A 56,501-nucleotide genomic window follows, 5' to 3' on the forward strand; every position below is an offset into this window, starting at 1 on the left:
GACGGCGCATCGACGCGATCGAGGAAGCAGAACTCGGTGCGGAAGAGTCCGACGCCCTCTGCTCCGGCGGCAGCAGCGGTCGCTGCCTCGGGCGCTCCCCCCACATTCGCGAGCAGACGGATGCGGTGCCCGTCGGCGAGCACACACTCTCCCTCGAAGGGCACGACGACCGCTTCGACCCTCGCCGCCTCCGCGCGCGCCGGGTCGGGTTCGACCTCGACGGTGCCCCGGTCGCCGTCGACGAGCACGACGGCATCGGGCGCGATCCCGGTCGCCCCGGCAGCCCCGACCACGGCCGGGATGCCCAGAGATCGGGCGATGATCGCGGTGTGCGACGTGGGCCCGCCCTGCTCGGTCACCAGGCCGACGCAGCTCCCGCCTTCGAGGGCGGCGGTGTCAGCCGGGGCGAGGTCGACGGCCACCAGCACGAACGGCTCCTCACGCTGAGGGACGCCGGGGACGTCGACCTCGAGGATCTCCGCGACGATGCGATCGCGGACGTCGCGGATGTCCGCCGCCCGCTCGGCCATCCGTCCGCCGAGTGCCGCGAGGCCCTGCTCGTGCGAGACCGCGGTCTCCCATACCGCTCGCGCCGCTGTGACCCCGTTGATACGGACGAGCGCCGAGGCCTCGGACACGAGCTCCGGGTCGGAGGCGAGCAGACGCGACGCATCGAGGATCGCCCGTGCTTCCCCGGTCACTGTCGATGTGCGCGCACGGAGCTGATCAGCCACTGTAACGGCGGCCCACTCGATCGCGGACACCTCGCTCTCGCGGTCAGCCGGCGCGACGACCGCGCTCGCATCCGGCTCGTCGAGTGGAGCGGCGAGGATCACCGCCGGCGCCGCGACCCGTCCGCCGCTCACTCCCCTCCCGCGGAGCACCTCTCCCGCCGCGATCTGCGAAGGAGCCGGCGGCTCCGTCGCGACTGACGGGGTCGCTGCAGCCGCGGGAGAGTCCGTGACCTCGGTCGTCCCCTCGCCGAACCCGTCGTCGAAGAGAGCCACGAGACGCTCGACGACACTCTCGGCGTCGGCCCCGGTCGCAGACACCTCGACGTCGTCGCCCTGTCGAGCGCCGAGGATCAGCAGTCGGGAGAGGCTCGCAGCGGCCGCATCGGGTCCGTCCGGCAGCTTGCGAAGTCGCACATCAGCTCCCGCCGACGTCTCGGCGATGAGCGCGGCCGGACGCGCGTGGATACCGAGCGGATTGCGCACGGTCACCACGCGCACGACGGCATCCGGCCGGGCAGGCGGATCCTCATCGGCAGAGGATGCATCGGCGCTGGGCTCGCCGGTGCTGGAATCCTCGGCACCGGCGGCATTCGCTTCGCCGAGCTGCCCGGTCTTCGCGCCGAGGGCAGCTGCGGCCTCCTGCGCGACGACGTCGAGCGATCCTCCCGCCGCAGCCGACACGACCGCCGCGAGCAGTCCTTCCACGAAGGGCGCAGGCGCCAGGCGCACCGGCACGTCGCTCATCCGCAGCTCGAGCGCGAGCTCGGCGCTGAGCACCGCAGACCCCAGGTCCATCAGCACGAGCACCCCGTCGCAGTCCGCCGCGAGTTCGTCGATCGCCGCGGCCACTGCGACCGCGTCGGTGCCGAGGATGGGCGTGCCGTCGGCATCCGATCCCGCACCGGCGGCGACCCTCACGCGCACTCCCCCGCCCTGCACCATCTGCAGGGCGAGTTCCAGCGCCGCCTCCCCGAGTCGAGCACTGTGGGAGACGGCGACGATGCCGATCATCAGGACGATTCCGCAGTGGCCTGGGCGAGTGTCTCGAACAGCAGCGTGGTCGACGCGGCGCCGGGGTCGAGATGACCGGCGCTGCGCTCACCCAGATAGCTCGCACGTCCCTTGCGGGCGACGAGGGGCTCCGTGGCATCGCGACCGGATGCCGCCGCCTCCGCTGCCGCCGCCGTCGCGGCCCCGAGATCCGCTCCGCCGGCGATCGCCTCATCGAGCGCGTCGACCGCCGGAGCCATCGCGTCGAACATCGTCTTGTCCCCCGCTTCGGCCTTGCCTCGAGCGACGATGCCGTCGAGGCCTGCTCGCAGTGACGCGGCGAGCGCCGAGGCGTCGAGCTCGGTGACCGGGCCCGCGGCCATCCCCATCCGCAGGAACAGAGTTCCGTACAGGGGGCCGCTCGCGCCGCCGACGGAGCTCACCAGGGTCATGCCCACCGTCTTGAGCAGTTCGTCGACGGCGGCCGGCGCCCCTGCGTCGAGCTTGGCGACGACCGCATCCATGCCTCTCGCCATGTTCGCGCCGTGGTCGGCATCGCCGATCGCCGAGTCGAGTTCGGTGAGCCACTCGCGCTTCTCCGTGATCACATCGCGGAACCGGTGGATCCAGTCGATGAGCGCTGCCGTGTCGACGCTCGTCATCATGCTCCCCACCGCAGGCCCGGAGTGTTGACGGGAGCGTCCCACAGCCGAAGCAGCTCGTCGTCGGCCTTCAGCACCGTGAGCGAGCAGCCGGCCATGTCGAGCGAGGTGATGTAGTCGCCGACCAGGTTGCGGGCGATCTGCACGCCGGCCTTCTCGAGCAGCGGCACGACCTCGCCGTACATGAGGTACAGCTCGATCAGGGGCGATCCGCCCATGCCGTTGAGCATCACGATCGCGGGTCCTGCGGCGTCGAGGTCAGCGAGGATCGGCTCGACGAGCTGGCGGGCGATCTCGGATGCCGGAGCCAGCGGCTCCCGGTGACGACCGGGTTCGCCGTGGATGCCGATGCCGATCTCCATCTGGTCTTCGGGCAGGTCGAACGTCGGCTTGCCGGCGGCTGGCACGGTGCAGCTCGTGAGCGCCATGCCCATCGAGCGGCCCTGGCCGTTGATGCGCTTCGCGAGCTCGACGATCGAGGCGAGATCCTGCCCCTCCTCCGCGGCTGCGCCGACGAGCTTCTCGAGAAGCACGGTGAGTCCGACGCCTCGGCGACCAGCCGTGTAGAGCGAGTCCTGCACGGCGACGTCGTCATCGACGATCACGGTGCCGACCTCGATGCCCTCCATCTCGGCGAGCTCGGCGGCCATCTCGAAGTTCAGCACGTCTCCGGTGTAGTTCTTCACGATGTGCAGCACTCCGGCACCCCGGTCGACAGCCTTGGTCGCGGCCTGCACACGATCGGGAGTCGGCGAGGTGAAGACCTCGCCCGCGACGGCGGCGTCCAGCATCCCGACGCCCACGTAGCCACCGTGCAGCGGCTCGTGTCCGGATCCTCCGCCCGAGACCACCGCCACCTTGCCCGCAGCCTTCGGCGTGGCCCGGGTGATCACGCTGTTCTCGAAGTCCACCGACAGCTCCGGATGCGCGAGGGCGACGCCCCGCAACGATTCGGCCAGCACATCGGCGGGGTTGTTGATGAGCTTCTTCATCGTTCGATCTCCCTTGATCTCTGCGGTGGCGATCTTTCGCAATATTGGAAAGTTATTCGTCAATGTCGAATATGCTCGGGCGCAGTCGAGTTGTCAAGATCTACCTGGCGGCCGACGTGACCGCCCGGCTCGACGACGACCGGAGGGAGGAGCCGCTGTGATCCAGGCCATCGATCGCGCAGCCAAAGTGCTCGAGCTGCTGCAGGGCGCGCGCCACCTCGGCATCACCGATCTGGCTCTCGCACTGAACCTCCCGCCGTCGACCGTGCACGGCATCGTCAAGTCCCTGCGCGAGCATGGACTGGTCGCGAAAGAGCGCGGAGGGCAGCGCTACATGCTCGGCCCCACGCTGCTGCGCCTGAGCAACGTGTACCTCGACACCCTCGATGTCAGGGCCCGCGCCATGCGGTGGACGCAGGAGCTCGCGCGCCGGACGAACCTGCCTGTGCGACTCGGGGCGCCGCACTTCCATGAGGTCCTCGTCATCCACCACGATCTGCGCCCCGATGACAGTCAGCAGATGCTCGAGACCGGCGTCGCGATCCCCGCTCACGCCTCCGCGATGGGCAAGGTGCTGCTCGCGCACGATCTCGGTTTTCAGCGCACGGTCTTCGAGCGTCCGCTGCACAGCCTCACCGGCGACACGATCACCGACATCGCCAGGCTGATGCTCGAGCTTCCGGCCATCGCCGAACGCGGCAGCGCCACCGAGGTCGACGAGGCCGTGCTCGGCGAGTCGTCGATCGCGGCGCCGGTGGCCGACTCGTCGAACGACATCGTCGCAGCGGTCGCCGTCGTGATGCCCAGCTCGCAGGCTCCCGCCTCGGATGCCGTGCTCCACGCTCTGCGAGAGACCGCGCGGAACATCTCGCGGGAGCTCGGCGCGACGTCGTGGCCGCCGAGCGTCGCCCCCGCAGACGACTGACCTACTCGGCCAGCAGCAGATCCGCTGCGCGTTCCCCGATCATGATCGAGGGCGCATTGGTGTTGGCGCTCGGCACGAACGGCATCACCGAGGCGTCCGCGATCCGGAGCCCTGCGATGCCCGTGACCCGAAGTTGCGGGTCGACGACCGCGAGCTCGTCGACGCCCATCCGGCACGTCCCGACCTGGTGGTGATAGGTTCCGACGGTCCGGCGGGCGAAATCGCGCAGCTCGTCGCGGGTCGTGACGCTCTCGCCCGGGGCGAACTCGGACGCGCGGAAGGGGGCGAACTCGTCGCGACCGCCGATCTCCCTGACCAGTTCGATCGCGTCGACCATCGCCTCGAGATCACGCTCATCGGCGAACACGTTCGGATCGACGAGAGGCGCGACCGACGCATCGGCAGCCGCCAACCGCACACTGCCCCGCGAATGGGGACGCACGATTCCCGCGGCGATCGTGTACCCCTGGGCGGGTGCGGCTCCACCGTCCGTCGGATACGGCATGTGGATGAAGAGCGGCTGCAGGTCGGGTGCATCGCCGTCGGAGATCACACTCGAGCGAGCGTAGAGCTGGCTCTCGAGCAGGTTCCACTGCGGCGGCGCCACCGGATCGAGGGCGTCGTACAGCACGCTGACGAGCAGGTGGTCGTGGAGGTTCTTCCCCACGCCCGGGATGTCGGCGACGACCTCGATGCCCAGTTGCTCGAGATCGCCCCGGGGCCCGATGCCCGAGCGCAGCAGCACCGCAGGTGATCCGATCGCGCCGCCGGACAGCACGATCTCGCGCCGCGCCGTCGCGAGGTGACGGCCCCCATCGACCTCGTACTCGACACCGACCGCCCTGCCCTCCTCGACGACGATCCGGTCGACCAGCGCGTTCGTGGTCACCGCCAGCGCCTCGTGTCCCAAGATCGGAACCACGAAGGACTGCCAGGCCGATGCCCGGCTGCCGTCCTTGGTGGTCGTGTGGTTGAAGCCCGCCCCGTCGAGGCGCTCGCGATTGAAGTCCTCGGTGTGTGGGATGCCGCTCGCCACCGACGCATCGACGAAGGCCGCCGCGAGCGGATGCCGTTTGTCGGTGGGGATCCGCTCCACATGCAGCGGGCCACCCGCACCGTGGAACTCGTCGGCGCCGTCGGCGTGGTCCTCCGACTTGCGGAAGTACGGGAGCACGTCGTCCCACGACCAGCCGCTCGCGCCCTGCGCCGCCCATCCGTCATAGTCTCGGCGGTCGCCGCGCATGTAGATCATGCCGTTCAGCGAGCTCGACCCGCCGAGCGTCTTGCCGCGGGGCCAGTAGAGAACACGTCCGCCCAGATGCTCCTGGGGCGTGGTCATCACCGCCCAGTCGTTCGGCGACATGAGCAGCCACGGCCAGCCCTGCGGAGAGTGGATGTTCGGATCGCTGTCGACGGATCCCGCCTCGATCACGTGCACACTGTGCCCCGCATCCACGAGACGGCGCGCGATCGCGCTTCCTGCAGAACCCGCACCGATCACGACGTAATCGGCAGCCTCTGTGAGCTCGGTCATCACTCGTTCCTCTCTGAACGACAGACGTCTTCGTCTGCTCTCAGAACAGGATCGCTCGCACCGAGCGTTCAGGACCGGCCACCGACGAACAGCGATGTGCACGATGCGCACGAATGCTGCGGATAGCGCGGATACCGCGTCAGTGCCGGACCACGAGATTCTGCGCGCGGTACTCGCTGGGTGTGACGCCGAACCGCGTGCGGAACGCCCGCGCAAACGCCGTCGCATCGGTGAATCCCCAGCGCGCTCCGATCGAGGAGATCTGCTGACCGCTCTGACTCGGATTGCTCAGGTCGCGTCTGGTCGCGTCGAGCCGTCGGTGGCGGATCCACCCGCTGACGGTGTCGTGCTTGCCTTCGAAGAGCTTCTGCAGATAGCGCACCGAGATGTGATGGGCCACGGCGATCTGCGCGACACTGAGTTCGGCGTCACCGAGGTGCTCCGCGATGTAGAGCTCGATCCGCGTCAGGAGCGCGCGGCGTCCGACCTCGTCGCCGCCGTCGATGTCGAGCTCGAGCCGCTCGCCGAGCGCGGCTGTGAGCATGTCGAGCACCGCGTCGGACAGCGGCATCCGATTCTGCAGGGTGCCGTCGTCGAGCGTGGTGTCATAAGCGCGCAGCATCGACGAGGCGATGGCACCGACGCCCTCGCGACCCGAGAATCTCGATGCGGTGAGCGCCCGCAGACGTGCCCTGTCGATACGCAGCGTCTCCAGAGGGAACATCACCACCAGCATCCGGAAAGGACCATCGAAGTCGAGCGCGTACGGCCTCGTCGTGTCGTAGACGGCGAAATCTCCGGGCAGGAGGATCGCCTCGCGGCCGTCCTGCCCGATCACGCTGCGTCCCTGCAGCTGCAGGCCGAGTTTTATGTGCCCGGGGTCGTCGCGGGCGATCTCGACCTTCGTCCGGCTCACGCGCACCGCCGACCCCGCGACGCTGCTCACCGACAGGGGTCCCAACGGCTGGGCGACGAGCCTGCCCTGGAATCCGGAGCGCACCGTGGGATCGGTCGACCAGGCGCGCAGCGGAACGAAGCTGCGGTTCACGGCATCCGTCCACATGTCGAACCGCTCGGCGGAGGGCACCGCACCGCAGTCGACGACGACTCTGCCGGAGACCGCATCGGGTGCGCGATCGTCCATTGGTCACTCCTCGCCTCATCGCGTGTCGGACAGCATACGCGCATCATCTCGGCGTGGAGGGGGTCAGCGCGACTGCAGACCGTCCAGGCTCACCCGCAGGATGTCCTCTCCCAACTCGTCAGGATCGACGGGGCCACCGGGGCGATACCACTCGACGACCGAATTGATCATGCCGAAGATGAGCCTGGTCGCGACCGCGGCATCGACGTCGTCGCGGATCAGCCCCTCGGCCTGCGCTTCGGTGACGATCGCGGTGACTCGCTGGTCGAACGCGCGGCGGCGCACGAGGGCTGCGGTCTCGACGTCGCCGTTGCCACGCACCCGCAGCAGCAGCGTCACCGACGGGAGCTTCTCGGTGAGCACGCGCACCGCACCCCGGATGATCGATCGCAGCCGGTCGGAGGCGAGAGGATGCCGTGCCGTCGCGTCGTCCACGACGGCCTCGAGAGCGTCGAGGGCGTCGGTCAGCGCGAGCTCGAGGATCGCCGACTTGGATTCGAAGTGATGGTAGAGCGCGGACTTGGTGAGCCCGAGTGTCGCGCTGAGGTCCGCGACACTCGTCGCGTCGTAGCCCTGCTCGTTGAACACCTTCACGGCGACCGCGAGCACCTGCTCGCGGTCGTAACCTGGCCGGCCGCGCTTCGGGGCCGGCGCGTCGAATCCGGGCTGCGCCATGGGCTCAGTCTGTCATTCCCGATGAGTTGCCATTCGTCCGCCGATCTGAGATCGTATTCCTGACCGATCGGTCTGAAATTATCGCCAGCGTTGGTGATCGAGAGGATGACGATGTCCGAGGCCTATCTCGTCGATGGCGTCCGCACCCCCGTCGGCCGCTACGGAGGAGCACTCGCGTCCGTCCGTCCCGACGATCTCGCAGCCCTCGTGGTGCGCGAGACCGCCCGCAGATCAGCGGTGCCCGTGGAGGAGATCGACGAGGTGATCCTCGGAGCCGCGAACCAGGCGGGTGAGGACAACCGCAACGTCGCACGCATGGCCGTGCTGCTCGCGGGCCTCCCCGATTCGATTCCCGGACTGACCGTCAACCGCCTCTGCGCTTCGGGGATGTCGGCCATCGCCCTCGCCGCGAACGCCGTGCGCGCAGGAGACGCCGACCTCATCGTCGCCGGTGGCGTCGAATCGATGACCAGAGCACCCTGGGTGCAGGCGAAGCCCGAGAGGGCCTGGGCCAAGCCCGGTGCGGCCTTCGACACGTCGATCGGCTGGCGCTTCACGAACCCCCGGCTGAGCGAGCGCGACAAGGCGACATTCTCGATGCCGGAGACGGCGGAGGAGGTCGCCCGCATCGATGCGGTCAGCCGTGCGGATGCCGACGCCTTCGCGTTGCGGAGCCATCAGCGCGCCATCGCCGCGATCGATGCCGGGCGCTTCGCCCCCGAGATCGTCGGCGTCGAGACGAGCCGTGGAGTCGTCGACACCGACGAGGGACCGAGGCGGGACACCACCCTCGACGCGCTCGCACAGCTGAGAGCTGTCGTCTCAGGCGGCGAGGTCGTCACCGCCGGCAACTCGAGCTCCCTGAACGACGGAGCCTCCGCGATCGTCGTGGCGAGCGCCGAGGCCGTCGAACGTCACGGGCTGCGTCCGCGCGCGAGGATCGTCGCGTCGGCGACAGCTGCGCTCGCCCCCGAGATCATGGGGCTGGGCCCCGTGCCGGCCACGCAGAAGGCGCTCGCGAAGGCGGGCCTGCAGGTCTCAGACCTCGGAGCCGTCGAACTGAACGAGGCCTTCGCATCGCAGTCCCTCGCCTGCATCCGCCGCCTCGGGCTCGACCCGGCGATCGTCAACGCCGACGGCGGCGCCATCGCCCTGGGCCACCCGCTCGGGTCCAGCGGGTCTCGCCTGATCGTGACGCTGCTCGGTCGACTCGAGCGCGAGAACGCACGCTACGGACTGGCCACGATGTGCGTCGGCGTCGGGCAGGGCACCGCCATGATCGTGGAGCGTCTGACGTGACCCTGCACATCGAGGAGCAGGACGACCGCGTCGTCGCCACGCTCGACCGCCCCGAGAAGCGCAACGCCATCGACCAGGCGACGGTCGATGCGCTGCACGAGCTGTGCGCGATGCTTGAAGAGGCTCCGCGCACGCTGATCCTCACGGGGTCGGGCGGGGTCTTCGCCGCCGGTGCGGACATCGCCCAGCTGCGTGATCGCACCGCGGACGACGCCAGGCGCGGCATCAACGCGACCGTGTTCATCCGCATCCACGACCTTCCGATGCCGGTGATCGCGGCGATCGACGGGTACGCGCTCGGGGGCGGAGCCGAGCTCGCCTACGCCGCAGACATCCGCATCGCGACGCCGTCGCTCCGCATCGGCAACCCCGAGACCGGGCTCGGCATCATCGCGGCGGCCGGTGCGACCTGGCGGCTTCCCGAGATCGTCGGCGACGCCCGCGCGAGCGAGCTGCTGCTCACCGGGCGAGCGCTCGATGCCGAGGAGGCGCTGCGCTGGGGGCTGGTCTCGTCTCTGCATCCGGCCGAGGAGCTGCTCGCCGCCGCGCACGGGATCGTCGAGCGCATCGCGGCGAACGACCCGCTGGCGACGCAGCACACGAAGCGCGCGCTGCGCACCCCGCGCGCGCAGCATCCGGCGATCGAGCTCGAGCTGCAGGCCGAGCTCTTCGAGTCGCCCGAGAAGCACCGCCGCATGACCGCGTTCCTCGAGAGGAAGAGCCGATGAGCGACACCGACCCCCGATCGTCGAGCGACACCGACCCCCGATCGTCGAGCGAGCCCCACCCGCGGTCGTCGAGCGAGCGAAGCGAGACGAAACGCACAGACAGCGCGCCTGCGATCGTCGGAGTGCTGGGCGGCGGGCGCATGGGAGCCGGCATCGCGCATGCGTTCCTGCTCGCGGGCTCGCACGTCTGCGTGATCGAGCGCGATGCGGCGAGCGCTGACGCGGCACACGCCCGCATCGGCGACAGCATCCGCAGATCTGTCGAACGTGATCCCTCGCTGGACGAGACGGAGCTCGCCGGCCGCCTCACGACCGGCGCCGATCTCGCAGCCTTCGCCGCGGTCGACCTCGCGATCGAGGCGGTGCCCGAGGACCGCACCCTGAAAGACGACGCACTCGCCCGTGTCGAGGCGGCGTTGCCCGAGCACGCGACGCTGGCGAGCAATACCTCGTCGATCTCGATCGATGACCTGGCTGCGGGCCGCCTGCGCCCCGAGCGGTTCCTCGGTCTGCATTTCTTCAACCCCGTGCCCGCATCGGCGCTCGTCGAGATCGTGCGCGGCGCAGCGACCGACGCGGCGATCGTGGAGAGCGCGACGGGTTGGGTGGCCGCGCTCGACAAGACGCCGATCGTCGTCAGCGACTCCCCCGGTTTCGCATCGTCTCGACTCGGCGTGATGCTCGGCGTCGAGGCGATCCGGATGCTCGAGGAGGGGGTCGCGTCGGCTGCTGACATCGATGCGGCCATGACACTCGGATACCGGCATCCGGTGGGCCCTCTGCGTACGACCGACATCGTCGGGCTGGATGTGCGCCTGGGCATCGCCGAGGAGTTGGAGCGCACGCTCGGCGCGCGGTTCGCCCCGCCGGATCTGCTGCGACGGATGGTCGCCGAAGGAAAGCTCGGCCGCAAGAGCGGCGAAGGGTTCTACGCATGGAACGAGGAGAGATGACCGATTATCTGCCGAGTTACGTCCGGGGCAAGTGGTGGACGCCGTCGTCCCCCGAACGTTCCACCGAGGTCCGTGACGCGTCGACCGGAGACGTCGTCACGCTCGTCTCCACCGAGGGCCTGGATCTCGCGGGGGCGCTGGAGCATGCTCGCTCCGTGGGGCAGAAGAACCTCGGGGCGCTCACGTTCCACCAGCGCGCCGTGCTTCTCAAGCAGTTCGCCCTCGCCCTCACCGAGCGCAAGGACGAGCTGTACGCGCTGTCCTCCCGCACCGGTGCCACGAAGAACGACTCGTGGGTCGACATCGACGGCGGCATCGGGGTGCTGTTCTCCTACTCCGGCAAAGGGCGACGTGAGCTGCCGAACAGTCGCGTGCATGTCGACGGCCCGGTCGAGCCGCTCTCGAAGGACGGATCGTTCCTCGGACGCCACGTCTACACGACGCTGCCCGGCGTCGCCGTGCAGATCAACGCCTTCAACTTTCCGGTGTGGGGATCGCTCGAGAAGTTCGCTCCGGCGTTCCTCGCCGGCATGCCGACCGTCGTGAAGCCCGCCACCCCCACGGGATACCTGGCCGAGGCGATGGTGCGCATCCTCGTCGAGTCCGGTCTGCTGCCCGACGGATCGCTCCAGCTCGTCAGCGGCAGCGTTCCCGACCTCTTCGAGAACCTGCGGCTGGGTGACATCGTCGGCTTCACCGGCAGCGCATCGACGGCGGAGAGCCTCAAGGCCCACCCCGCGGTGCAGACGGGCGGCGTGCGGTTCACCGCCGAGACCGACTCGATCAACGCCTCGGTGCTCGGCACCGACGCGGTCGAGGGCACGCCCGAGTTCGACGCCTACGTGCGCCAGCTCGTCACCGAGATGACAAGCAAAGCCGGTCAGAAGTGTACGGCGATCCGCCGCGCGATCGTGCCTACAGGGGCGGCGGATGCCGTGATCGCCGCCGTGCAGGCGCGCATCGCCGACAAGACCGTCCTGGGCGACCCGCGCGCGGAGGGCGTCACCATGGGACCGCTCGCATCGACCGCGCAGCGCGACGAGGTGCTGCGACAGGTGGGCAGGCTGCAGGCGGCGGGAGGACGGATCGTCGTCGGAACGACGGATGCTCTCGAAGTGCGGCTCATCGACGGCAGCACCGGCCTCTCTTCCGAGGGTGCATTCGTCTCGCCGCTGCTGCTGCGCTTCGACGACTCGCAGACCGACGCCGCACACTCGATCGAGGCCTTCGGCCCGGTCTCGTCGCTGCTCACCTACGACACCACCGCCGATGCCGCGGCACTCGTGGCACGAGGCGGCGGCTCACTCGTCACCAGCATCGCGACGCATGACCCGATGCAGGCTGTGGATCTCGCGGCGCGCATCGCTCCGTTCAACGGTCGGATGCTGCTGCTCGACCGCGATGACGCACGATCGTCGACCGGGCACGGCTCGCCGCTGCCGAACCTCGTGCACGGCGGCCCCGGCCGGGCCGGCGGCGGCGAGGAGCTCGGCGGCATCCGCGCGGTGCTCCACCACATGCAGCGCACCGCGGTGCAGGGCTCTCCCGAGATGCTCACAGCGCTGACAGGCGTGTGGCATGCGGGGGCCGCCGCGCACAGCGACGGACGGCATCCGTTCCGCAAGTCGCTCGCAGAGCTCCGCATCGGCGACCAGATCGTCTCGGCGTCGCGAGAGGTGACGCTCGCCGACATCGAGACGTTCGCCCACTTCACGGGCGACACGTTCTATGCGCACATGGACGAGACGGCCGCTGCGGCGAACCCGTTCTTCCCCGGACGCGTGGCGCACGGCTACCTGCTCGTCTCGTGGGCCGCCGGTCTCTTCGTCGACCCGGAGCCCGGGCCTGTGCTCGCGAACTACGGGCTGGAGAACCTGCGTTTCATCACGCCCGTCTCCCCCGGCGACACGATCCGAGTCGAGCTCACCGCCAAACAGATCACTCCGCGTGAGACCGACGAGTACGGCGAGGTGCGCTGGGATGCCGTGATCCGCAACCAGAGCGACGAGCTCGTCGCGACCTACGACGTGCTCACGCTGGTGAACAAGGAACCGACGCCCGAGGTCGCGGCCGCATGAGGCCCATGATGCAGCGCGATGCGGCGTCGGCGATGCTCGGCATGGTCGTCGAACTCGACGCACCGGGAGAGGCCGTGGTGTCGATGACGGTGCGCGATGACATGCTGAACGGCTTCGCGATCACGCACGGCGGGCTGGTCTTCACGCTCGCAGACACCGCTTTCGCGATCGCCTGCAATGAAGACGAGCGGGTCACCGTCGCCGGTGGCGCCGACATCACGTTTCTGAAGTCGACCGGCTCGGGCGAGCGACTGACGGCACGTGCCGTTCGCCGGGTCGTCAGCGGCCGGAACGGGCTCTACGACGTGACGGTCACTGACGAGACGGGCGATGTCGTCGCCGAGGTCCGTGGCCGCTCGCTCACGACGAACCGTTCGCAGGCGGGGTGAGATCGTGCGGGATGCCCTGCATGGTGAGGGCCGGAATCGGTGTCGTCACGATTCCGGCCCTGGCCTGACCACGCGCTGCGGCCTGCCCTCAGCGCTGGATGACCTTGGGAGCAGCGACCGCCTTGAGCCCTGCCACCCCGAACTCCTGCCCGTAGCCGCTGGCCTTGATGCCGCCGAACGGCACGTGGGGATTGATCGCCCCGTGCTGGTTGATCCACACGGTGCCGGCCTGCACGCGGCGGGCCACCTCACTCGCGGCATCCGGGTCGTCCGACCAGACCGACGCGCCGAGCCCCTGAGTCGAGTCGTTCGCCCGACGGACGGCGTCATCGACGTCGGAGTAGCGGACGACCGGAATGACCGGACCGAACTGCTCTTCGTCGACGAGTGCGGCTCCATCGTCGATGTCGGCGACGACCGTCGTGCGGTAGAACAGCGGTCCGTGTTCGGGAGCGGGCTCGCCTCCGGTGACGATCCGCGCACCCTGCGCCCTCGCCTCGTCGACGAGTCGGGACACGATGTCGAACTGCTTCTCGTTCTGCAGCGGTCCGAGCACGTTCGCCTCGTCGAGCCCGTTGCCGAGCGGCATCGCGTCGGCGAGATTCGCGAGCGTCTCGACCACCTGCTCGTACTGCGACTCGTGCACGTACAGCCGCTTGAGAGCGGCGCAGGTCTGACCCGTGTTGATGAAGATGCCCCAGAACAGGTTCTCGGCGATCGCGTCGATGTCGGTGCCGGGCAGGATGATGCCGGCGTCGTTGCCGCCGAGCTCGAGGGTCAGTCGGGCGAGGCTGTGGGCGGACGCTTCGACGATCCTGCGGCCCGTGGCCGTCGACCCCGTGAACATGATCTTGTCGAGGTCGGGGTGCGCGGCGATCGCGGCTCCCACCTCGCGGTCCCCGGAGATCACCGTCAGCACGCCTTCCCGAAGGTGCCGGTTGAAGATCTCCGCGAGCGCGAGCACCGACAGCGGCGTGAACTCGCTCGGCTTGACGACCACCGTGTTGCCCATGCGCAGCGACGGCGCGATCTGCCAGACCGTGATCATCATCGGCCAGTTCCACGGGCCGATCGCCCCGACCACACCGAGCGGGTCGTAGTGGACCTCCGCGCGGGATTCGCCGGCTTCGAAGACGACCTCCGGGTCGAGCGGGGTGTCTGCCGCGGTGCGCGTCCAGGCCGAGCACGCCCCGACTTCGAAGCGCGCGTTCGGACCGTTCAGCGGCTTGCCCTGCTCTCGGGAGAGCAGCACGGCCAGCTCCTCGGCGTTCGCGTCGAGGTCGTCGGCGATCGCGTTGAGGATGCGGCTGCGTTCGGCGTGACCGAGAGCGGCCCACGCGGGCTGCGCGGCGCGGGCGTTCACGATGGCGCGGTTCAGGTCGTCGACCGAGTGCACGGGCGCATGGCCGATCACCTCGCGCGTCGCAGCGTCCGGGATGGGGCGCCCGACGCCCTCCGGCGCGGTGATGGACTCCAGGATCGTCATCGTCGTGGTCACAGCATCCTCCTTGATCGCGGACTGCTCCGTCCGGTATCCGGAGCCTACGAGCGCGGACGCCGGCCGGTACAGGCCCGACGACCCTTCGTGCACACCCTGCACAGGGTCGTACGCCTCGGGCAGATCGAGCCCTCGAGATCCGCGATCTGATGGACTACGCCCCCCTGCGACGAAGGAGTCGACGATGACCGAAACACGCACCGAGACCGAAAGCCGTGCTGAGATCGGAACCGAGCCCGAGCTGCACGCACCCGAGGCGCTCGCACCCCTGCAGCTGGAGCGTCTGCAGTGGACGGTGCACCACGCGTACGAGAATGTGCCGGTCTACCGCCGCAAGTTCGACGAGCACGGGGTGCACCCCGACGACATCCGCACGCTCGACGACGTGCAGAAGCTGCCCTTCACCACCAAGGCCGATCTGCGCGAGAGCTACCCGTTCGGGATGTTCGCCGTTCCCATGCCCGATGTGCGGCGCATCCATGCGTCCTCCGGGACGACGGGGCGTCCGACCGTCGTCGGCTACACCGAGGGCGACCTCGACCGATGGAGCGATCTGATCGCGAGGTCGCTGCACGCGGCCGGCATCCGCGCGGGGATGAAGGTACACAACGCGTACGGCTACGGACTCTTCACCGGCGGCCTCGGCGCGCATGCGGGCATCGAGCGGCTCGGCGCCACGGTGATTCCCGTGTCGGGAGGACAGACCGCGCGGCAGGTGCAGCTGATCACCGATTTCGAGCCGGACGCGATCCTCTGCACCCCCAGCTACCTGCTCACGATCGCTGACGCGATGGAGGAGGCAGGGATCGACCCGACGACCACGTCGCTGCGGGTGGCGGTGCTCGGCGCAGAGCCCTGGACGAACGAGATGCGGCGGGAGATCGAGCGACGGCTGAACATCGACGCGGTCGACATCTACGGGCTCAGCGAGGTCATGGGGCCGGGCGTCGCGAGCGAGAGCGTGCTCACAAAAGACGGCCCGCACATCTGGGAGGACCACTTCCTGCCCGAGATCATCGACGGCGACACAGGCGATCGCCTGCCGGACGGAGCGCTGGGCGAACTGGTGTTCACGTCTCTCACCAAGGAGGCGTTCCCTGTCATCCGATACCGCACACGGGATCTGACGCGACTTCTTCCCGGCACGACCTACCCCGCTCTGCGGCGCATCGAGAAGATCACCGGGCGCAACGACGACATGATCATCCTGCGCGGCGTGAACCTTTTCCCCACGCAGATCGAGGAGCTCGTGATGGGGATCGAGACGCTGACGCCGCACTTCGTGCTCGAGCTGCACCATGTCGCGCAGCTCGACACCATGACCGTGCGCATCGAGCGGCACCCGTCGTTGAGCGCCGAGGAGTGCGACGCCGCGGCAGCGGTGCTCCACCACCGCATCAAGATGCACATCGGCACCAGTGTCGACGTCAAGGTCGAGGAGCCCGGCACGCTGCCCCGCAGCGAGGGCAAGTACAAGCGCGTGTACGACCTGCGCTGAGGTGCTCCAGTCGAAGGTGGAGCGACGGCGTCAGCCGCGGAGCGCGAGCACGAACGGAAGCACCTCCGTGGCGCCGGACTGACGGAGCGTGCGTGCGGCGACGGTGAGGGTCCACCTGCTGTCGGCCGTGTCGTCGACGAGGAGCACCGGGCCCTCGGGGATGTCGAGGCCCTGCGCGCTGAACCTGTCCCACAGGCCGGCGAGACGGAAGACGCTGTTGCCACCGGGCTGCCCCGTGGGTCCGCCGTTCACCAGGTCGAGTGCACCGAGGTACGGCAGCCGCCCGATCTCGGAGATCCCGCGGGCGAGCGAGTCGACGAGCAGCGGATGCGAACGCGACGGCATGGCCACCACCGCGACCGGGCGTTCTGCCCATCCCCAGCCGGCGAGGACCCGCACACAACCGCCGAGCACCTGCGGAGTCACTGCGGCGTCGGGTGCTCCTGCCGCGAAGAGCTCGCGCAGAGTGCCGCCCCAGCCGAGGTCGGTCAATCGGGCGAGAGCGCGCCCCTCGCCCGCCTGCTCCCCCGCGGGGATGCGCCCCTTGACCGGGACGTCGAGCTTGTCGGCCCCTGTCGGCCAGGCGCGCCGCGGCTCGACGGGGACGCCCACACGATCGAGCGACTCCGCAGCCTGCGAGGTCGCGGCCTCGCCGATCTCGCTCGGGAACCAGATGCCCGCGCAGTTGTCGCACCTGCCACACGGTGCCGCGGTGTCATCGTCGAGAGAGCGCTGCAGGAACTCCATCCGGCAGCCATCGGTCTGCTCGTAGTCGATCATGTGCTGCTGCTCGGCACGACGCTCACCCGCGATGCGCTCGTAGCGCTCGGCGTCGTACGTCCACGGCTGACCGGTCGCGACCCACCCGCCCTGCACCCGCCGCACCGCACCGTCGACGTCGAGCACTTTGAGCAGCAGCTCGAGAGGCGTGCGCCGGATGTCGACCATCGCCTCGAGCGCGGGCGTCGAGATCGGCTGGTCGCCGAGCGCCCCGATCACGCGCTCCGCCCGCTCGCGGTCGGGCATCGACGCCGTCGCGAAGTAGTGCCAGATGTCACGGTCTTCGATACCCGGGAGCAGCAGGACGTCGGCGCTCTCACTCGCGCGACCGGCACGACCGACCTGCTGGTAGTACGCGACAGGCGACGAGGGTGCGCCGAGGTGCAGCACGAATCCGAGGTCGGGCTTGTCGAACCCCATGCCGAGTGCACTCGTGGCGACGAGCGCCTTGACCTCGTTGCGCTTCAGCATCCCCTCGGACTCGGTGCGCTCGTCGGTGTCGGTCTGACCCGTGTAGGCGCGCACCTCGTGGCCGTGATCGCGCAGCAGCCGCGCGGTGTCGACCGCCGCGGCGACGGTGAGCGTGTAGATGATGCCGGAGCCGGGGAGGTCGTCGATGTGGCTCAGCAGCCATGCCAGCCGGCTCGCCGAATCGCGCAGGCGCAGCACCCCCAACCGCAGCGAGGTGCGGGCGAGCGGGCCTCGGATCGTCAGCACTTCCGGCTGGTCACCGGAGGCATCCGCGCCACCTGTCCCGAGCTGTTCCGCGACATCTGCCACCACTCGGCTGTTCGCGGTCGCCGTGGTGGCGAGCACCGGGACCTGAGGCGGCATCTGCTCGATCAGATCGCGCAGCCGCCGATAGTCGGGGCGGAAGTCGTGCCCCCAGTCGCTGATGCAGTGCGCCTCGTCGACCACCAGCATGCCGATCCGCCGCACGAGTGCCGGCAACTGCTGCTCGCGGAACGCAGGGTTGTTCAGTCGCTCGGGAGAGACGAGCAGCACGTCGACCTCGTCTCGGTCGAGCTGCTCCATCACCTCCGACCACTCGTGCGCGTTGGTCGAGTTGATCGCGACGGCCCGCACGCCCGCTCGTTCGGCGGCGGCGATCTGGTCGCGCATCAGCGCCAGCAGCGGCGAGACGAGCACGGTCGGCCCGGCCCCCTGCCTTCTCAGCAGGAGGGTCGCGACGAAGTACACAGCCGACTTGCCCCACCCCGTGCGCTGCACGACGAGCGCGCGGCGGCGCCCCTCGACGAGGGCCTCGATCGCCTCGTACTGACCGTCGTGGAAGTCGGCATCAGGACGACCGACCAGCTCACGGAGCGCCGAGAGCGCAGCGGTGCGGGTGTCGACAGCGGCGGGAGAAGTCATGCCTCCACTGTGCCTCATACCACCGACGTCAGGCCCCCAGGCCATCGACGTCGGGGGCCGTTCCCCACACGCGGAACGGCCCCTCACCCGATCGCGTCGTCTAGCGTGGAACGATGATCACCCGAGAACTGGCCGTATCCCTGCGCGACGCCGGTCTCGTGTGGCACCCGACCGAGGGCGATCGCTTCCAGCTCGATCTGCCGGACGAGGTCGAGCTCGAGGCCGAAGCCGATGTCTTCACGGTCAGCGATATGACGATCGAGGCTCGTCAGACGCCCAGCGGCACGGATCTGGCGTTCAACGGCACGACCGAGTGGGCGCTCGATGCCGTCACCCTCGCCGATGCGGTCTGGCTTCCGCGCGAGGATCAGTTGCGCGAGCTGCTTCGGGGCACCTTCCGCGCCCTGACCCGCGTCTCCGATGCGTTCGTCGTCGAGGTGGAGATCGCCGGCGAGACGCTGAGATTCGAGCATCCTGATCCTTCCGAGGCCTACGGCCGAGCCCTTCTCGACCTCGTCTCGCGCTCCCGCTGAACCGCTCTGCTTGCGCGCAGCCGACCTCCGTGTCAGAATTACCTAACGACCGGTCAGTAAAGCCGGTGGGACACCGAGGAGTCGATGATGACCAGCCCCGCAGATCTCTCCCTCGTCGAAGGCGAGCTCTCCGATGACGAGCGCCTGTTCGACGAGCTCATCGCGAACGAGCAGCGCATCGAGCCCCGCGACTGGATGCCCGATGCCTACCGCAAGACGCTGATCCGTCAGATCTCGCAGCACGCGCACTCCGAGATCATCGGCATGCAGCCGGAAGGCAACTGGATCACCCGAGCTCCGAGCCTCAAGCGCAAGGCGATCCTGATGGCGAAGGTTCAGGACGAGGCCGGGCATGGGCTCTACCTGTACTCCGCAGCACAGACCCTCGGGATCACGCGCGACGCGATGATGGACCAGCTCATCAGCGGCAAGGCCAAGTACTCGTCGATCTTCAACTACCCGACCCCCACCTGGGCGGATATGGGCGCGATCGGATGGCTCGTCGACGGCGCCGCGATCGTCAACCAGGTTCCGCTGTGCCGCGCGTCGTACGGGCCCTACGGCCGCGCGATGGTGCGCGTCTGCAAAGAGGAGTCGTTCCACCAGCGCCAGGGCTTCGAGATCCTGCTCTCGCTGATGCAGGGCACCGACGAACAGCGGCAGATGGCTCAGGATGCCGTGAACCGCTGGTACTGGCCGAGCCTGGCGATGTTCGGGCCGCCGGATGACCAGTCCCCCAATTCCGCCCAGTCTATGAAGTGGAAGATCAAGCGTTTCACCAACGACGAGCTGCGCCAGCGGTTCGTCGGGATGCTCGTGCCCCAGGCCGAGATCCTCGGCGTCACCCTTCCCGACCCCGATCTGCGCTTCGATGACGAGACAGGGCAGTACGTGATCGGCGAGATCGACTGGGACGAGTTCTTCGAGGTGCTGCGCGGCAACGGCCCGTGCAACGCCGAGCGTCTCGAGCGCCGCCGCACGGCGCACGAGGAGGGCGCGTGGGTGCGTGAGGCGGCGGCCGAGTACGCCCGCAAGCAGGCACTGAAGGCGGTCGCGTGATGGCGACGCCGGGAGCCGATCCTTCGACAGGCTCAGGAACCCAGAAGGAGATCTGGCCCCTCTGGGAGGTCTTCGTCCGCGCGAACCGCGGGCTGAGCCATGTGCACGTCGGATCCCTGCACGCTCCGGATGCCGACATGGCGATCCGCAACGCCCGCGACCTCTACACGCGCCGCGGCGAGGGCGTATCGATCTGGGCCGTCCCGGCCGACGCGATCACCACCAGCGACCCCGATGCCAAGGGCGCCTACTTCGAGAGCCCCGCCGGCAAGAACTACCGGCATGCCGTGTACTACACGGCGTCCGAAGGGGTGCCGCACCTGTGAACGACATCCACGCAGACCTGCACGGCGACATCCACGGCGATATTCACGGTGACGTCTCGGTCGACGAGCTGCGGCTGAGCGAGGAACTCACCGGAACCGGCTCCACCGCAGCATCCGCCGACATCGCCGAGTACGCGCTGTGGCTCGGCGACGACGCACTGATCCTCTCTCAGCAGCTCGGCGAGTGGATCGCGCGGGCGCCGGAGCTCGAAGAGGACGTCGCGCTCGGGAACATCGCCCTCGACCTGCTCGGCCATGCCCGCTCGTTCCTGCACTTCGCGGGGTCGTACGACGGGCGCTCCGAAGACGACCTCGCGTACTTCCGCGACGAGCCCGACTTCCGCAGCGCCTGGATCGTCGAGCAGCCCAATGGCGACTTCGCGCAGACGATCGCGCGTCAGTTCGTCGTGTCGACCTACATGTTCGAGCTCTACTCCGCCCTGCGGGAGAGCACCGACCCGACCTTCGCGGCGATCGCCGAGAAGTCGCTCAAAGAGGTCGATTACCACCGCGACCACGCAGTGCAGTGGGTGCTTCGTCTCGCCGGGGGCACCGACGAGTCGAGGCGGCGTATCGTCCGCGCGATGGGCGAGGTCTGGCCCTACGTCGACGAGCTCTTCCGCGATGAGCCCCTGATCGATCGGCTCGGCGATGCCGCTGCGCGGCCGTCGGCGCTGCGTCCCGGTTTCGACGCGGTCGTCGACACCGTGTTCGCCGAGGCGGGGCTCGAGACACCTGCCGTCTCGGCATCCTCCGCAGGCGGCAGGCACGGCGCGCACGCGACACCGCTCGGACACCTGCTCGCCGAGATGCAGGTGCTCGCCAGGCGCCATCCGGGAGCATCATGGTGACCGCAGAGGACCACCGGTCGTTGAGCGAGCGGAGCGAGACGAAACGTAGCGACCACTCCGGGACGGACCAAGCCACGGCCTGGCGGATCGCCGCGGCCGTCGCCGACCCCGAAGTGCCGGTGCTCACGATCGAGGATCTCGGTGTGCTCCGCGCCGTCGCGGTCGACGGCGACAGGGTCACGGTCGACATCACGCCGACCTACAGCGGATGCCCGGCGATGGACACGATCCGCGACGACGTCATCCTGGCCCTGACCGTGGCCGGCTACGAGAACGTCGAAGTGCGACTCGTGCTCTCGCCCGCCTGGACGACGGACTGGATGTCGGATGCCGGCAAGCAGAAGCTGTCGCAGTACGGCATCGCCCCGCCGACCGGACGCTCGGCGATCTCATCCGGACCGATCCGCCTGGCGATCAGCGTGCGCTGCCCCCGGTGCGGATCGCTGGACACGCGCGAGGTCTCGCGCTTCGGGTCCACCTCGTGCAAGGCGCTGTTCGAATGCCGTGCCTGCCTCGAGCCCTTCGACCACTTCAAGGTGCACTGATGTCGCTGTTCGCCTCCCCCGGCCTCGCTCCGGCAGCCCCCGCACACCGCGCCGCGTCGACGACGAAGAAGCGCGCACGCTTCCATACGCTGGCCGTCGAAGAGGTGCGGCCGCTCACCGAGGACTCGGTCGAGGTGACCTTCACCGTCCCGGCCGACCTGGCCGACGACTACGACCACCTGCCTGGCCAGCACGTGGCGCTGCGCACGACGCTCGAGGGCACCGAGGTGCGCCGGTCGTACTCGCTGTGCCGAGCCCCCGAGCACCGCACGGCCGAGCAGATCGCGGCGGGAGTCCCGACCCGGCTGAGCGTCGCCGTGAAGCGTGACGAGGGCGGCCTTTTCTCGACCTGGGCGCAGACGGGCCTGCACCCGGGCCTCGAGATCGACGTGATGAGCCCGCAGGGCACGTTCACCTCGGGCCTGGACGACCTCGATCAGCGCCACGTCGTCGGCATCGCCGCGGGCTCGGGCATCACACCGCTCATGGCTCTCGCGCATACCGTGCTGACCCGCTCCGAGACCTCCCGCTTCACGCTGCTGTACACGAATCGCTCGACACTCGACGTGATGTTCCTCGAGGACCTCGCAGACCTCAAAGACCGCTACCCCACTCGCCTGACGCTGCACCATGTGCTCTCGCGCGAGCAGCGCACGGCGCCGGTGCTGTCCGGTCGCATCGACGAGGAGAAGCTGCGCACCATCCTGGGGATGCTGATCGACCCGGCCGACGTCGACGAGTGGTTCCTCTGCGGGCCGCTCTCGCTCGTCGATCTGTGCCGCGAGGTGCTCGCCGACGTGGGAGTGCCACGAGAGCGCATCCGGTTCGAGCTCTTCACGACCGGTGACGAGCCGGTGCGAGCAGCGCGCCCCGTCGAGGTGCGAGCGGGAGAGAAGACGATCCGCATCGAGGTCAACCTCGACGGCGTCTCCTCGACCGTCGAAAGCCCTGTCGATGCGCATGAGTCGGTGTTGAACGCCGCGCTGCGGGTGCGCCCCGACGCCCCGTTCGCCTGTGCGGGCGGTGTCTGCGGCACGTGCCGCGCACGAGTCCTCGAGGGCAGTGTGACGATGACCGAGAACTACGCCCTCGAGCCAGACGAGCTCGACCGTGGCTACGTGCTGACCTGCCAGTCCCACCCGACGAGCGACCGCGTCGTGGTCGACTACGACGTCTGAGGAGCATCCGATGATCGATCTCACCATCGACGACGGCGTCGCGACGGTCGTACTCAACGCACCGGCGAAGCTGAACTCGCTCGACGAGCAGGCGCTGCAGGATCTCGGCCGCGCCTACGACGAGGCCGATGCCGCAGGAGTCCGGGCGCTCGTGCTGCGCGGCGAGGGACGCGCGTTCTGCGCCGGTCGCGACATCTCTGCCGTCGACCCTCGCGACGACGACGTCATGGGCTATCTCGGCGCGCTCGTCACGCCGCTGCTGCAGAGGATGTCGCGCTTCCCCGCGCCGACCTTCGCCGTCGCGCACGGTGCCTGCCTGGGCGTCGGACTGGGACTCCTGATCGCCACGGACGTGGTCTACGTCGCCGAATCGGCCAAGATCGGCTCGCCCTTCGCCGCGCTCGGCGCCACGCTCGATTCCGGCGGCCATGCCCTCTTCGTCGAACGACTCGGGGCGCACAGAACCCTCGACCTGATCTACACCGGGCGCCTGATGAGCGGCACCGAGGCCGTGACGTCGGGGCTGTTCTCGCGGGTTCTCCCTGATGACGAGGTGGTGCAGACGACGACGGATGCCGCGGCGACCGCCGCACGGGGCGCCACGGCCGCTTTCCTCGCGAGCAAGCAGCTGGTCGCCCGGATCCGCGACGAGCGGCTCGCCCTGTGGAACTCGATCGAGATCGAGAACGCCGCGCAGGCAGCACTCTGCGACACCGACGACTACCGCGAGGGGTTCGCGGCGTTCCAGGAGAAGCGCACGCCGGAGTTCCGCGGGCGCTGAGCCTTCGCCTACTGCGGATGGACGGCCCAAAGCAAGGCCGTCGCCGATGTCGGATGCCGGTGCGAGACTGCGTGCATGTTGCTCTCGGAGCTCGTCTCCACCGCCGAAGAGGTCACCGCCACCGCATCGCGCCTCGCCAAGATCGACGCGCTCTCGCGGCTGCTCGCGCGCGCGTCCCGAGACGAGTTACCCGTCGTCGTCGGGATCCTCTTGGCCGCTCCGCGTCAGGGGCGGCTCGGGGTCGGCTGGCGAGGAATCGACGGGCTCGACGTCTCGCACGCCGAGTCGCCCGCCCTGTCGATCGGCGACGTCGACGCAGGATTCGAGGCGCTCGCTCACACGTCGGGTTCCGGCTCCGCGGCAGCCCGCAACGCCACGCTCACCTCTCTCGCGACACGGGCCACCGAGCAGGAGTGGGATCTCCTCTCGCGTGCGATGCTCGGCGAGCTGCGCACCGGCGCCCTCGGCGGCGTGCTGCTCGACGCGATCGCTCGCGCGTCTGATCGGCCCGTGGCATCGGTGCGGCGGGCGGCGATGCTGTCCGGCGACCTGGGCGAGACCGCGGTGCTCGCCCTCACGGGCACCGAAGCCGAGCTCGATGCGGTGAGCCTGGTCGTCGGCCGCCCCGTGCTGCCGATGCTGGCCGCGACCGCCGCGACTCCCACCGAGGCCCTCGCGATCACCGGCCTGGCATCCGTCGAATACAAGCTCGACGGAGCGCGCATCCAGGTGCACCGCGACGGCGACGAGGTGAGCGTCTACACCCGCAGCCTGGCCGATATCACCCACCGAGTGCCCGAGATCGTCGACATCGTGAGGGCACTCCCCGCTCACGAGCTGATTCTCGACGGCGAGACGCTCTCGCTCGACGAAGACGGTGGCCCTCGACCGTTCCAAGAGACGATGTCGCGTTTCGGTGCCGATGTCTCACGCGACCTCGTGCTGCGGCCGTGGTTCTTCGACATCCTGCACGTCGACGGACGCGATCTGCTCGACGAGCCGCTCTCGACCCGTCTCGGCGAACTCGAGAGGATCGTCGGCGAGTGGCGCATGCCCGGCCTTGTCACCGACGATCCTGCGGCAGCCGAGCAGCTGTCGCGCGACGCTCTGGCAGCCGGACACGAGGGAGTCGTCGTCAAGGGAGTCGATGCTCCCTACGCAGCCGGCAGACGCGGCAAGTCCTGGGTCAAGGTCAAGCCCGTGCTGACATACGACCTCGTCGTGCTCGCCGCCGAGTGGGGCTCAGGGCGCCGTCAGGGCCTGCTGTCGAACCTCCACCTCGGCGCCCTCGACCCCGACGGCGAGTTCGGCGAACCGGGCGGGTTCGTGATGGTCGGCAAGACCTTCAAGGGTCTGACCGACGAGCTGCTGCGCTGGCAGACCGAGCAGTTCCCGCCGCTCGAGACGCGGCGCACCCAGAGCACGGTATTCCTCCGACCCGAGTTCGTGGTCGAGATCGCGATCGACGGCGTGCAGCGCTCTCCGCGCTACCCGGGCGGCATCGCACTGCGATTCGCCAGGGTCAAGGGCTATCGGCCCGACAAGACTCCCGTCGATGCCGACACGATCCAGACGCTGCGGGCGTTGCTGCGGGGCTGACACCCCGGCCGAGGCGTCAGCCGTCAGGCGCTCGGGGCGAGCCCCAGGTCCTCTTCGCGCACGGTGCCCTGGAACGACCACGGGAAGTTGATCCAGAGGTCGGTGTCCTTCCACGCGTAGTCGGGCTGGATGATGGTCGACGGCTTCGTGTAGATCGTGACCGAGCGCACCTCGGCACCCTTGTCCTTCAGCAGCTGCACGGCGAGCGCGAGGGTGCGCCCCGAGTCGGCGACGTCGTCGACGAGCAGCACGCGGCGACCGTCGAGGTACGCCATGTCGAGCTCGGGCGGCAAGACCTCGGGCGCATCGAGCACCGTGCCGATACCGGTGTAGAACTCGACGTTGATCGCGCCGCAGTTCTTGGCGCCGAGACCATAGGCGATCGCGCCGGCCGGCAGCAGACCGCCGCGGGCGATCGCCACGACGACCTCGGGCACGAAGCCGCTGTCGAGGATGCTGCGCGCGAGGTCTCGCGTGGCCGATCCGAAGCCGTCCCAGGTGAGCGTCTCGCGCTCGATCGAAGCATCCGTCATCGTCTCATTCTTCCCCACTGCCGGGGCTCCTCCGGTCACGGGCTCACGACCCGACTCATCCGAGTCGCGTGACCTCGACCGACACGAACAACTCGGACGCACTGGGCCCGGCATATACCCCGCGCAGCGGCGCGACATCCGCATAGTCGCGGCCGTGCCCGACATACACATGCGATTCCCGGACCTCGACGAGGTTGGTCGGGTCGTAGCCGCGCCATTCGCCGGAGTACCACTCCACCCACGCATGCGACTCACCGGTCACCGCCTGTCCGATCGCCGCCGTCGGGTCGGGGTGCAGGTAGCCCGAGACGTACCGGGCCGGGATGCCCGCCGCCCGGAGCACGCCGAGCGCGACATGAGCGATGTCCTGGCAGACTCCCGATCGCGCGGGCCAGGCGTCTCGAGCCGTCGAGCTGACTCCCGTCACGCCGCTCCGATACTCCATCGACTCCCCCACTGTCCGACAGATCTCGAAAGCCGTCTCATCGACGCCGCCGCCCTCGGCCTCGATCCGCAGCGCGAGGTCGCGCATCTCGTCATCCGGCTCGGTGGCCGGGGTCTGCGTGACGCATTCGGCCAGGGCCAGCGACTGCGGGATGCGTGCGGCGAGCTCGTCCCAATCGATGCTCTCTCCCGCACGAGGCAGTGGCCTGACATCGACCACGCTGGTTGCCGTGACCGAGAGCTCCTGATGAGGGGTGAGCACCTCGAACGTCGACACCCTCGTGTCCCAGTAGTCCGCATAGGAGTGCTGGGTCGCGGTCGGCGAGATGTCGAGCGTCGCCTGCAGCACGAACTGCCCCTCCCGCGAATGCGGCAGCATCCGGGCCTCGTTGTACGAGGCCGTCGCCGGCTGCTCATAACGGAAGCCCGTACGGTGCACGATACGGAGTCGGCTCACAGCGCCTCTCCGATCCACACCGGCATCGCGATCGACGGGAAGTAGCGTTCCCTGATCGCGTCGCTCGCCATCGACATTCCCACCTGAACCTCCTCCATGCTCTCGGACAGTCGGTGCACGGTGTCGCCGATCGGCCGATACTCCAGCTCCGACCTCATGCGACCGAGCACGCGGTGGGCGCGATCCGGCGTGCCGAAGGCCCCTGCCGGGTCGATCCCGCGCAGGCACTCCTCGGCCTGCAGGATGCTCGACAGCACCGACCGCGGGAACAGGCGGTCCACCAGCAGGAATTCGACCGCGGATGCCCCTGTGGGCACCGCTCGGTGACTCCGCAGATGCGCTTCGTACGCACCGCAGCTGCGCAGCAGAGTCGTCCAGCTCGGCCCGCCCGCCTCCGTCAGCGAGCGCGTCGCCAGCAGCCGCGCCGTCATGTCTGCGCGCTCGATCGAGCGGCCGAGGACGAAGAAGTGCCAGGCCTCGTCCCTGCTCGTCGACGAGTCCACCACCCCGAAGGCGAGCGCCGACCGATCGCGCACCCACCGGAAGAACGGGTGGGTCTTGTCGGAGGCGATCCGCCGCGGCATCCGCGCGTTCGACTCGTTGAGCGTCTCCCACAGATCCGTCGAGATGATCTCGCGCGCCCGGCGCGCGTTCTCCCTCGCGGAAGCGATCGAGTGGGCGATCGACGCGGAGTGCTCTCTGTCGAGTGCGAGCAGCCGCACCACGTCGTCACGGCTCAGCACCGCGTCGTCGTCGGCGGTCGTACCCATGACCGAGAGAAGCGCGCGGCAGGCGGTGTCCTCTTCGACCCAGGGATCCTCGAGCAGCAACTGCAGGTGCACGTCGAGGATGCGCGCGGTGCCGTCGGCCCGCTCGACATACCGCCCGATCCAGAACAGCGCCTCGGCGATGCGACTCAGCATGTCGCACCACCCTGTTGCTGTTGCTGCTGCTGTTGCTGGTGGTGACGCAGCTCGAGATCCTCGTCCTGTGGCGACGAGAGGAACGGCTGATACGGCTCCTCGCGTGGAGGCGACACGATCGCGATGGCTCCGGTGGCGAGCGACACCTCATCGGCGGCCGGGTCTGCTTCTCCGGTCACAGTGGTCGTCGGGCCGGTGAACAGCGACGGATCCAGCACCCACGTGTCCTTCGACCCTCCGCCCTGACTCGAGTTCACCACGAGCTGCCCCTCGGGCAGCGCCACTCTCGTGAGCCCACCCGGCAGCACCCAGATGTCCTCTCCGTCGTTCACCGCGAACGGCCGCAGGTCGACGTGTCTGGGGCGGAAACCGTCTTCGACGAGCGTGGGGATCGTCGACAGCTGCACGACCGGCTGCGCGATCCACCCTCGCGGATCCGCGAGCAGCGTCTTGCGGAGCTCATCCAGAGTCTCGCGCGAGGCATCCGGCCCGACGACCAGTCCTTTGCCACCGGACCCGTCGACCGGCTTCACGACGAGTTCGTCGAGCCGGTCGAGAACCTCTTCGAGAGCGTCCGGCTCCTCGAGCCGCCAGGTGTCGACGTTCGGGAGCACCGGTTCCTCCCCCAGGTAATAGCGGATCAGGTCGGGCACATACGTGTAGACGAGCTTGTCGTCGGCCACTCCGTTGCCGATCGCATTCGCGAGGGTCACGTTGCCGAGTCTGGCGGCGAGCATCAGCCCCGGGGCGCCGAGCACCGAATCCGGTCGGAACTGCTGGGGGTCGAGGAACTCGTCGTCGACCCGTCGATAGATCACGTCCACTCGCGTCGGGCCGGCCGTGGTGTGCATCCACACCCGTCCGCTCGAGCAGAACAAGTCGCGCCCTTCGACGAGCTCGATACCCATCATGCGAGCCAGCAGCGTGTGCTCGTAGTACGCGGAGTTGTGCACGCCGGGGGTCAGCACCACGACGGTCGGATCATCGACGCCCGCGGGCGCCGCCGCCCTCAAGGCCTGCAGCAGCCGACTCGGGTAGTCGACCACCGGCCGCACGCGCAGACTCGTGAACAGCTCGGGGAGCGTCTGCGCCATCACCCGTCGATTGGCGAGCACGTAGCTGACGCCGCTGGGCACGCGCACGTTGTCTTCGAGCACGCGCCATGCCCCGACCTCGTCCCGGATGACGTCGATGCCCGCCACATGGATGCGCACGCCGTTCGCGCCGACGATCCCCGCCGCCTGACGGTGGAAATGAGAGGACGAGCTGATCAGCGACGCCGGGATCACGCCGTCCTGCACCGCGAGCTGCGGGCCGTAGACATCGGAGAGGAACGCCTCGAGCGCGCGCACGCGCTGTTTCACGCCGGATTCGACGAACGTCCAGTCGTCTGCGGCGACGACTCGCGGAACCACATCCAGAGGGAAGGGGCGCTCCTCGCCCGCGAAATCGAAGGTCACTCCCTGCGCGAGGTACGAGCTGGCGAGAGCATCCGTCCGTGCCCGCAGCTCGGCGTCATCCATGCCGGCCAACGCCGGATACATCTCTCGGTACGGGAGACGCACGCCTTCCCCTCCGGGCGCCGCATCCGCGGGGAACATCTCATCCCACGGAGCAGCCCCCGCCCGCTCCGGCGACCGACGCGAGGTGTATCCGTTGAACAGCGACTCCATGTCCGCATGTTTCCCTGTCGCCGTTTCCACGGTGTTACGCGCACGAGACGGAGCCGCGACAACGGACACGCCGTAAGATCGACTCGTCCGGTGATCCCCGTCACCGGTGCCTGAAAAAGAGGCACGAAGCACCCCGCGATGACGCCGGGGGCGAGACACATACGGAACACGCACGTTCTCCGTCCCTGTCTCGAAAGGCTTCGCATGCCCTCCGTCTCCGCGCACGTCGCGCTCACCCTCGCCCAGCACATCGATGCCGTCTTCGGTGTGATGGGCAACGGCAACGCCTATTTCCTCGACGCGATCGAGACTCAGACGGATGCGGTGTTCACCGCTGTCCGACACGAGCAGGGCGCGGTCGTCGCGGCCGACGCTCACTTCCGGGCCTCCGGTCGCATCGCCGCCGGAACCTCGACCTACGGTGCCGGTTTCACCAACACGCTCACCGCGCTCGCCGAGGCGGTGCAAGCACACGTCCCTCTCGTGCTCGTGGTCGGCGACGAGCCGACCTCAGGACCACGCCCGTGGGATGTCGACCAGATCGCGCTCGCGTCGGCCGTCGGAGCTCGCACCTATACGGTCGGGCGCGCGGATGCCGCAGCGACCACCGTGATCGCGATCGAGCACGCCCTGACATATCGCGTGCCCGTCGTCCTCGCCATCCCGTACGACGTGGCGTCGCTCGACGCAGGGCCCGTGCCAGAGGCGCCGTCGCCCCGGCTCCCCGCGCCGCTCGCCCCTCGCGGCGACTTCGCCGAAGGCACGCTGGGTGAGATCGCCGCAGCGCTCTCCGGAGCATCCCGCCCGTTCCTGCTCGCCGGCCGCGGCGCCTGGCTGGCCGGTGCGAGTGATGCGCTGGGCGAGATCGCCCGCCTGACCGGTGCCCTCACTGCATCGTCCGCGCTCGGCCGAGGGATCTTCCCCGAGACGCAGTACGACCTCGGAGTGACCGGGGGCTTCGGTGCGGACGGAGCCATGGAGCTGATCCGCACCGCCGACGTCGCGGTCGTGTTCGGCGCCTCTCTCAACCAGTTCACCATGCGATTCGGCGAGCTCTTCGCCCCCGGCACCCGCGTCTTCCAGATCGACATCGCCCCGGCTGCCACGCACCCCCATGTCGGCGGTTTCGTCCGCGCGGACGCCCGCCTCGCCGCCGAGGAGCTCGTCGCGCGGGTCGGCTCCCTCGTCTCCGGCGTCGCTCCCGAGATCGCATATGCCGAGCACGGCTTCGGAGCTGAGGCACGCCACGCCGAGGACACGGGGGTCGCACACGGCGCGTCGGGCCCGGCATCCGGAGCTGTGCCCACGGGGCCGTGGCGCGAGACCGTCGATGTCGCCGCCACGCGCGTGTACGACGACGGCGACGACCTCGCCGCCGACGGGCGCCTGGATCCGCGATCGGCCGCGCGCCGCATCGCCGAACTGCTGCCCGGCGACCGTGTCGTCGTCTCGGACGGCGGGCATTTCATCGGATGGGCCAACATGTACTGGCCTGTCGAGGCCCCCGACCGCATGATGATGGTCGGCACCGCCTTCCAGTCGATCGGGCAGGGGTGGCCGAGTGTCGTCGGCGCGGCCCTCGCCCGCCGCGAGTCGACCGTCGTGCTGACGTCGGGCGACGGCGGCGGCCTGATGGCGATCGCCGACCTCGAATCGGCCGTCCGTGCGGCCCAGGGCCGCGGCATCGCGGTGATCTGGAACGATGCGGCCTACGGCGCCGAGGTCAACCTCTACGGCCTCAAGGGGCTCGCCGAGGCACCGATGAGGATCCCCGAGGTCGACTTCGCCGCGTTCGGTGCGGCCGTCGGCGCCGAGGGCGTCGTCGTGAAGACCCTGTCCGACCTCGATCGACTCGCCCGCTGGGCGGAAGAGGATGCTGCGACGAGACGATTCCTTCTTCTCGATCTGCGCATCTCGGGCGACGTCATCGCGCCGTACCAGCAGGAGATCATCCGCGTGAACTCGTGACCCCGCCTGCTCGATAGGCTCCTCGTCATGACGGATGATGCCGGTGTCCTGCGCTACAGCGCCTTCGCTGCGACCCCCGACGGAGGAAACCCTGCGGGGGTCGTGCTCGACGCCGGCGGGATGACCGATGAGCGGATGCAGGGCATCGCCGCCGACGTCGGCTACTCCGAGACCGCGTTCGTCGTCGGCCGGGCCGCGGATGCACCGGTTCCGCACTATCGGGTGCGCTATTGGTCACCTGCTGCCGAGGTGCCGTTCTGCGGTCACGCCACGGTGGCCACCGCGGTCGCTCTCGCCGAGCGTGACGGCCCTGGTGAAGTGGTGTTCGACACCGACGCGGGTGCCGTGACGCTCCGTTCCGCAGTCGACAACGAGGGGCACCTCACGGTGTCCTTCACCAGCGTCGAACCCCAGGTGCGCGATCTCGCGGCCCCGGTGCTCGCACAGCTTCTCGGGATGCTCGACCTCACGGTGAGCGATCTCGATGAGCGTTTTCCTCCGAAAGAGGCGTTCGCCGGCAACTGGCATCCGGTGATCGTCGTCCGTCACCGCGATCTCTTCGATCAGTTCCGCTTCTCCCCCGCCGAGGTCGCCGGGCTGATGCGCGACCAGGGCTGGCTCGGCACGGTCACCGTCCTGCACGAGGTCGGGCCGGAGGACTTCGATGCGCGAAATCTGTTCCCCGTGGGTCGCATCACCGAAGACCCGGCGACGGGATCCGCCGCGGCATCCGTCGGCGCCTACCTCCGCGAGCTCGATCATCCGGAACGGACGATCCGAATCCACCAGGGCGCGCACGTTCGTCGCCCGAGCCTGCTCACGGTGACGATCCCGCCGAGTGGTGGGATCGTCGTCTCGGGCGGGGCGTTCCGTCTGCCCTGAAGCGCCTCTGCGGTGCTCAGCTCTGGGCGCTGTAATCCGGGAGCTCTTGCAGCGTCCAGGTGTTGCCGTCGGGGTCGTCGAACGTGACGAACCGGCCCCACGCCTGCTCATCGACGCCCTGCGCCTCGACGTCGAGTCCTCGCAGGTGCGCGAGCGCCTCATCGGCATCGGGGACGACCACCTGGATCGTGTTCTGCTGGCCGGGTTCGAGCGGAATCTCGAGTCCGGTGCCGAAGGCGATCGAACAGGCTGAACCCGGTGGGGTCATCTGCACGAACCGCAGGCCTTCGTAGGGAACCTGGTCGTGATCGGGGTTGAATCCGATCCTGGTGTAGAACTCCTTCGACCGGTCGACATCCGAGACCGGGACGAAGATCAGCTCGATCTTCCAGTCCATCACGAACTCCTCTTTTCGGGGCGCCTTCGCCCATCGGCCTTCAGAGTACGCGGCACCTCCGACACCCGCCAGAGCAGAGCGGTGGCGATACGGGAACCCTGCGATCGCCCCCGCGTGTGCTCACCGGTGACGGATACTGGTCCGGTGACGCGACGACGAGAGCATGACCGGATGCAGCTGATCATCGATGCACTCGGCATGCCGCAGGGCGACATCGCCGTGAGAGATCTGATCGCTGAGTTCGGCACCGCACCTGCAGAGACCGCCGCGTATCGGATCGGGGAGCCGGTCGTGCTCTCGCAGCACCTGCGATTCGGATCCGGTGGGGAGATCGTGCTGCATGACGACGCGGTCATCGCCGTGATCCTGCACCTCACATCCACGTCATTCGCCCCGCGGGGACTCGACGTGGCCGAGTGGATCCCCGGGATCGGCAACAGCGCGACGTTCGCCGACTTCAGAGCGAGCTTCGACGACCCGTGGAGGTTCGCAGAGGGCGACCGCTACTTCGTGCTCGGTGCCGCGTATCTGCGCCCGGAGTTCGTGAAGTACGGAGGCCGCCGAGCCGGTGACCTGCAGCGGGTGGCCTTCACTGTAGAAGACCCGAAGGACACGTGCCGTCCGGCCCACGACGGCTGTCCGGTGTGCCGCGAGCTGGTGGCACGTACCGCGGACGGTCTTTTCGATCTGGACGGCACGATCGACGGCCTCATCGACGGCATCGAGGCGGGAGTGCTCACGAGCAGGGACGGGCCAGTGCCCCTCGCCGACCTCCGCCTCCTGCACGCCTCCGCCCTGTTGGAGCGAGTCGAGAGCCAGGTCACCTGCACCGCGTGCGGTCGGGTCGCATGTCTCACCCTGTATCGCGACTCCTCACCGACGTTCGGCCATCACCCTCTGGATGCCGCACTGCGACGACCCCACGAAGCGATTCCTCCCGTCGAGCAATGGGGCGACGCCGCTCGCATCGCCGCGGCGCGAGCGTCGATGCGCTACGTCGACCATGAACCCGGCTCGTGGTTCCTCGTCGAACAGCACGGCGACCTGTACCTCGACTCCCGGTACACGATCAGCTCGATGCTCGACGACTCGTGCCTGATCCGCCTGGATGACGCCGAGCGCCGCCAGTACCACGAAGCGGGCCGCGACACCCTCACCGAGCTCGCCCGGCGCATCGACCGCAGCGGACCTCATCGCGAAGAATCCCCTTTCCATCTGCGGAATCTCCGTCGATACCCCGACGACGGAAGGGACTACACCGCCGAACTCCGAGCAGCGATCGCAAACCACACCTGGCTCGCCCGGCAGAAGCAGGCAGCGGCGCAGCGGGCGCGCACCGCATCCGCTGCGGAGTGATGAGCGTCAGATCCAGCCCTTGTCCAGCGCGATCCGCACGGCCTGCGCGCGGTTCGCCGCGCCCGTCTTCCCGATCGCCGCGGAGAGATGATTTCGCACGGTACCCGCAGACAGGAACACCTCGGCCGCGACGGCAGCGGCCGGTCGGCCGTCCGCAGCGAGACGGAGCACCTGGCGCTCCCGCTCGGTCAGTGGGTTCGCACCGTCGAACAGGCTGTCTGCGGCGAGCGCCGGATCGAGCACGCGCACGCCGCGATGCACCCGGCGCACCGCCTCCGCCAGCTGCTCGGCGGGGGTGTCCTTCACGATGAACCCGCTGGCTCCGGCGTCCAAGGCCGACCGCAGATATCCGGGGCGCGCGAAGGTGGTCACGATGAGGATCTGCGTCGTCGGGCTCGCCTCGCGGACCCGACGCGTCGCCTCCACGCCGTCCATGCCCGGCATCTGGATGTCCATCAGACACACATCCGGCCGCAGCTCCTCCGCGAGCCGCAGCGCCTCCGCACCGTCTGATGCCATGCCGATCACGGTGAGGTCGGGCTCGAGGTCGAGCAGTGCTCCCAGTGCGCCGCGCACCAGCGCCTGGTCGTCGGCGATCAGCAGACGAATGCCTGCGCCCTCGCTCGCGGTCGTCACCAGGTCACCTCCACCCTGGTCCCCGAGCGTTCGGCGTCACGCGCTCCGGCGATCACGAAGCCTGCTCCTGCTGCCGCCGCACGCTCGCGCATGCCACGGATGCCGTTGCCCGCGCCTTCACCTGCGCCTTCAGGCATGCCGATCCCGTCATCGTCGACCACCAGCCGCCCGGGCGCCAACAGCACTCCCACCGTGCGGGCCTGCGAATGACGCAGCGCATTGGTCGTCGCCTCACGCAGGATCCAGCTCGCGGTGATCGCCTGCACCGGGGAGAGGGCGTCGGCCTCGCCATGAACCCGCAGTTCGATGTCGGCCGCGCGGAGCGAGTCCCGAGACGACGCGAGTTGCTCGACGAGCGTCGTGGCCCGCGCACCGGACACCGATGACCTCACCCCGGCGATCGCCTCCGCTGTCAACCGCTCGATGTCGGCGAGCTCCGCCTTCGCGCGCTCCGGATCGGAGTCCATGAGGCGGCGCACGAGCTGCGCCTTGAGACCGACGACCGTCAGCGAGTGGCCGATCAGGTCGTGCACGTCGCGTGCGACGGCTTCGCGCCCCGCGCTCGTCGCCAACTCGAGTCCGAGCTGCTCGGCCTCTCCCGAGCGGATGATGAGCCAGGTCGACACCGTGTTGACGACGCCCAGCAGCCCGATGATCGCCAGCACCGACAGATAGCTGAGGCCTCCGGGGAGCAGGAAGACGCACAGCGCCGCGACCGTCAGGGCGGCGACCGTCGTGATCCAGTGCCACACACGCGTCAGTCCGTAGGAGGCGAACGACATGATGAACGGAAGGAAGCTGAGCGCGGAGCCGCCTTCCGCCGGAACGGAGATCAGCGCGCAGACGATGAGGAGCGCGAACGTGACCCACTGCCGCGCAGACGGCGGTCGCCCCAACCCACCCCCGCCGCGCATCCCGTGCATGAATCCGGTGACGTACAGCACCACGAAGGCGATCAGCGCGATCCAGCCCACGACGATCCACGCGGGCGGCGCCTCGGAGCGCAGCAGGGCCAGCACCGGATAGACGAGGAAGACCAGCCAGATCACGGCCATCAGCCAGCCGAACCGCGCCCAGGGATCCTTCCCCACCGCTCGACGTGGGGCGCGCGCTCCCGGAGCCGACCATGCGGCCGGCGGCGCCCCCAGAGCGGCGAACCGCCGGGCCTCCCCGGATGCTTCCGAGGATTCCCGCTTCGAGTGCTGCGTCATCCGTCCAACCTATCGACGAGGGCGATACCGGGCTCCTACTGCCGCGACCGGGAACGCTTCATACCCATGGTCACCAACAGAGCGAACAGCCCGAGCCACACGATGACGTTCAGGAACAGCATCCACATCTCATCCGTCTGCCCCGTGGTGAGGACGCCGTCGGTCAACGGCCAGCGGCTGAGGGCGACGAAACCGTACAGGGGCGTGAATCGGGCGATGTCGAGCATCACCCCGTCGAGCGGCATGAAGACATTGCCGAAGAATGCGAAGAACGTCATCGAGATCGAGGCCAGCGCCGCGGCGGAGTCCGAGCTGAAGAACAGGCCGACGCCGAGTCCGAACAGCCCGTACATCAGGCCGATCCCGAGGATGATGGCCGCGGTGGCGACCCAGCGCCAGGCATCCTCGACCTGCGCGCCCGTCATCATGCCTGCGGAGAAGACCGCCACCAGTGCCAGCGCAGCGAAGACGACAGATGTGAGCAGCTTGGTCAGTGCGTAGCCTGCGGTCGTCAGCGGGGTCATCGCGAGCTGACGACCCCACCCCTGCTTCGCCTCAGTCGCCGCGAGCGAGGTCAGCGAGCTCATCGCGACCGCCGTGCCGTATGCGGCCATCGAGGTCATCACGTAGAAGGAGACGTTGCCATGGCCGGCCGAGAGCGAGCCGTAGCCCATTCCCGCACCGAACAGCAGGTACATCGCTACCGGCATCGCGAGCGTGAATGCGAGCGTGTACGGGTTGCGCAGCTGACGGATGCCTTCGATGCGCAGCATGGTGGGTGAGACGAGCATGTCAGTTCTCCGTCAGGGCCGTGAAGGCGGTTTCGAGGGTGGCGGCGGTGATCTCGATGTCGTGCGCACCGTTGTCGAGCAGAATGCGGGCGGCGGCGTCCGAGTCCGCTGCCCGCAGGCTCAGTCGGTCCCCGTCCAGTCGCACGTCGACGACGCCGTCTTCGCCTTTCAGCGTCGCGACGAGCGCCGCATCGGCCGGATCGATGGTCGCGGAGAGGCTCCGCTCCCCCAGACTCGCCCGCAGCAGCGCCGTGGGGGCGTCCGCGACGATCGAGCCGCGGTGCATCACCACCGTCCGGCGCGCGAACTGCTCAGCCTCCTCCAGGTAGTGGGTGGCGAAGACGATCGTGCGCCCGGCATCCGCATCCGCCCGCATCACATCCCAGAAGTGCCGCCGGGCTGTGACGTCCATGCCTGCCGTCGGCTCGTCGAGCACGAGGATGTCGGGGTCGGAGACCATCGCGAGTGCGAACTTCACCCGCTGCTGCTCTCCGCCGGAGCACTTCGACACCCGGCGGCGGGCGAGGTTCTCGAGATCGGCACGGGCCATGACGTCGGGCACGCGCGCGGCGGCTTCTGCTCCGTGCAGCGAGGCGATGAGGCGCACGGTCTCGCCCACGGTCAGGTCGCCCAGCAGGCCACCGGACTGCAGGACCGCGCCGATCGCGCCGCTCGATGTCGCCCGCTCGGGCGTGACCCCGAGCACCTGGACACTGCCGGTGCTCGGTTGTGTGAGCCCCAGGAGCATGTCGAGCGTGGTCGTCTTGCCCGCGCCGTTCGGCCCCAGCAGTGCCACGACCTCTCCCCGGCGGATCGACAGATCGACGCCGGCCACGGCCTGCACGCGGCTGTCGCCCGAGCCGAAGTGGCGCGTGACGCCGCGCAGCTCGAGCACGACCGGATCATGGTTCGGGGCTTCGGATGCCGGCCGAGCGGCGGCCTGCGTCGCCGGCCGGCTCGCGGAGGTGTTGTTCATGCCTCCAGCCTTCCGGAGCGGCGACGACGGCGCCGGAGGGCGGTGTCATCTCCTTGCCATGACACGTGTCATGCCGCGGGCGCTCAGGATGCCGGCAGCAGCGCTCCCTCGAGGAATGCCGCAAGCTCGTCCGTCGCGTCGAGCGGCAGGATCGCGGCGACGTACTGGTCAGGGCGCACCACCACGATCACTCCGTCTCTCGAGACCTCGCGCGCGTCGAAGATGTCGGTCTCGGTCCACTTCGAGGGGCCCGCGGCATAGACCTTCTCCCAGTCGGTGAGGCCGAGCGGCCCGGTCTTCGGCTGGAAGATCGCCGGAGCCGACGTGACCTCGATCTCTTCGTACGGTCGCTGATAGATCGCCTTCACATCGAACACGGTGTCTGCGTCGGCATCCGCAGGAGTGAACCGTGCGAGCACGGGCGCAGCCTGCTCCGCCCACGTGTCGAGCGTCGCTGCGTCACGACCCGCGAACGCATAGACCCGCCACCGTCCGTCCGCCTTCGCGTGGTGCCCGAGGTGCACGACGTTGCCGTCGCCCACCCGCACGACCTCGGCCGACTTGAACCGCTTGCCGAGCGGAAAACCTGCGGCGAGCGCCTGGTGCTCGTCACTGCCGGTGATCATCGACGAGGTGTACTGCGTCATGAAGCCGGAGGGGAACTCCGCCGTCGCGAGGTAGTACGTCGCGAGATCGTTGGGGTCGGTGATCTCCGAGGGCTTGCGCGCCATCAGCGTCGACCACTCGCGGTCGAAGTCGATGAGCTGCTGCGCCACGGGTCGACGCTCGGCACCGTAGGTCGCGAGCAGCGCCTCGGGCGCCCGCCCGGTGAGCACCGAGCCGAGCTTCCACCCGAGGTTGAAGCCGTCCTGCATCGAGACGTTCATGCCCTGGCCGGCCTTCGCGCTGTGCGTGTGGCAGGCATCCCCGGTGAGGAACACCCGCGGAGTGCGACCGGATCCGTCGATCACGTCGTCGAATCCGTCGGTGACCCGGTGCCCGACCTCGTAGACGCTGTGCCAGGCGACCTCTTTCACATCGAGCGTGTAGGGGCTGAGGATCGCGTTGGCCTTCGCGATGATGTCCTCGATGGGTGTCTGACGCACACGGTGGTCGTCGTCCTCGGCGACCTCGCCGAGGTCGATGTACATCCGACTCAGATAGCCGCCCTCGCGCGGGATGTGCAGGATGTTGCCCGCCTCCGAGTTGATCGCGCACTTGGTGCGCCAGTCGGGGAAGTCGGTGTTCACGAGCACGTCCATGACACCCCACGCGTGTGCGGCGCTCCCGCCGACGTGGGTGCGTCCGATGGCCTGACGCACGCCGCTGCGCGCACCGTCGCAGCCCGCGACGTACTTGGCTCGGATCGTGCGCTCCTCGCCCGCCCGCTCCCCCGCGACGTATCGCAGCGAGACCTCGACCGGGTACTCACCCTCGTCGTGCACCGTGAGCCCTGTGAACTCGATCCCGTAGTCGGGGGCGATGCGGCCGGGGCCGTGCACCGCGGCCTCGGCGAAGTAGTCGAGCACCCGCGCCTGGTTCACGATCAGATGCGGGAACTCGCAGATGTCGTAGGCATAGTCCGCCGTGCGCGAGGTGCGCACGATCTCGCTCGGGCGGTCGGGGTTCGGCCCCCAGAAGTTCATCCAGCCGATGTTGTAGGCCTCGGCGATGATGCGCTCCGCGAACCCGAAGGCCTGGAACGTCTCGACACTGCGCGGCTGGATGCCGTCGGCCTGGCCGAGCACCAGGCGTCCCTCGCGCTTCTCGATGAGGCGCGTCGAGACCCCGGGATACTGCGACATCTGCGCGGCGAGCAGCATTCCGGCAGGGCCCGAGCCGACGATGAGGACGTCGACCTCATCCGGCAGGTCTGTCGGACGCTCGGCGCCCAGGCCCGCGGCATCCGTCACGCGCGGGTCTCCCGAGACGTAACCATGGTGGTGGAACTGCATCGTCGTCGATTCCTTCCGGTGCTGACTGTCTGGAGCGGACGCGCCATCAGGCGCGCGCGACGCCGTAGATCGGGCTCACGGACTGCTCGTCCTCGTGGTCGGGTCCGAGAGGGATGCCGGAGCGGTCTCGCAGCAGCAGCGTGGCGAGGAGACCGAGCACCGTCATGCCCGCGAGGTACCAGGTGACGGCCTGCGTCGATCCGGTCGCCTGCACGATCGCCGTGGCGATGGTCGGGGCGAACGCTCCGCCCGCGATCGCTCCGATGGCGTACGAGATCGAGACGCCCGAGAAGCGGATGCTGGCCGGGAACAGCTCCGTGTACAGCGCGGCCTGCGGGCCGTAGGTGAAACCGAGACCGATGGTGAGGATCGCGAGCCCCACGAAGAGCATCCCGACCTGACCGGTGTTGACCAGCGGGAACAGCGTGAAGACACCGATGAGCTGCAGGATCCAGCCGATGACATAGGTGGTGCGCCGCCCGATGCGGTCCGACAGCCAGCCCGCGATCAGCGTCGTGATGAGCCACGTCACCGCCGAGCCTGCGACGGCCCACAGCACAGGGCCGCGCTCGAGGCCGATCGGCCCTTCCGGGTTGGTCGCGTAGCCCTGGATGTACCCGCCGGTGGTCATGTAGCCCACGGCGTTGTTGCCCGCGAAGACGAAGGCGGCGATGACCACGAGCAGCAGGTGCTTGCGGAAGAGCTGCACGATCGGCATCTTCGCCTTCTCCTTGCGCTCGGCGAGCTCGGTGAAGACAGGGCTCTCCTCGACCTTGCGCCGCACGTAGTAGCCGATGAGGATCAGCACGACGCTGAGCAGGAACGGGATCCGCCAGCCCCACTGGAGGAACTGATCACCGGGAGCGACCACCGTCATGAGGGCCATGACGCCCGAGGCGAGCAGCAGGCCGAGCGGCACGCCGATCTGCGGAGCTGCCCCGAAGATCCCTCGCTTGGCGCGGGGCGCGTGCTCGACGGCCATGAGCACCGCGCCGCCCCATTCGCCACCGGCGGAGATGCCCTGGATGATGCGGAGGAGCACGAGCAGCACGGGCGCCGCGATGCCGATGGCTTCATAGGTCGGCAGGATTCCGATGAGGGCCGTCGCCGCCCCCATCAGGATCAGTGTCCACATGAGCACCGTCTTGCGCCCGAGCTTGTCGCCGTAGTGACCGGCGAGGAAGGCACCGAGCGGGCGGAAGAGGAAGCTGACTCCGACGGTCGCGAAGGCGATGATGGCGCTGTTGGCGCCCAGCGGCTCGAAGAACAGCTGGCCGAAGACCAGGCCCACGGCAGTGGCGTAGATGAAGAAGTCGTACCACTCGACCGTGGTTCCGACGACCGTCGCGAACACGACTCGACGACGATCCGCCGAGGTCGCGATGGTTCCGGTGGGCGTGAACCCCTGTGTTGACTGCCCGCTCATGGGGTGTCTCCTTCTGTTGTGACTGCACTGTCACGGCTTGCTCGCGAGGTGTTTCGGGTTGCTTGCCGAGGATGGAACCGATGATATATGATTTCGAATACGACGCACAAGGCGTCGACGAAGAGCGCAAGGAGGCGCCCCGTGACGGCATCCGTGACCCGCCCCGGCAAGATCATCGCGATCCACCTGAGCTATGCATCTCGGGCTGATCAGCGCGGTCGGCGCCCCGCAGCTCCGTCCTACTTCTTCAAGCCGACCAGTTCCGTCGGCGTATCGGGCGGCACCGTCGAGCGTCCGGCCGGCACCGAGCTGCTGGCCTTCGAGGGCGAGATCGCCCTCGTGATCGGAACGGCCGCGCGCCATGTCTCGCTTGACGATGCGTGGAGTCACGTCGGCTGGGTCACCGCGTCGAACGACCTCGGCCTCTACGATCTGCGTGCGAACGACAAGGGGTCGAACGTCCGTTCCAAGGGCGGTGACGGCTTCACTCCGCTCGGCCCCGAGCTGATCGATGCCCGCACCGTCGACCCCGCGGCGCTTCGCGTACGAGCCTGGGTGAACGGCGAGCTGCGCCAGGACGACACGACCGCGGGACTGATCTTCCCGCTCGCGCAGCTGGTCGCCGATCTGTCTCAGCACTTCACGCTCGAACCCGGCGATGTGATCCTCACCGGCACCCCCGCAGGGTCCTCGGTGATCGTTCCGGGCGATGTGGTCGAGGTCGAGGTCGATGCTCCGGATGCCGACGGCTCGCCCTCGTCCGGACGCCTGGTGACCACCGTCACCCAGGGCGACGTGCCCTTCGACGCGGAGATCGGCTCTCTTCCCGCCGTCGACGATCTCCAGCGTGCCGAAGCCTGGGGATCCCGCGACGAGGCCGGACTCCCCGCCGAGGATGCATCCCCCGCCCTCTCCCCCGAGCTTCGCGCCAAGCTGCTCGACGCGCCGACCGCCGGGCTCTCCGCTCAGCTGCGCAAACGCGGCCACCACTCGTGCTTCATCGACGGAGTGGCGGCGAACATCCCCGGCAGCAAGATCGTCGGCACGGCGAAGACCCTGCGATTCGTCCCCTTCCGCGAAGACCTGTTCACGAGCCATGGCGGCGGCTACAACGCACAGAAGCGCACCTTCGATGCCGTCGACGAGGGCGAGATCATCGTGATCGAGGCGCGCGGCGACGCGACGACAGGAACACTCGGAGACATCCTCGCGTTGCGTGCCCGCGCGCGCGGCGCGACCGGCGTCGTCACCGACGGCGGCGTGCGCGACTTCGATGCGGTGGCCGAGATCGGCCTCCCGGTCTTCTCGCAGGGCGCACATCCCTCGGTCCTCGGACGCAGGCACGTGCCGTGGGACTTCGACGTCACCATCTCGTGCGGCGGTGCGACCGTGCAGCCCGGCGACATCATCGTGGGCGACGGCGACGGCGTCATCGTGATCCCGCCGGCTCTCGCCGAGCAGGTCGCCGACGCCACCCTCGCCCAGGAGGTCGAGGACGCCTGGATCGCGGAGCAGGTCGCCGCAGGGCATCCGGTCGACGGCCTCTTCCCTCTGAATGCCGAGTGGCGCGCGAAGTACGAGGCCACGGCCGGCCCTTCGACAGGCTCAGGACCCCAGAGTCCGGTCGCCGGGACTGCCCGATGACCTCCGTCTCGAACGCCAGCAAATCGGAGCAGGCCTACGCCTGGATCCGCGCGCGCATCGCCGGCCACACCTTCGGCCCCGGGTATCGGCTCGTGCTCGGCTCGCTCGCGGAGGAACTCGGCATGAGCGTCGTGCCGGTGCGCGAGGCCATCCGCCGCCTCGAGGCCGAGGGCCTCGTGACATTCGAGCGCAACGTGGGCGCTCGCGTGACGCTCGTCGACGAGAGCGAGTACGCCCACACCATGCAGACGCTGGGTCTCGTCGAGGGTGCGGCCACGGCGCTGTCCGCACCCCTGCTCGATGCCGAGGCGCTCGACGCCGCAGAGGCGGTCAACGCACGGATGATCCGGATGCTCGACCACCTCGACGCCCATGCGTTCACCGAACTCAACCGCCAGTTCCATTCGCTGCTGTTCGGTCCCTGCCCGAACCCGCACCTGCTCGACCTCGTCCACCGCGGATGGTCGCGCCTGTCGGGCATCCGTGACTCCACCTTCGCCTACGTGCCCGGCAGAGCTCAGCACTCGGTCGAAGAGCACACACAGATCCTCGCGCTGATCAGACAGGGTGCCGATCCGCTCGAGATCGAGCTCGCCGCGCGCAACCACCGCCTGCGCACGAGGGACGCGTTCCTCGATGCGCTCCACGCACGTTCTCACCACAACTCAGGAGACGAGTCATGACCGATTCCCGCATCCCCGCCGACCTGCCCGATCACATCCGGCATTACATCGACGGCGCCTTCGTCGACTCGGTCGACGGTGACACCTTCGATGTGCTCGACCCGGTGACGAACAAGACCTACACGACCGCCGCCGCCGGCAAGAAGGCCGACATCGAGCTCGCCGTCGCGGCAGCGAAGCGCGCGTTCGACGAGGGCCCCTGGCCGCGGATGCTCCCCCGCGAGCGCTCGCGGGTGCTGCACCGGATCGCCGACATCGTCGAGTCGCGTGATGCCCGCCTCGCCGAGCTCGAGTCGTACGACTCCGGTCTGCCGATCACGCAGGCCCTCGGCCAGGCCCGCCGCGCCGCCGAGAACTTCCGTTTCTTCGCCGACCTGATCGTCGCGCAGTCCGATGACGCGTTCAAGGTGCCCGGCAAGCAGATGAACTACGTCAACCGCAAGCCGATCGGCGTCGCGGGCCTCATCACACCGTGGAACACGCCGTTCATGCTCGAGTCGTGGAAGCTCGGCCCCGCGCTCGCGACCGGCAACACCGTGGTCCTGAAGCCCGCCGAGTTCACGCCTCTGTCGGCCTCGCTGTGGGCAGGGATCTTCGAGGAGGCAGGTCTGCCCGCGGGCGTCTTCAACCTCGTGAACGGCCTCGGCGAAGACGCCGGAGATGCTCTCGTGAAGCACCCCGACGTGCCTCTCATCTCGTTCACGGGCGAGAGCTCGACCGGACAGCTGATCTTCGCCAACGCCGCCCCGTTCCTCAAGGGCCTGTCGATGGAGCTCGGCGGCAAGTCGCCCGCCGTCGTCTTCGGCGACGCCGACCTCGAGGCCGCGGTCGATGCCACGATCTTCGGCGTCTTCTCGCTCAACGGCGAGCGCTGCACCGCAGGGTCCCGCATCCTCGTCGAGCGCTCGATCTACGAGGAGTTCGTCGAGCGCTACGCTGCGCAGGCGAAGCGCGTGAAGGTCGGCTACCCGCACGACCCGGCGACCGAGGTCGGTGCGCTCGTGCATCCCGAGCACTACGACAAGGTGATGAGCTACGTCGAGATCGGCAAGACCGAGGGCCGTCTCGTCGCCGGCGGTGGACGCCCCGAGGGGTTCGATACGGGCAACTTCGTCGCTCCGACCGTGTTCGCCGATGTCTCCCCCGATGCCCGCATCTTCCAGGAGGAGATCTTCGGCCCGGTCGTCGCGATCACCCCGTTCGACTCCGACGACGAGGCGCTCGCCCTCGCGAACAACACGAAGTACGGCCTCGCCGCCTACATCTGGACCAACGACCTGACGCGGGCGCACAACTTCTCACAGTCGGTCGAGGCCGGCATGGTGTGGCTGAACAGCAACAACGTCCGCGACCTCCGCACACCGTTCGGCGGCGTCAAGGCCTCGGGTCTCGGCCACGAGGGCGGCTACCGCTCGATCGACTTCTACACCGACCAGCAGAGCGTGCACATCACGCTCGGCGGCGCCCACAACCCGACCTTCGGCAAGAACTGAGCAAGGACCCTGCGATGACCGACAAGACTGCGAAGACGCTGACCTCATCGGGCTACTACGTGAGCCAGGAGGCTCCGATCCAGACCGACGATCCGGTCCCCACTCCCGAGAGCACGCCTCCGGATGTGCTGCGCTGCGCCTACATGGAGCTGGTCGTCACCGACCTCGCGGCGTCCCGGGTGTTCTACGTCGACGTACTCGGCCTGTATGTGACGGAAGAGGACGACGAGGCGATCTACCTCCGCTCGACCGAGGAGTTCATCCACCACAACCTCGTACTGCGCAAGGGACCGATCGCCGCGGTCGCCGCATTCTCCTACCGGGTGCGCTCGGCCGACGATCTCGACCTCGCCGTGGCGTTCTACACCGAGCTCGGATGCGACGTGCGCCGCAACCCCGAGGGCTTCGTCACGGGCGTCGGCGACTCGGTGCGCGTGGTCGACCCTCTCGGCTTCCCGATCGAGTTCTTCCACCAGTCCGATCACGTCGAGCGGATGTCGTGGCGCTACGACCTGCACGTCCCGGGCGAGCTCGTGCGTCTCGACCACTTCAACCAGGTCACGCCCGATGTGCCCCGTGCCGTCAAGTTCATGCAGGATCTGGGCTTCCGCGTCACGGAGGACATCCAAGACGACGAGGGCACCGTGTACGCCGCATGGATGCGCCGCAAGCCCACCGTGCACGACACCGCGATGACCGGCGGCGACGGGCCGCGCATGCACCACGTGTGCTTCGCGACGCATGAGAAGCACAACATCCTCGCGATCTGCGACAAGCTCGGTGCGCTGCGTCGCTCCGATGCGATCGAGCGCGGGCCCGGCCGCCACGGCGTCTCGAACGCGTTCTACCTCTACCTGCGCGACCCCGATGGGCACCGCGTCGAGGTGTACACACAGGACTACTACACGGGCGACCCCGACAACCCGGTCATCACCTGGGACGTGCACGACAACCAGCGTCGCGATTGGTGGGGCAATCCGGTCGTGCCCTCCTGGTACACCGAGGCCTCGCTCGTGCTCGATCTCGACGGCAATCCGCAGCCGGTGGTCGCCCGCACCGACAGCTCCGAGATGGCCGTCACGATCGGCGCAGACGGATTCTCGTACACGCGCCCGGACGAGGGCGAGAAGAAGTTGGGCAACCAGCTCTGAAACGCTTCGTGCCCCGGTCGTCGAGCGAGGAGCGAAGCCCCACCCCCGGTCGTTGAGCGAGGCGCGAAGCCCCACCCCCGGTCGTTGAGCGAGGCGCGAAGCCCCGAGACGAAACGCACCCACAGAAAGCAGGAACGGATGCTGTCCGCAGACACCGTCGCACAGATCGCCGCAGAGCTCGCCGAGGCCGACCGGAACCACTCCGTGATCCCGCGCATCACCGCGCGGTATCCGGAGGCGACGGTCGAGGACTCGTATGCGATCCAGGGCGTATGGCGCGACTCGCAGATCGCCGCGGGGCGCCGCCTGGTCGGCCGCAAGATCGGGTTGACGTCGAAGGCGATGCAGCAGGCCACCGGCATCACCGAGCCCGACTACGGCGTCATGTTCGACGACACCGTGTACGAATCAGGTGCCGAGATCCCGGTCGACCACTTCTCGAACGTGCGCATCGAGGTCGAACTCGCCTTCGTGCTCAAGCATCCGCTGGAGGGCCCCGACTGCACCCTCGATGACGCCCTCGCGGCGATCGACTACGCGGTGCCGGCGCTCGAGGTGCTGAACTCGCACATCGAACTCGAGGGCAGGACGATCGTCGACACGATCAGCGACAACGCCGCGTACGGGGCGATGGTGCTCGGCACCGTGCACAAGCGCCCCGATGAGATCGACCTGCGCTGGGTGCCCGGCGTACTCTCGCGCAACGGCGAGATCGAGGAGACGGGTGTCGCGGCCGGGGTGCTCGGCCACCCCGCCACCGGCGTCGCGTGGTTGGCGAACAAATTCCACCAGCACGGCGCGCGTCTGGAGGCCGGGGAGATCATCCTGGCAGGATCATTCACACGCCCGATGTGGGTGTCGCGCGGCGATCAGGTGCTGTGCGACTACGGACCGATGGGAACGATCGAATGCCGCTTCATCTGAGCCCCTCCTTCCGCGAGCAGCTCGCCTCCGCCGACCGTGCGCTGATCGGGATGTGGGTCTGCTCCGGCAGCGCCCTCGTGACCGAGGTGGCGGCCGGCTCCGGTCTCGACTGGCTGCTGATCGACATGGAGCACTCGGCGAACACGCTGGAGTCCACGCTGCTGCAGCTGCAGGTCGTCGCCGCATACCCGATCACCCCGGTGGTGCGTGTGCCGTCCAACGACACGGTGGCGATCAAGCAGGTGCTCGATCTCGGCGCGCAGAACCTCATCGTGCCCATGGTGTCGTCGGCCGACGAGGCGCGCGCGGCCGTCGCTGCGACCCGCTATCCGCCCGAGGGCGTTCGCGGAGTCGGCAGCGCCCTCGCCCGCAGCGCACGCTGGAACCGCGTCGACGGCTACCTGCAGGACTCGGCTCGGCACACCTCGCTGACCGTGCAGATCGAGACGGCTGCGGGAGTGGAGGCCGCGTCCGAGATCGCCGCCGTCGACGGTGTGGATGCAGTGTTCGTGGGCCCCTCCGACCTGTCGGCATCGATGGGGCTGCTGGGTCAGCAGACGCATCCCGAGGTCGTGGCCGCGGTCGAGCGGGTCTTCGTCGCGGTGAGGGCTGCCGAGAAGGCCGTGGGCGTGAACGCCTTCGACCCGTCCGCGGCCGACGCCTACGTCGCCGCGGGCGCGGACTTCGTCGCCGTCGGTGCCGACGTGGCGATGCTGGCGCGGGCATCGGAGGCTCTGGCCACCCGCTTCATCCCCGCCTCCGACTCCGCCTCCCGCCCCAGCTACTGAGCGATCACCCGACGAGGGAATCGACCGCACGGCGATGCGAGAAATCGGTTTCACCGATACACTGACGTGAGCCGCGAGCCAGCGGCCACACCGCTCACCGCTCGGGAGGACCCGATGACTCCACGCTCCGGAGCGACCACGATCAGCGCGGTGGCGCAGGCAGCGGGCGTCTCGCCCGCGACGGTGTCGCGCGTCATGAATGATCGGTTCTTCGGCGACCCCGAGACGGCCGAGCGCGTCCGCACGGCAGCCCGGGAACTGCACTACTCCCCCAATCACCTCGCCCGCAGCTTCTCTCTCGGACAGACGAAGGCGATCGCGTTCCTCGTGCCCGACCTCACCAACCCCAGCTTCCAGGCGGTGCTGGCGAGTCTCAGCAAGGCCGCCGCAGCCGACGGATACCGCGTGCTCGTCGCCGATTCGGCAGAATCGCCCGAGGACGAACCGCTGCTGGCGGCTGAGGTGCGTCACCGTTGTGATGCTCTCGTGCTGTGCGCGCCGCGGATGCCGGATGCGGCACTCGGAGAGACGACCAGCGCGCTGGGTCCCGTGGTCCTCCTGAACCGCTCGAGTCATTCCACGTCCGTGCCCACCCTGACCGTCGACTCCCGAGCCGGGCTCGAGGCGCTCGCCCGACATCTGCACTCCCTCGGCCACCGGCACCTGGCCTACGTCGAAGGTCCGGACGGGCCCGCCAACGAGAACCGGCTCCGCGGGATCGGCGACGTCACGGGATCGACGAAGCACCTGACCCTCACCCGGGTGCGTGGCGGCGCGAACAGCCAGCACGGCTTGGCGGCGGCGGCCGCCGTGGCCCGCAGCGGCGCGACAGCGGTCCTCGCCTTCAACGACTTGGTCGCCATCGGCCTGATCCACGGGCTGCAGGAGCAGGGTCTCCGGGTGCCGGACGACATCTCGGTGACCGGCTTCGACGACATACCCTTCGCGCGATTCATGACACCGCCGCTGACGACGGCATCCGTCCCGCACGAGTCCTTGGGCACTCTGTCATGGAACCGCATGCGGGCGCTCATCGACGGCGACGTCCCCGATCACGACGTCGTGTTCCAGCCGAGGCTGGAGATCCGCGGGTCGACCGCACCACCGAGACAGGAAGACGGTGCGGAGTCGTGAGACTCGACGAGATCCAGATTCGTGACCCGTTCGTCCTGGTCGACGCGGGGCGCTACTGGCTGTTCGGCAGCACCGACGTGAACATCTGGAGCGGCCCCGCCACCGGGTTCGACACATACTGGAGCGATGATCTCGCGGAGTGGCACGGTCCGCTCCCGGCATTCCGCCCGTCGAGTGACTTCTGGTCTCACACGCAGTACTGGGCGCCGGAAGTGCACCGGTACGATTCGGGCTTCTACATGTTCGCGACCTTCACCGCAGAGGGGCGCCGTCGTGGCACCCAGGTGCTGCGAGCCGATCGCCCCGAGGGCCCATACGAGCCGTGGTCCGACGGACCGCTGACCCCGCGCGGGTGGGAGTGCCTGGACGGCACGCTCCACATCGAGGACGGCGTCCCCTACCTCGTCTTCTGCCACGAGTGGAAAGACGTCGGCGATGGTGAGATTCACGCCATGCGGCTCACCGACGACCTGCGCGCAGCGGTGGGTGCGCCGCAGTTGCTGTTCCGAGCATCAGAGGCGCCGTGGGCACGTTCGATCCCCCGCCCCGAATTCCCGCAGGTATTCGTCACCGACGGCCCCTCCCTGTATCGCACCCGTGACGGGCGGCTGCTGATGCTGTGGTCCAGCTTCGGAGATTCCGGCTACGCGATGGGCGTGGCGACCTCAGCATCCCACTCGATCATCGGCCCCTGGTCCCAGAGCGAGCACGCGATCTGGCCGACCGACGGCGGGCACGGCATGATCTTCGCGGATGCCGACGGCGACCTGCTCCTCGCGCTGCACACCCCGAACCGCACTCCGGAGGAACGCGCAGTGTTCTTCCCTCTCGAGGAGACCGACAGAGGCGTGCGCCTGCGCGCGTGACGCACAGTCGCGCGATGCCGGGCCGCCGGTGTCGCCGGTGTCGCCGACCAAGACGCGGCGCTCCGGCAGAGCGGGACTCAGTCGAAGACCGGGCCCACGAACTCGACCGCGGTGCGCTCGGCGACGGCGACGTCGCGCAGAGCGATGCGCTCGTTCGGCACCGCCGTCAGCCGGATCCCTGCTCCAGGAAGCGTGAGCTCACCCTCGACGGCGCCGGCGGCGAGTCCCACGACAGCGGTGGGCTCGCCCGCTCGATCCGTCTCCACGCGCCAACCGCGAGGGAACGAGAACGCAAACTCGTCATTCCGATGCACCTCGACGATCTCGTCGTCGGCGACCAGCTCCCATACCTGCCCTTCGACCGTGCGACGGTATCCGACGGCATCCGCAGCCGCACCGTGCTCGAGCCGGGTCGGTGCGAGTCCGGAGAACCAGATCCCCTCGTCCGGCCGCACGAGTATCCCACTGTGCCGTTCGATCGCGTCGAGGAACCAGAGGATGGACGGCGCATATTCCTCGGTATAACCGGCTGCGCCTGACCAGGGATCGAGGCACTGCGGAAAGCGATCTGCGACGGCGATCGCAGACAACACCGCGGATGCGGTGAGACCGAGCTCGGCGACGTGTCCGTGTCGCTCGAACGCCTCCGGCGCGCGGAGCAGGGCGAGGAAGTTCACCGGCCCGCCCCAGCTGTTGCGTCCCGCGTCATGGTCGAAGCGCGGGTCGTCCATCGCGAGGGACGTGAAGCCGTAGTGCGCGAGGAACTTGCGCGTGTTCATGAGGTAACGGCGCAGGCTGCGAGTGAAGAACTCCCCGTCGCCCACCTCGCAGGCGAGCACGCGCGCCAGAACGTCGCTCTCGATGCGCACGTGCCGCCCGGCGCGATCGTTGTCGTAGTAGAAGCCGTCGCCTTCGTCGAAGCACTGCTCGTGCAGCGCCCGGAGCGACGTCTCGGCGGCGGCCCGCCAGCGCTCGGCCTCGATGTCGTCCCCCAGCTCGGCGGCGATGAGTGCGAGGTATGAACGCTGGCACGCGACGTTCGCGGTGAGGTCCGGTGCGATGAAGGGCACCCCTGGCATCAGCGGATCGCACTCGCGGGCATCGCCGTGCAGCGCGCGGTCCGGGGCGAACCAGAACCGGGGAGACAGGTCGTGTCCCGTGTCGAACGCGCAGAACGCCTCCACTCCGCCCGTGCCGCGGGTGTCGCGATATCGGGCCAGCCACGCGTCGTACCGCACCATCGCCGCGTACATCGTCCGCAGGAGCTCGCGATCCCCGGTCGACTGCCAGTGGCGCCACACCACGCGCGCGAGCGGGGTGACGATCTGGATCTGACTGAACCCGGGTCCGGCGTCGGTCACCTTGTACGGGATCATCCCGTCAGCCCGCTGATGCACGGCGAATTGCCGCAGTGTGTCGCGGGCGATGTCGGGCGCGAACCGACCGAGCACCTCGGTGTTGATCGTTCCGGTGCTCTCGATCCAGCATCCTCGGTACACCCCGCCCTCGTTGAGCACCGGCACTCCGTCCAGGAGCGGTCGGATGCAGCGCGAAAGCTGGCCGAGCGCTTCGAGCCAGCGCCGCTCGAGCGGTCCTGACGAGGCGGCGAACCGAACTCCCGACTCATCGAGGGCAGCCCCCAACGGTGTCCCGTCGATGCCGGCGTCATGCGCAGGGTGCGCGCTCCGCAGCCTGCGTCTGATGTCTGCGCGGTGTGCGTCGCTCATGGTGCTCTCCTCGGAAGGTCGACGGTGGGGCGCCAGCCCCACCGTCGGCTCTCTCAGTTCAGGGCTGCGCCCAGCTCGTCGATCCACTTCTTCCCGGCTTCGTCCGGCGTCGATCTACCGAACAGCACATCGGACTCCATGCGCTGGGACAGCTCGTTCATGATCGATCCACCGGCAGGCTGCGGCGGGGCGACGACGCCCTCGTCGAGCACGACGTCGACGTAGTCCGCGGCGATCTGGCCGGGCCCGCTGAGCAGAGGGGACACGACTTCGAGGGTCGCGGGGTTGAACGGCACACCTCGGGAGTCGAGGATGAGTTCTGCAGCGGTGGGCTCGTTCAAGAACCAATCCACCAGCAACGCTGCCGCCGCCGGGTGCTCGGTCGCCGCGTTGATCGCCCAGAAGGCCGAGGGAAGCAGCGCGACGCCCGATGTCTTCGTCGACGAGGGCGGCAGCATCATCTGCACGTTCTCACCTGCCGTCGCGTAGACGCTCATGAGGTTGCTGTAGCCGAAGGTGACCGCCGCCTGCCCGAGCGTGAACGGCTGCTGGTCCGGGGGCAACTGCCAGTTCGCGGTGACGACCGATGGGTCCGGCAGGCCGCCGCCGTCCGCGAGTTCCTGCTCGATCTCGTACCAGCCCGCGATGTCTTCGGCTGTGACACCCAGCTGGCCGTCCCAGTCGTACATCCCCAGCTCACTGACCTGACCGGAGTACGTTCCGATGACGTCCCCGATGCGCAGGTCGATGCCGTAGATCGGCTGCCCCGCCGCGTTGGTCAGGCCGGCGCTGCCGATCTCGCCGGCGGCGTCGATCAGATCGTCCCAGGTCCAGCCCTCACTCGGCGGCTCGACACCTGCCTGCGTGAACACATCGAGATTCACGAAGGCGGCAGTCGCGTTGCCGCCCGTCGGCAGTCCGTACAGCGCATCGTCGACGGTCGCGTTGGTGAGGGAGAAGTCCGGGTATTGGCTGTAATCGAGCTGCTCCGAAACGGTGGACAGATCCAGGAGTGCGCCGAGTTCTCCATACTCCTGCGGCTTGGCCCCGCCGAGGGCGAACACATCGGGAGCGGTGTCACCTCCGCCCGCGAAGTCGGTCGCCAGGCGATTGAACAGGTCGTCCGGCGCGCCGACGGGCGTCTGCACGACCGTGATGTTCGGATGCTCAGCCTCGAACAGGTCGATGACCTCCCCGAACAGCGCGGCGCGGCTGTCATCCCCCCACCAGGACATCTCGAGTTCGATCTTCTCGCCGGGGTCATCGACGGAGCCCTCGTCTGCTGCGCCGCCTGAGCAACTCGCGAGCAGAAGGGTAGCGGCAACAGCGGAGCCGATGACCGCATGAGCACGGATGATACGCGTCATTGCGCCTCTTTCAGTTGAGGCCGCCGGGGCGGCCGGGATGTCAGGGCATTCGGTCCGTACCGGACGGTGAGTCAGGAGAAACCGATTTCTCGAAAGAAGCTAACATCGACGGGATTTCCTGTCAACGCATTTCGCGTCGCCGGCAACGAATTCGTGATTTGCCCGATTTCCCGGGCAAAGTCGACTTGACGGATCGTCAGAGGTCTGTCAATAATCGGAGAACTCGTGAAACCGATTTCTCATCGGATCAGAGACATGACAAGGAGGTCACGTGAGCAGTCTCGGCGAACTACGCACCATCGCCCGCTCCCGGCGCAGTCCGGCGACGCGTGTCAAGGAGAGATTCCCCGACAACAAGGCGGCGCTGGTGTTCCTCCTGCCCTGGCTGATCGGCCTGCTGGGGCTCACCATCGGCCCCATCATCGCATCGCTGTATCTCTCCTTCACGGACTACAACCTGCTGCGGCCGCCGGTCTGGTCGGGTTTCGACAACATCGTCCAGATGTTCTCGGATGCGCGTTTCTGGAACTCGTTCCGCGTGACGCTCATCTACGTGTTCGTCGGAGTACCGCTGCAGCTCGCGCTCGCACTGGGGCTTGCGATCCTCCTGGACAAGGGGATGCGCGGGCTGTCGTTCTACCGATCGATCTTCTACCTCCCCTCGCTGCTCGGCGGCTCGGTCGCCGTGGCGATCCTGTGGCGTCAGGTATTCGGCAAGGACGGCATCGTCAACGGCTTCCTCGCCTGGTTCGGGATCGACGGACCAGGATGGATCGGCCACCCCGACTTCGCGCTGGGCACCCTGATCGTCCTGCACATCTGGACCTTCGGCTCGCCCATGGTGATCTTCCTGGCCGGTCTGCGGCAGATTCCGGAGATGTACTACGAGGCGGCGTCGATGGACGGCGCCGGGCGCATCCGTCAGTTCTTCTCGATCACGTTCCCGTTGCTCACGCCGGTCATCTTCTTCAATCTGGTGCTGCAGATCATCTTCGCCTTCCAATCCTTCACCCAGGCCTATGTGGTCTCCGGAGGGACAGGCGGGCCGAGCGATTCGACCATGTTCTTCACGCTCCTGCTCTACAAGGAGGCGTTCACCGAGCTCGACATGGGGTACGCCTCGGCGATGTCCTGGTTCCTGCTGATGGTGATCGCTGCCTTCACCGCGTTCAACTTCTGGCTTTCGAAGTATTGGGTGTTCTATGACGACTGAGACCGAGACCCTGCTCCGCCCGGGTCGCACCGACCTGAGGGGGCGCCGCATCGCGAGCACCCGCACGCCCGTCTGGCAGCGTGCGCGGTCGATCGGCAAGCACATCGCGCTGGCGGCGACCTCCCTGCTGATGATCTACCCCCTGATCTGGCTCGTCGTGTCGAGCCTCAAGCCGAACGATCAGATCTTCCGCGACCTCAGCATCTTCACGACCGATCTCACGTTCGACAACTACGCCAATGGGTGGAACGACCTTCAGGCGCCGTTCGGCGTGTTCCTGTTCAACTCCTCCGTCATCGCCCTGGGAGCGATCGTCGGCAACCTGCTGTCCTGTTCGATGGCCGCCTACGCCTTCGCCCGCCTGAAGTTCCGCGGCCGCACGCTCGCATTCGTCCTGATGCTGGGATCGATCATGCTGCCGTTCCAGGTCCTGCTGGTCCCTCAGTTCCTGATCTACAAGGAACTGGGATGGCTGAACACGTTCCTCCCGCTGATCGCGCCGAAGTTCCTCGCGACGGAGGCGTTCTTCATCTTCCTGATGGTCCAGTTCATCCGCGGCCTGCCCAAGGAGCTGTTCGAAGCGGCCCGGATGGACGGTGCGGGACATTTCCGCAGCTACTTCCAGATCACTCTGCCGATGATCGTCCCCTCGCTGGCGACCACGGCGATCTTCACCTTCATCTGGACGTGGGGCGACTTCTTCGGGCCACTCATCTACGTGCGCCTTCCGGAGCTGTTCCCTGCCTCGTTGGCCCTGAAGGGCTTCCTCGATGCGCAATCCAGCTCGGACTACGGCTCGATGTTCGCGATGAGCGTCGTCTCGCTCATCCCGCTGTTCCTCGTGTTCCTGTTCGGTCAGCGATTCCTCATCAAGGGCGCTGCGACCAGCGGCATCAAGTAGTCGGAAGGACGACACCATGACACGAACCCGCTACGCCATCGTGGGCACGGGCTCACGCGCGCAGATGTATCTCGAGGCGATCGCCGGCGCCCACGCCGAACATGCCGAGCTGGTGGCGGTGGCCGACACCAACACCGGACGCCGGGAGTGGTCGCTCGCCCGCCATCCGGCGCTCGGCTCACCCGCGCGGTTCGCCCCTGAGGATCTGGGTGACGCGATCGCACGTCACCGCGTCGACCGCGTCATCATCACCTCCCCCGATCACACGCACGCGGAGCACATCGTGCGCACTCTCGAAGCGGGAGCGGATGCGATCACCGAGAAGCCGTTGACGATCGACGAGGAGGGCGTCCGCCTGATCGCCGACGCCGTCGAGCGCACTGGACGGAACGTCATCCTCACCTTCAACTACCGCTACTCACCTCGCAACACCGCTCTGAAGAGGGTCATCGCGTCCGGAGAGATCGGGGACGTCACGAGCGTGCACTTCGAGTGGGTGCTGGACACCGCGCACGGTGCCGACTACTTCCGTCGTTGGCATCGCGACAAGTCACGATCCGGAGGGCTGCTGATCCACAAGGCGAGCCATCACTTCGACCTGGTCAACTGGTGGCTGGCAGACACTCCGGCGCGCGTGTTCGCCGCAGGAGGCCTGCGCTTCTACGGCGCGGAGAATGCCCGACGCCGCGATGTGGGCCCGAGGCCAGAGCGCGGGACCACCGACTCACCCCTGCACGATCCCTTCAGCCTGGACCTGCGCACCGATCCCGTATGGCGGGGCCTGTACCTCGACCAGGAGCACTTCGACGGCTACCTCCGCGATCGCGATGTCTTCGACGAAGGGATCACCATCGAAGACAACCTGGCGCTCGTCGTCGACTACGCCCGTGGCAGCACCATGTCGTACTCGCTCAACGCGCACTCCCCCTGGGAGGGCTACACGGTGTCGGTCAACGGGACCCGCGGTCGTGCCGAGCTGAACGTCGTGGAGCGCGGGTCGGTGACCGTCGACGAGGCCGGCAGGACCATCGTCGATCCCAGCGCTCGACCTGATCTGATCTCAGACGACCCCTCACGTCCAGTGGGCGAGCGTCTGGTTGTCCAGCCGCACTTCGGACGCGCACGAGTGGTGGAGATCGACGGGAGCGCCGGCGGTCACGGCGGTGGCGACGACATGCTGCTCCACGATGTTTTTCGAGGCGGTCTCGCCGACCCGCTGGGTCGAACTGCCGACTGGACCGACGGCATCCGCAGCATGGCCGTCGGTCTCGCCGGCAACCTGTCGCTCGCCTCGGACGCCGCGGTCAGGATCTCCGATCTGGAAATCGGGGGTGCACAGGCGCTCTTCTCACCACGGGCGGCCCGCGCACGGGCCGTCTGAGCGGCGAATCGCGGTTTCTGCGCCAGGGAAACCGCGATTCCCGCCCATCGAGGTTGGCGGATTCATAGCATTCCGGGTGAGACTGGGAGCATGACCTTCGCCGCGCTCCAGCCGCTCGCAGACCGTGCCGCACTGTTCACCGCTCTTCGCCAGGACTCGCTGGTGACCGCGCTCGAAGCCCTCGGCGACCATCGCTGGGATGCCGATATGGCGGCCAGTTCACTCACCTTCACATCGAACGAAGACGCCTCGCGCCAGCTGGTGACACGGGCCCATCTGGTGGCGACGATCGCCCCCGGTCCCCGCTCGCTGCTCTGGGCATGGGCGCACCCCCAGGGCGATCCTGACGGCATAGCAGCGCAGCTGCGCGACTACGGCATCGAGCACGGCATCGCCGAACTGAGCGAGACCGAACTCGCCTTCCCCGACGATGCCGCCGGCGATGCCGGGTGGATCACCGCCGCAGCGCACACCGT

51 protein-coding genes (2 of these 51 running past the window's edge) are annotated in these 56,501 nt (G+C 68.5%); 30 read left to right on the forward strand and 21 right to left on the reverse strand.

What is annotated here, in order from left to right; translation table 11 throughout:
- The 3 genes in view from ptsP to dhaK are tightly spaced (each overlapping or abutting the next) and all read right to left on the reverse strand, a layout consistent with a single transcriptional unit that may run on beyond the window.
- On the reverse strand, positions 1–1,745 hold the 5' portion of the coding sequence (gene ptsP / locus ACZZZN_RS10225) for a phosphoenolpyruvate--protein phosphotransferase (protein WP_463505041.1). It extends 784 nt beyond the left edge of the window; 1,745 of the gene's 2,529 nt are visible here — the first part of the coding sequence; the start codon lies at positions 1,743–1,745; its stop codon lies off the left edge, out of view.
- Positions 1,745–2,386, reverse strand: coding sequence for a dihydroxyacetone kinase subunit DhaL (dhaL, locus tag ACZZZN_RS10230; RefSeq protein ID WP_463506585.1), 642 nt, complete (start codon positions 2,384–2,386; stop codon positions 1,745–1,747). The genes ptsP and dhaL overlap by 1 nt, the downstream gene beginning before the upstream one ends.
- Complete coding sequence (dhaK, locus tag ACZZZN_RS10235) at positions 2,386–3,378, reverse strand: dihydroxyacetone kinase subunit DhaK (protein ID WP_463505042.1); 993 nt, start codon at positions 3,376–3,378, stop codon at positions 2,386–2,388. The genes dhaL and dhaK overlap by 1 nt, the downstream gene beginning before the upstream one ends.
- Before the next feature lie 157 nt (positions 3,379–3,535).
- Between dhaK and ACZZZN_RS10240 the strand changes: the two genes are divergently transcribed.
- Complete coding sequence (locus ACZZZN_RS10240) at positions 3,536–4,303, forward strand: IclR family transcriptional regulator (RefSeq protein ID WP_463505043.1); 768 nt, start codon at positions 3,536–3,538, stop codon at positions 4,301–4,303.
- Between the two features lies 1 nt (position 4,304).
- Here the strand turns inward: ACZZZN_RS10240 and ACZZZN_RS10245 are convergent, their stop codons facing one another.
- The 3 genes from ACZZZN_RS10245 to ACZZZN_RS10255 all read right to left on the reverse strand — a co-directional run bounded on the left by ACZZZN_RS10245 (position 4,305) and on the right by ACZZZN_RS10255 (position 7,656).
- Positions 4,305–5,837: a GMC family oxidoreductase gene (locus ACZZZN_RS10245; RefSeq protein ID WP_463505044.1), complete on the reverse strand. Its 1,533-nt coding sequence runs from the start codon at positions 5,835–5,837 to the stop codon at positions 4,305–4,307.
- Positions 5,838–5,976: 139 nt separating this feature from the next.
- The gene (locus ACZZZN_RS10250; protein ID WP_463505045.1) at positions 5,977–6,981 is read right to left on the reverse strand and encodes an AraC-like ligand-binding domain-containing protein; all 1,005 of its coding nucleotides are present in this window, start codon (positions 6,979–6,981) and stop codon (positions 5,977–5,979) included.
- 63 nt (positions 6,982–7,044) lie between these two features.
- Complete coding sequence (locus ACZZZN_RS10255) at positions 7,045–7,656, reverse strand: TetR/AcrR family transcriptional regulator (protein WP_463505046.1); 612 nt, start codon at positions 7,654–7,656, stop codon at positions 7,045–7,047.
- Between the two features lie 111 nt (positions 7,657–7,767).
- On the opposite strand from ACZZZN_RS10255, the gene ACZZZN_RS10260 reads away from it, so the two are divergent.
- From ACZZZN_RS10260 to paaI, 5 genes are read left to right on the forward strand one after another with little or no spacing between them, the layout of a single operon-like run.
- Positions 7,768–8,955 carry a thiolase family protein gene (locus ACZZZN_RS10260; protein ID WP_463505047.1) on the forward strand — a complete coding sequence of 396 codons (1,188 nt, stop codon included), beginning with the start codon at positions 7,768–7,770 and terminating at the stop codon, positions 8,953–8,955.
- On the forward strand, positions 8,952–9,683 hold the full coding sequence (locus ACZZZN_RS10265) for an enoyl-CoA hydratase/isomerase family protein (protein WP_463505048.1): 732 nt from the start codon (positions 8,952–8,954) through the stop codon (positions 9,681–9,683). The genes ACZZZN_RS10260 and ACZZZN_RS10265 overlap by 4 nt, the downstream gene beginning before the upstream one ends.
- Complete coding sequence (locus tag ACZZZN_RS10270) at positions 9,680–10,636, forward strand: 3-hydroxyacyl-CoA dehydrogenase family protein (protein WP_463505049.1); 957 nt, start codon at positions 9,680–9,682, stop codon at positions 10,634–10,636. Before ACZZZN_RS10265 ends, ACZZZN_RS10270 begins: the two co-directional genes overlap by 4 nt.
- Positions 10,633–12,714 carry a phenylacetic acid degradation bifunctional protein PaaZ gene (paaZ, locus tag ACZZZN_RS10275; protein ID WP_463505050.1) on the forward strand — a complete coding sequence of 694 codons (2,082 nt, stop codon included), beginning with the start codon at positions 10,633–10,635 and terminating at the stop codon, positions 12,712–12,714. The genes ACZZZN_RS10270 and paaZ overlap by 4 nt, the downstream gene beginning before the upstream one ends.
- A gap of 5 nt (positions 12,715–12,719) precedes the next feature.
- Complete coding sequence (gene paaI / locus ACZZZN_RS10280; RefSeq protein ID WP_463505051.1) at positions 12,720–13,103, forward strand: hydroxyphenylacetyl-CoA thioesterase PaaI; 384 nt, start codon at positions 12,720–12,722, stop codon at positions 13,101–13,103.
- An 88-nt stretch (positions 13,104–13,191) separates the two neighbouring features.
- Here the strand turns inward: paaI and ACZZZN_RS10285 are convergent, their stop codons facing one another.
- Positions 13,192–14,601 (reverse strand): aldehyde dehydrogenase family protein, encoded by a 1,410-nt coding sequence (locus tag ACZZZN_RS10285; protein ID WP_463505052.1) that lies wholly within the window; start codon positions 14,599–14,601, stop codon positions 13,192–13,194.
- A 184-nt stretch (positions 14,602–14,785) separates the two neighbouring features.
- Here ACZZZN_RS10285 and paaK point away from each other — a divergent pair, with 184 nt between their 5' ends.
- Positions 14,786–16,099, forward strand: coding sequence for a phenylacetate--CoA ligase PaaK (gene paaK / locus ACZZZN_RS10290; RefSeq protein WP_463505053.1), 1,314 nt, complete (start codon positions 14,786–14,788; stop codon positions 16,097–16,099).
- A gap of 30 nt (positions 16,100–16,129) precedes the next feature.
- On the opposite strand, the gene ACZZZN_RS10295 is transcribed toward paaK, so the two are convergent.
- Positions 16,130–18,253: a RecQ family ATP-dependent DNA helicase gene (locus tag ACZZZN_RS10295; RefSeq protein ID WP_463505054.1), complete on the reverse strand. Its 2,124-nt coding sequence runs from the start codon at positions 18,251–18,253 to the stop codon at positions 16,130–16,132.
- A 113-nt stretch (positions 18,254–18,366) separates the two neighbouring features.
- On the opposite strand from ACZZZN_RS10295, the gene ACZZZN_RS10300 reads away from it, so the two are divergent.
- The 8 genes from ACZZZN_RS10300 (at position 18,367) to ACZZZN_RS10335 (ending at position 25,125) form a co-directional block, all read left to right on the forward strand.
- Entirely contained in the window at positions 18,367–18,786 is a 420-nt protein-coding gene (locus tag ACZZZN_RS10300) for a pilus assembly protein CpaE (protein WP_463505055.1), read from the forward strand.
- Positions 18,787–18,873: 87 nt separating this feature from the next.
- Positions 18,874–19,845 carry a 1,2-phenylacetyl-CoA epoxidase subunit PaaA gene (paaA, locus tag ACZZZN_RS10305; protein WP_463505056.1) on the forward strand — a complete coding sequence of 324 codons (972 nt, stop codon included), beginning with the start codon at positions 18,874–18,876 and terminating at the stop codon, positions 19,843–19,845.
- Positions 19,845–20,171 (forward strand): 1,2-phenylacetyl-CoA epoxidase subunit PaaB, encoded by a 327-nt coding sequence (paaB, locus tag ACZZZN_RS10310; RefSeq protein ID WP_463505057.1) that lies wholly within the window; start codon positions 19,845–19,847, stop codon positions 20,169–20,171. The genes paaA and paaB overlap by 1 nt, the downstream gene beginning before the upstream one ends.
- Positions 20,168–21,022 (forward strand): 1,2-phenylacetyl-CoA epoxidase subunit PaaC, encoded by an 855-nt coding sequence (gene paaC / locus ACZZZN_RS10315; RefSeq protein WP_463505058.1) that lies wholly within the window; start codon positions 20,168–20,170, stop codon positions 21,020–21,022. Before paaB ends, paaC begins: the two co-directional genes overlap by 4 nt.
- On the forward strand, positions 21,016–21,567 hold the full coding sequence (paaD, locus tag ACZZZN_RS10320) for a 1,2-phenylacetyl-CoA epoxidase subunit PaaD (RefSeq protein ID WP_463505059.1): 552 nt from the start codon (positions 21,016–21,018) through the stop codon (positions 21,565–21,567). Before paaC ends, paaD begins: the two co-directional genes overlap by 7 nt.
- On the forward strand, positions 21,567–22,745 hold the full coding sequence (gene paaE, locus ACZZZN_RS10325; protein ID WP_463505060.1) for a 1,2-phenylacetyl-CoA epoxidase subunit PaaE: 1,179 nt from the start codon (positions 21,567–21,569) through the stop codon (positions 22,743–22,745). Before paaD ends, paaE begins: the two co-directional genes overlap by 1 nt.
- A 10-nt stretch (positions 22,746–22,755) precedes the next feature.
- Positions 22,756–23,526, forward strand: a complete 771-nt coding sequence (locus tag ACZZZN_RS10330) for an enoyl-CoA hydratase/isomerase family protein (protein ID WP_463505061.1) — start codon at positions 22,756–22,758, stop codon at positions 23,524–23,526.
- Between the two features lie 75 nt (positions 23,527–23,601).
- Positions 23,602–25,125: an ATP-dependent DNA ligase gene (locus ACZZZN_RS10335; RefSeq protein WP_463505062.1), complete on the forward strand. Its 1,524-nt coding sequence runs from the start codon at positions 23,602–23,604 to the stop codon at positions 25,123–25,125.
- Positions 25,126–25,148: 23 nt separating this feature from the next.
- Here the strand turns inward: ACZZZN_RS10335 and ACZZZN_RS10340 are convergent, their stop codons facing one another.
- The 4 genes from ACZZZN_RS10340 to ACZZZN_RS10355 are packed head-to-tail and all read right to left on the reverse strand — an operon-like array spanning position 25,149 to position 29,155.
- A complete protein-coding gene (locus ACZZZN_RS10340; protein WP_463505063.1) occupies positions 25,149–25,658 on the reverse strand; it encodes a phosphoribosyltransferase in 510 nt (169 codons plus the stop codon).
- A 55-nt stretch (positions 25,659–25,713) separates the two neighbouring features.
- On the reverse strand, positions 25,714–26,559 hold the full coding sequence (locus ACZZZN_RS10345; RefSeq protein ID WP_463505064.1) for a transglutaminase family protein: 846 nt from the start codon (positions 26,557–26,559) through the stop codon (positions 25,714–25,716).
- Positions 26,556–27,482, reverse strand: a complete 927-nt coding sequence (locus tag ACZZZN_RS10350) for an alpha-E domain-containing protein (protein WP_241794755.1) — start codon at positions 27,480–27,482, stop codon at positions 26,556–26,558. Before ACZZZN_RS10350 ends, ACZZZN_RS10345 begins: the two co-directional genes overlap by 4 nt.
- On the reverse strand, positions 27,476–29,155 hold the full coding sequence (locus tag ACZZZN_RS10355; protein ID WP_463505065.1) for a circularly permuted type 2 ATP-grasp protein: 1,680 nt from the start codon (positions 29,153–29,155) through the stop codon (positions 27,476–27,478). The genes ACZZZN_RS10350 and ACZZZN_RS10355 overlap by 7 nt, the downstream gene beginning before the upstream one ends.
- A 204-nt stretch (positions 29,156–29,359) precedes the next feature.
- On the opposite strand from ACZZZN_RS10355, the gene ACZZZN_RS10360 reads away from it, so the two are divergent.
- Together ACZZZN_RS10360 and ACZZZN_RS10365 are read left to right on the forward strand one after the other, a co-directional pair.
- Entirely contained in the window at positions 29,360–31,123 is a 1,764-nt protein-coding gene (locus ACZZZN_RS10360; RefSeq protein ID WP_463505066.1) for a thiamine pyrophosphate-binding protein, read from the forward strand.
- A gap of 27 nt (positions 31,124–31,150) precedes the next feature.
- Positions 31,151–32,005 (forward strand): PhzF family phenazine biosynthesis protein, encoded by an 855-nt coding sequence (locus tag ACZZZN_RS10365; protein ID WP_463505067.1) that lies wholly within the window; start codon positions 31,151–31,153, stop codon positions 32,003–32,005.
- 16 nt (positions 32,006–32,021) lie between these two features.
- On the opposite strand, the gene ACZZZN_RS10370 is transcribed toward ACZZZN_RS10365, so the two are convergent.
- Positions 32,022–32,402 (reverse strand): VOC family protein, encoded by a 381-nt coding sequence (locus ACZZZN_RS10370; protein WP_463505068.1) that lies wholly within the window; start codon positions 32,400–32,402, stop codon positions 32,022–32,024.
- Between the two features lie 144 nt (positions 32,403–32,546).
- On the opposite strand from ACZZZN_RS10370, the gene ACZZZN_RS10375 reads away from it, so the two are divergent.
- On the forward strand, positions 32,547–33,758 hold the full coding sequence (locus ACZZZN_RS10375; protein ID WP_463505069.1) for a hypothetical protein: 1,212 nt from the start codon (positions 32,547–32,549) through the stop codon (positions 33,756–33,758).
- A 6-nt stretch (positions 33,759–33,764) separates the two neighbouring features.
- Here ACZZZN_RS10375 and ACZZZN_RS10380 read toward each other — a convergent pair whose 3' ends face one another.
- The 6 genes from ACZZZN_RS10380 to ACZZZN_RS10405 all read right to left on the reverse strand — a co-directional run bounded on the left by ACZZZN_RS10380 (position 33,765) and on the right by ACZZZN_RS10405 (position 40,753).
- The gene (locus ACZZZN_RS10380) at positions 33,765–34,394 is read right to left on the reverse strand and encodes a response regulator (protein ID WP_463505070.1); all 630 of its coding nucleotides are present in this window, start codon (positions 34,392–34,394) and stop codon (positions 33,765–33,767) included.
- A complete protein-coding gene (locus tag ACZZZN_RS10385; protein ID WP_463505071.1) occupies positions 34,391–35,605 on the reverse strand; it encodes a sensor histidine kinase in 1,215 nt (404 codons plus the stop codon). The genes ACZZZN_RS10380 and ACZZZN_RS10385 overlap by 4 nt, the downstream gene beginning before the upstream one ends.
- A gap of 35 nt (positions 35,606–35,640) precedes the next feature.
- On the reverse strand, positions 35,641–36,396 hold the full coding sequence (locus ACZZZN_RS10390) for an ABC transporter permease (protein WP_463505072.1): 756 nt from the start codon (positions 36,394–36,396) through the stop codon (positions 35,641–35,643).
- 1 nt (position 36,397) lies between these two features.
- A complete protein-coding gene (locus tag ACZZZN_RS10395) occupies positions 36,398–37,372 on the reverse strand; it encodes an ABC transporter ATP-binding protein (protein WP_463505073.1) in 975 nt (324 codons plus the stop codon).
- A gap of 83 nt (positions 37,373–37,455) precedes the next feature.
- On the reverse strand, positions 37,456–39,327 hold the full coding sequence (locus tag ACZZZN_RS10400) for an FAD-dependent monooxygenase (RefSeq protein ID WP_463505074.1): 1,872 nt from the start codon (positions 39,325–39,327) through the stop codon (positions 37,456–37,458).
- A gap of 46 nt (positions 39,328–39,373) precedes the next feature.
- A complete protein-coding gene (locus ACZZZN_RS10405; protein ID WP_463505075.1) occupies positions 39,374–40,753 on the reverse strand; it encodes an MFS transporter in 1,380 nt (459 codons plus the stop codon).
- Between the two features lie 87 nt (positions 40,754–40,840).
- On the opposite strand from ACZZZN_RS10405, the gene ACZZZN_RS10410 reads away from it, so the two are divergent.
- The 8 genes from ACZZZN_RS10410 (at position 40,841) to ACZZZN_RS10445 (ending at position 49,436) form a co-directional block, all read left to right on the forward strand.
- Complete coding sequence (locus ACZZZN_RS10410; protein ID WP_463505076.1) at positions 40,841–42,397, forward strand: fumarylacetoacetate hydrolase family protein; 1,557 nt, start codon at positions 40,841–40,843, stop codon at positions 42,395–42,397.
- Complete coding sequence (locus ACZZZN_RS10415) at positions 42,394–43,080, forward strand: GntR family transcriptional regulator (RefSeq protein ID WP_463505077.1); 687 nt, start codon at positions 42,394–42,396, stop codon at positions 43,078–43,080. Before ACZZZN_RS10410 ends, ACZZZN_RS10415 begins: the two co-directional genes overlap by 4 nt.
- Positions 43,077–44,573, forward strand: a complete 1,497-nt coding sequence (gene hpaE / locus ACZZZN_RS10420; RefSeq protein WP_463505078.1) for a 5-carboxymethyl-2-hydroxymuconate semialdehyde dehydrogenase — start codon at positions 43,077–43,079, stop codon at positions 44,571–44,573. The genes ACZZZN_RS10415 and hpaE overlap by 4 nt, the downstream gene beginning before the upstream one ends.
- Positions 44,574–44,587: 14 nt before the next feature.
- On the forward strand, positions 44,588–45,724 hold the full coding sequence (gene hpaD, locus ACZZZN_RS10425; protein ID WP_463505079.1) for a 3,4-dihydroxyphenylacetate 2,3-dioxygenase: 1,137 nt from the start codon (positions 44,588–44,590) through the stop codon (positions 45,722–45,724).
- 138 nt (positions 45,725–45,862) lie between these two features.
- Complete coding sequence (locus ACZZZN_RS10430; RefSeq protein ID WP_463505080.1) at positions 45,863–46,648, forward strand: 2-keto-4-pentenoate hydratase; 786 nt, start codon at positions 45,863–45,865, stop codon at positions 46,646–46,648.
- Positions 46,633–47,436 (forward strand): HpcH/HpaI aldolase family protein, encoded by an 804-nt coding sequence (locus ACZZZN_RS10435; RefSeq protein WP_463505081.1) that lies wholly within the window; start codon positions 46,633–46,635, stop codon positions 47,434–47,436. The genes ACZZZN_RS10430 and ACZZZN_RS10435 overlap by 16 nt, the downstream gene beginning before the upstream one ends.
- 114 nt (positions 47,437–47,550) lie before the next feature.
- Positions 47,551–48,570 (forward strand): LacI family DNA-binding transcriptional regulator, encoded by a 1,020-nt coding sequence (locus ACZZZN_RS10440; RefSeq protein WP_463505082.1) that lies wholly within the window; start codon positions 47,551–47,553, stop codon positions 48,568–48,570.
- Complete coding sequence (locus ACZZZN_RS10445) at positions 48,567–49,436, forward strand: glycoside hydrolase family 43 protein (RefSeq protein WP_463505083.1); 870 nt, start codon at positions 48,567–48,569, stop codon at positions 49,434–49,436. The genes ACZZZN_RS10440 and ACZZZN_RS10445 overlap by 4 nt, the downstream gene beginning before the upstream one ends.
- Before the next feature lie 77 nt (positions 49,437–49,513).
- Here ACZZZN_RS10445 and ACZZZN_RS10450 read toward each other — a convergent pair whose 3' ends face one another.
- Both ACZZZN_RS10450 and ACZZZN_RS10455 read right to left on the reverse strand, forming a co-directional pair.
- Positions 49,514–51,163: an MGH1-like glycoside hydrolase domain-containing protein gene (locus ACZZZN_RS10450; protein WP_463505084.1), complete on the reverse strand. Its 1,650-nt coding sequence runs from the start codon at positions 51,161–51,163 to the stop codon at positions 49,514–49,516.
- 53 nt (positions 51,164–51,216) lie between these two features.
- Positions 51,217–52,530: an ABC transporter substrate-binding protein gene (locus ACZZZN_RS10455; protein ID WP_463505085.1), complete on the reverse strand. Its 1,314-nt coding sequence runs from the start codon at positions 52,528–52,530 to the stop codon at positions 51,217–51,219.
- A 271-nt stretch (positions 52,531–52,801) separates the two neighbouring features.
- Between ACZZZN_RS10455 and ACZZZN_RS10460 the strand changes: the two genes are divergently transcribed.
- The 4 genes from ACZZZN_RS10460 to ACZZZN_RS10475 form a co-directional block, all read left to right on the forward strand.
- Positions 52,802–53,743 (forward strand): carbohydrate ABC transporter permease, encoded by a 942-nt coding sequence (locus tag ACZZZN_RS10460; protein WP_463505086.1) that lies wholly within the window; start codon positions 52,802–52,804, stop codon positions 53,741–53,743.
- Entirely contained in the window at positions 53,733–54,644 is a 912-nt protein-coding gene (locus tag ACZZZN_RS10465; RefSeq protein ID WP_463505087.1) for a carbohydrate ABC transporter permease, read from the forward strand. The genes ACZZZN_RS10460 and ACZZZN_RS10465 overlap by 11 nt, the downstream gene beginning before the upstream one ends.
- A 16-nt stretch (positions 54,645–54,660) precedes the next feature.
- On the forward strand, positions 54,661–56,025 hold the full coding sequence (locus ACZZZN_RS10470; RefSeq protein WP_463505088.1) for a Gfo/Idh/MocA family protein: 1,365 nt from the start codon (positions 54,661–54,663) through the stop codon (positions 56,023–56,025).
- A 90-nt stretch (positions 56,026–56,115) separates the two neighbouring features.
- On the forward strand, positions 56,116–56,501 hold the 5' portion of the coding sequence (locus ACZZZN_RS10475) for a DUF6882 domain-containing protein (RefSeq protein ID WP_463505089.1). The gene runs 337 nt beyond the window's last position; only the first 386 of its 723 coding nucleotides appear in the window; its start codon is at positions 56,116–56,118; the stop codon falls past the right edge of the window.

This window comes from Microbacterium sp. AC145 (assembly GCF_979258505.1).

What these genes read in the sequence shown, in the direction of transcription:
- dhaL (WP_463506585.1), bottom strand. Translation starts at nt 2,386, where the DNA reads ATGACGAGCGTCGACACGGCAGCGCTCATCGACTGGATCCACCGGTTC.
- dhaK (WP_463505042.1), bottom strand. Translation starts at nt 3,378, where the DNA reads ATGAAGAAGCTCATCAACAACCCCGCCGATGTGCTGGCCGAATCGTTG.
- ACZZZN_RS10245 (WP_463505044.1), bottom strand. Translation starts at nt 5,837, where the DNA reads ATGACCGAGCTCACAGAGGCTGCCGATTACGTCGTGATCGGTGCGGGT.
- ACZZZN_RS10250 (WP_463505045.1), bottom strand. Translation starts at nt 6,981, where the DNA reads ATGGACGATCGCGCACCCGATGCGGTCTCCGGCAGAGTCGTCGTCGAC.
- ACZZZN_RS10255 (WP_463505046.1), bottom strand. Translation starts at nt 7,656, where the DNA reads ATGGCGCAGCCCGGATTCGACGCGCCGGCCCCGAAGCGCGGCCGGCCA.
- ACZZZN_RS10260 (WP_463505047.1), top strand. Translation starts at nt 7,768, where the DNA reads ATGTCCGAGGCCTATCTCGTCGATGGCGTCCGCACCCCCGTCGGCCGC.
- ACZZZN_RS10270 (WP_463505049.1), top strand. Translation starts at nt 9,680, where the DNA reads ATGAGCGACACCGACCCCCGATCGTCGAGCGACACCGACCCCCGATCG.
- paaZ (WP_463505050.1), top strand. Translation starts at nt 10,633, where the DNA reads ATGACCGATTATCTGCCGAGTTACGTCCGGGGCAAGTGGTGGACGCCG.
- paaI (WP_463505051.1), top strand. Translation starts at nt 12,720, where the DNA reads ATGATGCAGCGCGATGCGGCGTCGGCGATGCTCGGCATGGTCGTCGAA.
- paaK (WP_463505053.1), top strand. Translation starts at nt 14,786, where the DNA reads ATGACCGAAACACGCACCGAGACCGAAAGCCGTGCTGAGATCGGAACC.
- ACZZZN_RS10295 (WP_463505054.1), bottom strand. Translation starts at nt 18,253, where the DNA reads ATGACTTCTCCCGCCGCTGTCGACACCCGCACCGCTGCGCTCTCGGCG.
- ACZZZN_RS10300 (WP_463505055.1), top strand. Translation starts at nt 18,367, where the DNA reads ATGATCACCCGAGAACTGGCCGTATCCCTGCGCGACGCCGGTCTCGTG.
- paaA (WP_463505056.1), top strand. Translation starts at nt 18,874, where the DNA reads ATGACCAGCCCCGCAGATCTCTCCCTCGTCGAAGGCGAGCTCTCCGAT.
- paaB (WP_463505057.1), top strand. Translation starts at nt 19,845, where the DNA reads ATGGCGACGCCGGGAGCCGATCCTTCGACAGGCTCAGGAACCCAGAAG.
- paaD (WP_463505059.1), top strand. Translation starts at nt 21,016, where the DNA reads ATGGTGACCGCAGAGGACCACCGGTCGTTGAGCGAGCGGAGCGAGACG.
- paaE (WP_463505060.1), top strand. Translation starts at nt 21,567, where the DNA reads ATGTCGCTGTTCGCCTCCCCCGGCCTCGCTCCGGCAGCCCCCGCACAC.
- ACZZZN_RS10330 (WP_463505061.1), top strand. Translation starts at nt 22,756, where the DNA reads ATGATCGATCTCACCATCGACGACGGCGTCGCGACGGTCGTACTCAAC.
- ACZZZN_RS10335 (WP_463505062.1), top strand. Translation starts at nt 23,602, where the DNA reads ATGTTGCTCTCGGAGCTCGTCTCCACCGCCGAAGAGGTCACCGCCACC.
- ACZZZN_RS10340 (WP_463505063.1), bottom strand. Translation starts at nt 25,658, where the DNA reads ATGACGGATGCTTCGATCGAGCGCGAGACGCTCACCTGGGACGGCTTC.
- ACZZZN_RS10350 (WP_241794755.1), bottom strand. Translation starts at nt 27,482, where the DNA reads ATGCTGAGTCGCATCGCCGAGGCGCTGTTCTGGATCGGGCGGTATGTC.
- ACZZZN_RS10355 (WP_463505065.1), bottom strand. Translation starts at nt 29,155, where the DNA reads ATGGAGTCGCTGTTCAACGGATACACCTCGCGTCGGTCGCCGGAGCGG.
- ACZZZN_RS10360 (WP_463505066.1), top strand. Translation starts at nt 29,360, where the DNA reads ATGCCCTCCGTCTCCGCGCACGTCGCGCTCACCCTCGCCCAGCACATC.
- ACZZZN_RS10365 (WP_463505067.1), top strand. Translation starts at nt 31,151, where the DNA reads ATGACGGATGATGCCGGTGTCCTGCGCTACAGCGCCTTCGCTGCGACC.
- ACZZZN_RS10370 (WP_463505068.1), bottom strand. Translation starts at nt 32,402, where the DNA reads ATGGACTGGAAGATCGAGCTGATCTTCGTCCCGGTCTCGGATGTCGAC.
- ACZZZN_RS10385 (WP_463505071.1), bottom strand. Translation starts at nt 35,605, where the DNA reads ATGACGCAGCACTCGAAGCGGGAATCCTCGGAAGCATCCGGGGAGGCC.
- ACZZZN_RS10390 (WP_463505072.1), bottom strand. Translation starts at nt 36,396, where the DNA reads ATGCTCGTCTCACCCACCATGCTGCGCATCGAAGGCATCCGTCAGCTG.
- ACZZZN_RS10395 (WP_463505073.1), bottom strand. Translation starts at nt 37,372, where the DNA reads ATGAACAACACCTCCGCGAGCCGGCCGGCGACGCAGGCCGCCGCTCGG.
- ACZZZN_RS10400 (WP_463505074.1), bottom strand. Translation starts at nt 39,327, where the DNA reads ATGCAGTTCCACCACCATGGTTACGTCTCGGGAGACCCGCGCGTGACG.
- ACZZZN_RS10405 (WP_463505075.1), bottom strand. Translation starts at nt 40,753, where the DNA reads ATGAGCGGGCAGTCAACACAGGGGTTCACGCCCACCGGAACCATCGCG.
- ACZZZN_RS10410 (WP_463505076.1), top strand. Translation starts at nt 40,841, where the DNA reads ATGATTTCGAATACGACGCACAAGGCGTCGACGAAGAGCGCAAGGAGG.
- ACZZZN_RS10415 (WP_463505077.1), top strand. Translation starts at nt 42,394, where the DNA reads ATGACCTCCGTCTCGAACGCCAGCAAATCGGAGCAGGCCTACGCCTGG.
- hpaE (WP_463505078.1), top strand. Translation starts at nt 43,077, where the DNA reads ATGACCGATTCCCGCATCCCCGCCGACCTGCCCGATCACATCCGGCAT.
- hpaD (WP_463505079.1), top strand. Translation starts at nt 44,588, where the DNA reads ATGACCGACAAGACTGCGAAGACGCTGACCTCATCGGGCTACTACGTG.
- ACZZZN_RS10430 (WP_463505080.1), top strand. Translation starts at nt 45,863, where the DNA reads ATGCTGTCCGCAGACACCGTCGCACAGATCGCCGCAGAGCTCGCCGAG.
- ACZZZN_RS10435 (WP_463505081.1), top strand. Translation starts at nt 46,633, where the DNA reads ATGCCGCTTCATCTGAGCCCCTCCTTCCGCGAGCAGCTCGCCTCCGCC.
- ACZZZN_RS10440 (WP_463505082.1), top strand. Translation starts at nt 47,551, where the DNA reads ATGACTCCACGCTCCGGAGCGACCACGATCAGCGCGGTGGCGCAGGCA.
- ACZZZN_RS10450 (WP_463505084.1), bottom strand. Translation starts at nt 51,163, where the DNA reads ATGAGCGACGCACACCGCGCAGACATCAGACGCAGGCTGCGGAGCGCG.
- ACZZZN_RS10455 (WP_463505085.1), bottom strand. Translation starts at nt 52,530, where the DNA reads ATGACGCGTATCATCCGTGCTCATGCGGTCATCGGCTCCGCTGTTGCC.
- ACZZZN_RS10465 (WP_463505087.1), top strand. Translation starts at nt 53,733, where the DNA reads ATGACGACTGAGACCGAGACCCTGCTCCGCCCGGGTCGCACCGACCTG.
- ACZZZN_RS10470 (WP_463505088.1), top strand. Translation starts at nt 54,661, where the DNA reads ATGACACGAACCCGCTACGCCATCGTGGGCACGGGCTCACGCGCGCAG.